The organism is Telluria sp. LT2P34, assembly GCF_059685915.1.
This window is the reverse complement of the sequence record NZ_JCASIN010000002.1, coordinates 686,071-742,424: the sequence shown is the minus strand read 5'-3', so window position 1 is coordinate 742,424 and position 56,354 is coordinate 686,071. Positions and strand designations below refer to the sequence as shown.

General features: G+C 64.6%; 53 protein-coding genes (1 of these 53 running past the window's edge). 30 read left to right on the top strand and 23 right to left on the bottom strand.

Annotated features, from left to right (window positions below; genetic code table 11):
- Window positions 1-5 precede the first annotated feature (5 nt).
- Together AC56KZ_RS09145 and AC56KZ_RS09140 are read right to left on the bottom strand one after the other, a co-directional pair.
- Window positions 6-560 carry a TlpA family protein disulfide reductase gene (locus AC56KZ_RS09145; protein WP_497161835.1) on the bottom strand — a complete coding sequence of 185 codons (555 nt, stop codon included), beginning with the start codon at window positions 558-560 and terminating at the stop codon, window positions 6-8.
- On the bottom strand, window positions 557-1,189 hold the full coding sequence (locus AC56KZ_RS09140; protein ID WP_497161834.1) for a hypothetical protein: 633 nt from the start codon (window positions 1,187-1,189) through the stop codon (window positions 557-559). Before AC56KZ_RS09140 ends, AC56KZ_RS09145 begins: the two co-directional genes overlap by 4 nt.
- A gap of 75 nt (window positions 1,190-1,264) precedes the next feature.
- Here AC56KZ_RS09140 and mpl point away from each other — a divergent pair, with 75 nt between their 5' ends.
- Genes mpl through AC56KZ_RS09120 form a run of 4 tightly spaced genes read left to right on the top strand, consistent with a single transcriptional unit; the run spans window position 1,265 to window position 5,877 of the window.
- The gene (mpl, locus tag AC56KZ_RS09135; protein WP_497161833.1) at window positions 1,265-2,635 is read left to right on the top strand and encodes a UDP-N-acetylmuramate:L-alanyl-gamma-D-glutamyl-meso-diaminopimelate ligase; all 1,371 of its coding nucleotides are present in this window, start codon (window positions 1,265-1,267) and stop codon (window positions 2,633-2,635) included.
- The gene (locus tag AC56KZ_RS09130) at window positions 2,632-3,240 is read left to right on the top strand and encodes a YqiA/YcfP family alpha/beta fold hydrolase (protein WP_497161832.1); all 609 of its coding nucleotides are present in this window, start codon (window positions 2,632-2,634) and stop codon (window positions 3,238-3,240) included. The genes mpl and AC56KZ_RS09130 overlap by 4 nt, the downstream gene beginning before the upstream one ends.
- On the top strand, window positions 3,237-3,830 hold the full coding sequence (locus AC56KZ_RS09125; protein ID WP_497161831.1) for a chorismate--pyruvate lyase family protein: 594 nt from the start codon (window positions 3,237-3,239) through the stop codon (window positions 3,828-3,830). The genes AC56KZ_RS09130 and AC56KZ_RS09125 overlap by 4 nt, the downstream gene beginning before the upstream one ends.
- Before the next feature lies 1 nt (window position 3,831).
- The gene (locus tag AC56KZ_RS09120) at window positions 3,832-5,877 is read left to right on the top strand and encodes a ribonuclease catalytic domain-containing protein (RefSeq protein ID WP_497161830.1); all 2,046 of its coding nucleotides are present in this window, start codon (window positions 3,832-3,834) and stop codon (window positions 5,875-5,877) included.
- 152 nt (window positions 5,878-6,029) lie between these two features.
- Here AC56KZ_RS09120 and AC56KZ_RS09115 read toward each other — a convergent pair whose 3' ends face one another.
- The 4 genes from AC56KZ_RS09115 to AC56KZ_RS09100 all read right to left on the bottom strand — a co-directional run bounded on the left by AC56KZ_RS09115 (window position 6,030) and on the right by AC56KZ_RS09100 (window position 10,643).
- Entirely contained in the window at window positions 6,030-8,141 is a 2,112-nt protein-coding gene (locus AC56KZ_RS09115) for a peptidase domain-containing ABC transporter (protein WP_497161829.1), read from the bottom strand.
- A gap of 269 nt (window positions 8,142-8,410) precedes the next feature.
- Complete coding sequence (locus AC56KZ_RS09110) at window positions 8,411-8,776, bottom strand: hypothetical protein (protein WP_497161828.1); 366 nt, start codon at window positions 8,774-8,776, stop codon at window positions 8,411-8,413.
- Between the two features lie 39 nt (window positions 8,777-8,815).
- Window positions 8,816-10,057 carry a beta-barrel domain-containing protein gene (locus AC56KZ_RS09105; RefSeq protein WP_497161827.1) on the bottom strand — a complete coding sequence of 414 codons (1,242 nt, stop codon included), beginning with the start codon at window positions 10,055-10,057 and terminating at the stop codon, window positions 8,816-8,818.
- 232 nt (window positions 10,058-10,289) lie between these two features.
- Entirely contained in the window at window positions 10,290-10,643 is a 354-nt protein-coding gene (locus AC56KZ_RS09100; protein ID WP_497161826.1) for a hypothetical protein, read from the bottom strand.
- A gap of 137 nt (window positions 10,644-10,780) precedes the next feature.
- On the opposite strand from AC56KZ_RS09100, the gene AC56KZ_RS09095 reads away from it, so the two are divergent.
- From AC56KZ_RS09095 to corA, 4 genes are all read left to right on the top strand, one after another.
- Window positions 10,781-11,632 carry an energy transducer TonB family protein gene (locus AC56KZ_RS09095; protein WP_497161825.1) on the top strand — a complete coding sequence of 284 codons (852 nt, stop codon included), beginning with the start codon at window positions 10,781-10,783 and terminating at the stop codon, window positions 11,630-11,632.
- Window positions 11,629-12,459, top strand: coding sequence for a shikimate dehydrogenase (gene aroE, locus AC56KZ_RS09090; protein WP_497161824.1), 831 nt, complete (start codon window positions 11,629-11,631; stop codon window positions 12,457-12,459). The genes AC56KZ_RS09095 and aroE overlap by 4 nt, the downstream gene beginning before the upstream one ends.
- 2 nt (window positions 12,460-12,461) lie before the next feature.
- Window positions 12,462-13,187 carry a monofunctional biosynthetic peptidoglycan transglycosylase gene (mtgA, locus tag AC56KZ_RS09085; RefSeq protein ID WP_497161823.1) on the top strand — a complete coding sequence of 242 codons (726 nt, stop codon included), beginning with the start codon at window positions 12,462-12,464 and terminating at the stop codon, window positions 13,185-13,187.
- Window positions 13,188-13,284: 97 nt separating this feature from the next.
- Window positions 13,285-14,259 carry a magnesium/cobalt transporter CorA gene (corA, locus tag AC56KZ_RS09080; RefSeq protein ID WP_497161822.1) on the top strand — a complete coding sequence of 325 codons (975 nt, stop codon included), beginning with the start codon at window positions 13,285-13,287 and terminating at the stop codon, window positions 14,257-14,259.
- A gap of 3 nt (window positions 14,260-14,262) precedes the next feature.
- Here corA and AC56KZ_RS09075 read toward each other — a convergent pair whose 3' ends face one another.
- The 4 genes from AC56KZ_RS09075 to thiD form a co-directional block, all read right to left on the bottom strand.
- Window positions 14,263-14,775, bottom strand: a complete 513-nt coding sequence (locus AC56KZ_RS09075) for a hypothetical protein (RefSeq protein ID WP_497161821.1) — start codon at window positions 14,773-14,775, stop codon at window positions 14,263-14,265.
- On the bottom strand, window positions 14,744-15,544 hold the full coding sequence (locus tag AC56KZ_RS09070) for a glycoside hydrolase family 19 protein (protein ID WP_497161820.1): 801 nt from the start codon (window positions 15,542-15,544) through the stop codon (window positions 14,744-14,746). Before AC56KZ_RS09070 ends, AC56KZ_RS09075 begins: the two co-directional genes overlap by 32 nt.
- A 93-nt stretch (window positions 15,545-15,637) precedes the next feature.
- On the bottom strand, window positions 15,638-16,933 hold the full coding sequence (gene hemL / locus AC56KZ_RS09065; RefSeq protein WP_497161819.1) for a glutamate-1-semialdehyde 2,1-aminomutase: 1,296 nt from the start codon (window positions 16,931-16,933) through the stop codon (window positions 15,638-15,640).
- A 16-nt stretch (window positions 16,934-16,949) separates the two neighbouring features.
- Window positions 16,950-17,756 (bottom strand): bifunctional hydroxymethylpyrimidine kinase/phosphomethylpyrimidine kinase, encoded by an 807-nt coding sequence (thiD, locus tag AC56KZ_RS09060; RefSeq protein WP_497161818.1) that lies wholly within the window; start codon window positions 17,754-17,756, stop codon window positions 16,950-16,952.
- Window positions 17,757-17,890: 134 nt separating this feature from the next.
- On the opposite strand from thiD, the gene AC56KZ_RS09055 reads away from it, so the two are divergent.
- The 6 genes from AC56KZ_RS09055 (at window position 17,891) to AC56KZ_RS09030 (ending at window position 27,451) form a co-directional block, all read left to right on the top strand.
- Window positions 17,891-18,043, top strand: a complete 153-nt coding sequence (locus tag AC56KZ_RS09055) for a rubredoxin (protein WP_497162131.1) — start codon at window positions 17,891-17,893, stop codon at window positions 18,041-18,043.
- A 353-nt stretch (window positions 18,044-18,396) separates the two neighbouring features.
- Complete coding sequence (locus tag AC56KZ_RS09050) at window positions 18,397-18,801, top strand: response regulator (protein WP_497161817.1); 405 nt, start codon at window positions 18,397-18,399, stop codon at window positions 18,799-18,801.
- A 58-nt stretch (window positions 18,802-18,859) separates the two neighbouring features.
- Window positions 18,860-19,231: a response regulator gene (locus AC56KZ_RS09045; protein ID WP_497161816.1), complete on the top strand. Its 372-nt coding sequence runs from the start codon at window positions 18,860-18,862 to the stop codon at window positions 19,229-19,231.
- Window positions 19,232-19,239: 8 nt separating this feature from the next.
- The gene (locus tag AC56KZ_RS09040) at window positions 19,240-19,788 is read left to right on the top strand and encodes a chemotaxis protein CheW (RefSeq protein ID WP_497161815.1); all 549 of its coding nucleotides are present in this window, start codon (window positions 19,240-19,242) and stop codon (window positions 19,786-19,788) included.
- Between the two features lie 54 nt (window positions 19,789-19,842).
- A complete protein-coding gene (locus AC56KZ_RS09035) occupies window positions 19,843-22,149 on the top strand; it encodes a methyl-accepting chemotaxis protein (RefSeq protein WP_497161814.1) in 2,307 nt (768 codons plus the stop codon).
- Between the two features lie 10 nt (window positions 22,150-22,159).
- The gene (locus tag AC56KZ_RS09030; protein WP_497161813.1) at window positions 22,160-27,451 is read left to right on the top strand and encodes a hybrid sensor histidine kinase/response regulator; all 5,292 of its coding nucleotides are present in this window, start codon (window positions 22,160-22,162) and stop codon (window positions 27,449-27,451) included.
- Window positions 27,452-27,510: 59 nt separating this feature from the next.
- On the opposite strand, the gene AC56KZ_RS09025 is transcribed toward AC56KZ_RS09030, so the two are convergent.
- Entirely contained in the window at window positions 27,511-28,980 is a 1,470-nt protein-coding gene (locus tag AC56KZ_RS09025) for a cryptochrome/photolyase family protein (RefSeq protein ID WP_497161812.1), read from the bottom strand.
- Between the two features lie 252 nt (window positions 28,981-29,232).
- On the opposite strand from AC56KZ_RS09025, the gene AC56KZ_RS09020 reads away from it, so the two are divergent.
- Genes AC56KZ_RS09020 through AC56KZ_RS08995 form a run of 6 tightly spaced genes read left to right on the top strand, consistent with a single transcriptional unit; the run spans window position 29,233 to window position 33,867 of the window.
- Window positions 29,233-29,853, top strand: coding sequence for a YqgE/AlgH family protein (locus AC56KZ_RS09020; RefSeq protein ID WP_497162130.1), 621 nt, complete (start codon window positions 29,233-29,235; stop codon window positions 29,851-29,853).
- Between the two features lie 15 nt (window positions 29,854-29,868).
- Window positions 29,869-30,261, top strand: coding sequence for a Holliday junction resolvase RuvX (gene ruvX, locus AC56KZ_RS09015; RefSeq protein WP_497161811.1), 393 nt, complete (start codon window positions 29,869-29,871; stop codon window positions 30,259-30,261).
- On the top strand, window positions 30,248-30,778 hold the full coding sequence (gene pyrR, locus AC56KZ_RS09010) for a bifunctional pyr operon transcriptional regulator/uracil phosphoribosyltransferase PyrR (protein ID WP_497161810.1): 531 nt from the start codon (window positions 30,248-30,250) through the stop codon (window positions 30,776-30,778). Before ruvX ends, pyrR begins: the two co-directional genes overlap by 14 nt.
- Window positions 30,759-31,736 carry an aspartate carbamoyltransferase catalytic subunit gene (locus AC56KZ_RS09005; protein WP_497161809.1) on the top strand — a complete coding sequence of 326 codons (978 nt, stop codon included), beginning with the start codon at window positions 30,759-30,761 and terminating at the stop codon, window positions 31,734-31,736. Before pyrR ends, AC56KZ_RS09005 begins: the two co-directional genes overlap by 20 nt.
- An 11-nt stretch (window positions 31,737-31,747) precedes the next feature.
- On the top strand, window positions 31,748-33,040 hold the full coding sequence (locus AC56KZ_RS09000; protein WP_497161808.1) for a dihydroorotase: 1,293 nt from the start codon (window positions 31,748-31,750) through the stop codon (window positions 33,038-33,040).
- Between the two features lie 41 nt (window positions 33,041-33,081).
- A complete protein-coding gene (locus tag AC56KZ_RS08995) occupies window positions 33,082-33,867 on the top strand; it encodes a lysophospholipid acyltransferase family protein (protein WP_497161807.1) in 786 nt (261 codons plus the stop codon).
- Window positions 33,868-33,875: 8 nt separating this feature from the next.
- On the opposite strand, the gene AC56KZ_RS08990 is transcribed toward AC56KZ_RS08995, so the two are convergent.
- Window positions 33,876-34,721 carry a symmetrical bis(5'-nucleosyl)-tetraphosphatase gene (locus AC56KZ_RS08990; RefSeq protein WP_497161806.1) on the bottom strand — a complete coding sequence of 282 codons (846 nt, stop codon included), beginning with the start codon at window positions 34,719-34,721 and terminating at the stop codon, window positions 33,876-33,878.
- Between the two features lie 529 nt (window positions 34,722-35,250).
- On the opposite strand from AC56KZ_RS08990, the gene AC56KZ_RS08985 reads away from it, so the two are divergent.
- The 6 genes from AC56KZ_RS08985 (at window position 35,251) to AC56KZ_RS08960 (ending at window position 41,330) form a co-directional block, all read left to right on the top strand.
- Window positions 35,251-36,363, top strand: coding sequence for a glycosyltransferase family 4 protein (locus AC56KZ_RS08985; RefSeq protein WP_497161805.1), 1,113 nt, complete (start codon window positions 35,251-35,253; stop codon window positions 36,361-36,363).
- A gap of 63 nt (window positions 36,364-36,426) precedes the next feature.
- Window positions 36,427-36,738 carry an H-NS histone family protein gene (locus tag AC56KZ_RS08980; RefSeq protein WP_379784690.1) on the top strand — a complete coding sequence of 104 codons (312 nt, stop codon included), beginning with the start codon at window positions 36,427-36,429 and terminating at the stop codon, window positions 36,736-36,738.
- A gap of 331 nt (window positions 36,739-37,069) precedes the next feature.
- Window positions 37,070-38,455 carry a phosphomannomutase/phosphoglucomutase gene (locus AC56KZ_RS08975; protein ID WP_497161804.1) on the top strand — a complete coding sequence of 462 codons (1,386 nt, stop codon included), beginning with the start codon at window positions 37,070-37,072 and terminating at the stop codon, window positions 38,453-38,455.
- 12 nt (window positions 38,456-38,467) lie between these two features.
- Window positions 38,468-39,457, top strand: coding sequence for a lipopolysaccharide heptosyltransferase I (waaC, locus tag AC56KZ_RS08970; protein ID WP_497161803.1), 990 nt, complete (start codon window positions 38,468-38,470; stop codon window positions 39,455-39,457).
- Entirely contained in the window at window positions 39,454-40,731 is a 1,278-nt protein-coding gene (gene waaA / locus AC56KZ_RS08965; protein WP_497161802.1) for a lipid IV(A) 3-deoxy-D-manno-octulosonic acid transferase, read from the top strand. Before waaC ends, waaA begins: the two co-directional genes overlap by 4 nt.
- 92 nt (window positions 40,732-40,823) lie before the next feature.
- A complete protein-coding gene (locus AC56KZ_RS08960) occupies window positions 40,824-41,330 on the top strand; it encodes a YcxB family protein (RefSeq protein WP_497161801.1) in 507 nt (168 codons plus the stop codon).
- Window positions 41,331-41,342: 12 nt separating this feature from the next.
- On the opposite strand, the gene AC56KZ_RS08955 is transcribed toward AC56KZ_RS08960, so the two are convergent.
- The 10 genes from AC56KZ_RS08955 to miaB form a co-directional block, all read right to left on the bottom strand.
- Window positions 41,343-42,257: a M48 family metallopeptidase gene (locus AC56KZ_RS08955; protein WP_497161800.1), complete on the bottom strand. Its 915-nt coding sequence runs from the start codon at window positions 42,255-42,257 to the stop codon at window positions 41,343-41,345.
- Between the two features lie 44 nt (window positions 42,258-42,301).
- Window positions 42,302-42,994: a lysophospholipid acyltransferase family protein gene (locus tag AC56KZ_RS08950; RefSeq protein WP_497162129.1), complete on the bottom strand. Its 693-nt coding sequence runs from the start codon at window positions 42,992-42,994 to the stop codon at window positions 42,302-42,304.
- Window positions 42,995-43,061: 67 nt separating this feature from the next.
- Complete coding sequence (gene gmhB, locus AC56KZ_RS08945; RefSeq protein WP_497161799.1) at window positions 43,062-43,628, bottom strand: D-glycero-beta-D-manno-heptose 1,7-bisphosphate 7-phosphatase; 567 nt, start codon at window positions 43,626-43,628, stop codon at window positions 43,062-43,064.
- Between the two features lie 6 nt (window positions 43,629-43,634).
- A complete protein-coding gene (gene glyS / locus AC56KZ_RS08940; RefSeq protein WP_497161798.1) occupies window positions 43,635-45,722 on the bottom strand; it encodes a glycine--tRNA ligase subunit beta in 2,088 nt (695 codons plus the stop codon).
- 25 nt (window positions 45,723-45,747) lie between these two features.
- On the bottom strand, window positions 45,748-46,674 hold the full coding sequence (gene glyQ / locus AC56KZ_RS08935; RefSeq protein WP_497161797.1) for a glycine--tRNA ligase subunit alpha: 927 nt from the start codon (window positions 46,672-46,674) through the stop codon (window positions 45,748-45,750).
- Window positions 46,675-46,784: 110 nt separating this feature from the next.
- On the bottom strand, window positions 46,785-48,389 hold the full coding sequence (gene lnt, locus AC56KZ_RS08930) for an apolipoprotein N-acyltransferase (RefSeq protein WP_497161796.1): 1,605 nt from the start codon (window positions 48,387-48,389) through the stop codon (window positions 46,785-46,787).
- A complete protein-coding gene (locus tag AC56KZ_RS08925) occupies window positions 48,389-49,276 on the bottom strand; it encodes a CorC family transporter (protein WP_497161795.1) in 888 nt (295 codons plus the stop codon). The genes lnt and AC56KZ_RS08925 overlap by 1 nt, the downstream gene beginning before the upstream one ends.
- Before the next feature lie 86 nt (window positions 49,277-49,362).
- A complete protein-coding gene (gene ybeY / locus AC56KZ_RS08920; RefSeq protein ID WP_497161794.1) occupies window positions 49,363-49,833 on the bottom strand; it encodes an rRNA maturation RNase YbeY in 471 nt (156 codons plus the stop codon).
- Complete coding sequence (locus AC56KZ_RS08915; protein WP_497161793.1) at window positions 49,814-50,899, bottom strand: PhoH family protein; 1,086 nt, start codon at window positions 50,897-50,899, stop codon at window positions 49,814-49,816. Before AC56KZ_RS08915 ends, ybeY begins: the two co-directional genes overlap by 20 nt.
- Entirely contained in the window at window positions 50,896-52,257 is a 1,362-nt protein-coding gene (gene miaB / locus AC56KZ_RS08910) for a tRNA (N6-isopentenyl adenosine(37)-C2)-methylthiotransferase MiaB (protein WP_497161792.1), read from the bottom strand. Before miaB ends, AC56KZ_RS08915 begins: the two co-directional genes overlap by 4 nt.
- Before the next feature lie 635 nt (window positions 52,258-52,892).
- Between miaB and AC56KZ_RS08905 the strand changes: the two genes are divergently transcribed.
- The 3 genes from AC56KZ_RS08905 (at window position 52,893) to AC56KZ_RS08895 (ending at window position 54,857) form a co-directional block, all read left to right on the top strand.
- Window positions 52,893-53,279 carry a hypothetical protein gene (locus tag AC56KZ_RS08905; protein WP_497161791.1) on the top strand — a complete coding sequence of 129 codons (387 nt, stop codon included), beginning with the start codon at window positions 52,893-52,895 and terminating at the stop codon, window positions 53,277-53,279.
- 369 nt (window positions 53,280-53,648) lie between these two features.
- The gene (gstA, locus tag AC56KZ_RS08900; protein ID WP_497161790.1) at window positions 53,649-54,254 is read left to right on the top strand and encodes a glutathione transferase GstA; all 606 of its coding nucleotides are present in this window, start codon (window positions 53,649-53,651) and stop codon (window positions 54,252-54,254) included.
- Window positions 54,255-54,290: 36 nt separating this feature from the next.
- Window positions 54,291-54,857, top strand: a complete 567-nt coding sequence (locus AC56KZ_RS08895; RefSeq protein WP_497161789.1) for a DUF1697 domain-containing protein — start codon at window positions 54,291-54,293, stop codon at window positions 54,855-54,857.
- Between the two features lie 5 nt (window positions 54,858-54,862).
- Here the strand turns inward: AC56KZ_RS08895 and AC56KZ_RS08890 are convergent, their stop codons facing one another.
- Window positions 54,863-55,120 (bottom strand): hypothetical protein, encoded by a 258-nt coding sequence (locus tag AC56KZ_RS08890; RefSeq protein WP_497161788.1) that lies wholly within the window; start codon window positions 55,118-55,120, stop codon window positions 54,863-54,865.
- Between the two features lie 512 nt (window positions 55,121-55,632).
- On the opposite strand from AC56KZ_RS08890, the gene AC56KZ_RS08885 reads away from it, so the two are divergent.
- Window positions 55,633-56,354, top strand: partial view of an AAA family ATPase gene (locus AC56KZ_RS08885; RefSeq protein WP_497161787.1) — the beginning only. Its footprint extends 1,237 nt past the window's final position; only the first 722 of its 1,959 coding nucleotides appear in the window; the start codon lies at window positions 55,633-55,635; the stop codon falls past the right edge of the window.

The window sequence follows — 56,354 nt, the reverse complement described above, 5'->3', positions numbered from 1 at the left end:
TCGCCTTACAGGCTTGCCAAATCGGCCTTCAGTTCGTCGAATTTCAGCTTGCCGAGGTAAGTCTTTTTGACTTGCCCGTTGGCATCGATCAGTACCGTGAAGGGCAGGCCGCCACTCGGGTTGCCGAACTCGCGCGACAGTTCGGTGCCGCCCATGCCGCCCACGTACAGCGGGTACTTGATGTTGTGCTTGGTGGCAAACTCGGCCATCGCAGTTGGCGAGTCGATGCCGACCCCGACCACGTTGAAGCGCTTGCCAGCCTCCTCATTCGCCAGCGCCGACAATTCCGGCATTTCCTGCACACAAGGGCCGCACCAGGTCGCCCAGAAATTTACCAGGAGCGCCTTGCCCTTCCACTGGGCCAGCGCCTGCGGCTTGCCGGACAGGTCGTTCAGGGTTTGCGCATATAGATTAGTGGAAGCGGTGTGGGCAGGCCCTCCGGTCGGCTTGATTTCGGTGGTCAGCGGCGCCGCCTCCCGTGTTTTGCTGCCGAATACGGCGCCAAGCGCGCCAAAAACTACAGCCACCATCGCGATGGCAATTACTCTTTTCTTGTTCATTCGTCTTGTTCCAGGGATTGATCGGTAGCCATCAGGGCGCGCAGGCCGGCAGCATCGACGCGCTGCAGGCGGCCGTCGCCCCGTGGTTTGAGTGCGCCGCGTAAATCATGAAACTCGTACAACTCGGCATGCACCGCTTCCTTATGCCACAGGAAGCTCACCGTTTCAACCGGCTCATGGCGTGCGCCCTTGAAATGCGGGGTTTCCGAAATATCGATGGTGACATTGCGGTTGAGGAGGAAGATCTCGACTTCCTTGGCGCTGTCGGCGAACAATTGCAGATGGATGTCGTCGTGCTCGCCGGCAGTGCCGTTGAGCACGGCGCCAGTGAGGTAGGGATTGAACTCGGCCAGCGCATCCATGACTTCCAGCGCCCTGGTGCGCAGCACCTGTACGCGCTCGACTTGCGCGGGGCCGCCGAACAAGGCCTGGTAGCGGCGCAGTTCGTCCTCGATCTCGCCGTTGTCGGGCATCAGGTTGGGCTGGGGCTGGTCCACGCCGAGCACCTGGCGCGCCGCTTTCCTGCGCGCCGTGGCGTAGTCGGCGCCGTCCTGCGCGATCATCCGCGCGGCAGTTGCGGCGATCTGGGCGCGCAACTGCTGAAGGTCAAGATTCTGTGTTGGCATCATGACCTCGATCATACTCTGAACTAAAAACGGCATGGCGTCGGGTAGAATCGCGTATTCGCAACCTTCTTCTCGATCATGCACATTCACATCCTCGGCATTTGCGGCACCTTCATGGGCGGCCTCGCGGTCCTGGCAAAAGAAGCCGGCCACCGGGTGACCGGTTGCGACGCCAACGTCTATCCCCCGATGAGCACCCAGCTCGAAGCCCAGGGCATCGAACTGATCCAGGGCTACGGGCCGGAACAGGTGTCGCTGGAGCCCGACCTGTACGTCGTCGGTAACGTCATGACCCGCGGCAATCCGCTGATCGAGGAAATCCTGAACCGCGGCTTGCCATATATGTCCGGCCCGCAGTGGATTGGCGAACATATTCTGCGCGAAAAATGGGTACTGGCCGTGGCCGGCACGCATGGCAAGACCACGACCTCGTCGATGCTGGCCTGGATCCTGGAAGACGCCGGCTATGCGCCCGGCTTCCTGATCGGCGGCGTACCGATGAACTTCGGTATTTCGGCGCGCCTGTCGGGCGCCACCGATTCCGACTTCTTCGTCATCGAAGCGGACGAATACGACACCGCCTTCTTCGACAAGCGTTCCAAGTTCGTGCACTACCACGCCAAGACGGCCGTGCTGAACAACCTGGAATTCGACCACGCCGACATCTTCCCGGACATCGGCGCCATCGAGACCCAGTTCCACCACCTGGTGCGCACCGTGCCGGGCGTGGGCCGGCTGATCGTCAACGGCGACGAAGCGTCCATCAGCCGCGTCCTCAAGCGCGGCTGCTGGAGCGAGAAGGAAAGCTTCGGCGTCTCCGACGGCGTCAACTGGGCCATGGTCGAGCATCCGGGCGGCGCCAGCTTCGACGTCATCTTCGACGGTGAACAGCAAGGCACCGTGCACTGGGAGCTGACCGGCAAGCACAACCGCACGAACGCGCTGGCCGCGATCGCCGCCGCGCGCCACGTCGGCGTGCCGGTGGCCCAGGCGATCGATTCGCTGGCGCGCTTCCAGAGCGTCAAGCGCCGCATGGAAGTGCGCGGCGTCGTCAACAACATCACCGTGTATGACGATTTCGCGCATCACCCGACCGCGATCTCCACCACCGTCGGCGGCCTGCGCCAGCGCATCGGCACCAATGGCCGCATCCTCGCCGTCCTCGAGCCGCGCTCGAACACGATGAAGCTGGGCGCCATGAAAGACGCGCTGCCGGGCAGCCTGAAGGATGCGGACCTGGTGTTCGGCTTCGGCAGCCAGCAGGCGCTGGGCTGGTCGCTGGCCGATGCCCTGAAACCGCTGGGCACGATCGCCCACAGCTTCGACCAGATCGACTACATGGTGCAGGCAATCATGCAAGCCGCCCAGCCGGGCGACCATATCCTCGTGATGAGCAATGGCGGCTTCGGCGGCGTGCACCAGAAGCTGCTCGAGGCGCTGGCGAAATGATTTTGTACTTGCACGGCTTCCGCTCGTCCCCGCGCTCGTTCAAGGCGCGCGTGGTGCACGAGCGGATGACGGCTGCCGGACGCGCCAACGACCTGATCTGCCCGCAGCTGCCAAGCTCGCCGAAAGCGGCGATGGAGCTGGCCCTGCTGCTGGCCGGGCGCCATGCGCCGGAAAACCTGGCGATCATCGGCTCCTCGCTGGGCGGCTTCTATGCGACCTGGCTGGCCGAGCGCCTGGGCGCGCGCGCCGTGCTGCTCAATCCGGCGGTCGACCCTTGCAGCAGCCTGGACAAGCACGTCGGCATCACCACCGGCTGGCACTCGGATGAACCCTTCGAATTCCGCCGCGACTACGTCGACGAGCTGGCCGCGCTGAAAGTGGCGCGCATTACGCGGCCCGAGCGTTATTTCCTGGTCGCCGCCACCGGCGACGAAGTCCTGGACTACCGCGACATGGTCGCCCACTACCCGGGCGCGCGCCAGCATGTGATCGACGGCAGCGACCACGCGATTTCCGAATTCCCGCAGTATGTGGACGAGGTACTGGCGTTTTGCCAGCCCCACGGCGAGTGGCTGAAAACGGCGCAGACAGGCATGGCAGGGTGAGGGGGCAGTCGCTGCGGCTGGCCAGATGGCACGGTCATGCCGACGCCGTCGGGGCCGATGCCTTGACGCGCGACTGGCTGGCGACGAAGGGATCGCTGACGGCGCGCCTGACCGGCAGCAGCGAGGTGTTTCGTGTAAAACGCCTGCACCAGAAGGTGGCGGTCTGTTCGCTCGAGGAAGCGGCCGCGATCGGCCTGCCGCGGCGCGAACATGTCTGGGAGCGCGAAGTATTGCTGTGTTGCGACGGCAGGCCGGTGGTCTTCGGCCACACCGTCGTGCCGATGTCGGCCACTGCCAGCGACTGGCCGCTGTTTTCCGCGCTGGGCGAACGTTCGCTCGGCACGACCCTGTTTTATGATCCGCTGGTCACGCGCGGAGCGCTGGAGTTTGCCCGGCTGCGTGCAGGCCACCCGCTGGTGGCGCGCCTGCGGGCCGCACTGGGCATTGGGTCGGGTGCCCGGCTGGACGGACAAATTTTCCATGCGCGGCGCTGTGTCTACCGCCGCCGACAAGGCCTGTTGATGGTCACCGAGGTATTCTTGCCGGCGGTGCTGGACCTTCCAGGCGCAACAATCAAGAACGCGAAATAAGATGAATCTATTTTTTGAAGAATCCGGCGACTTCAAGGTCGGCTCGATGATGTCCCAGGCTGGCGAGGCCTATCACGTTGAACTGTCGAGCGGCAAGCGCACCAAGGTCAAGACCAAGGACGTGCTCCTGCAGTTCGAAAAGCCTGCCCCGGACGTGCTGCTCGATGCCGCCAAATCCATCGCCGCCGAGGTCGACCTCGACTTCCTGTGGGAAGTGGCGGGCCAGGAGGAATTCGGCTTCGCCGAACTGGGCGCCGAATATTTTGGTCATGCACCGCTGCCGGCGGAAGCGGCGGGCCTGGTGCTGGCGCTGCACAATGCGCCGATCTATTTCTACAAGAAGGGTCGCGGACGCTACAAGGCCGCGCCCGAACAATCGCTGCGCGCCGCGCAAGCCGGCATCGAAAAGAAGAAGCAGCAGGCACTGGTGCAGGCCGCCTATGTCGAGCAACTCAAGGCCGGCACGCTGCCGGACACGATGCAGGCGATGGTCGCCCAGCTGCTGTTCAAGCCGGACAAGAACACCATTGAATACAAGGCCCTGGCCGCCGCCGCCGACGAACTCAAGACGACCGAGGCGCGCCTGATGCTGGCCGCCAAAGGCATCGCCTCGCCGCGCGACCTGCACATGGGGCGCTTCCTGTTCGAGCACTTCCCGCGCGGCGCCGGTTTCGGGCCGGTCGAGGTGCCGGCCGCGCCGACGGTGCTGCCGCTGGCGAACGTGGCCGCCTTCTCGATCGACGACGTGACCACCACCGAAATCGACGACGCCTTCTCGGTCGAGCAGCTGGAAGACGGCAAGGTGCGCGTCGGCATCCACATTGCCGCGCCGGGCCTGGCGATCAAGCCGGACGACGCCATCGACCGCATCGCGCGCAGCCGCATGTCGACCGTGTACATGCCCGGCGATAAAATCACGATGCTGCCGGACGCCGTGGTGAACGCCTTCACGCTGGCTGAGGGCACGACCTGCCCGGCGCTGTCGCTGTACGCGACGATCGACACGCGCGACTGGTCGACCATCTCGACCACCACCCGCGCCGAGCTGGTGCCGATCAAGAGCAACCTGCGTCACAACGACCTCGACGCGCTGGTGAACGAGGAAACCCTTGAAAGCGGCGAAGGCGAGTATCCGCACAAGGCGGAACTGGCGCTGCTGTGGAAGTGGGCCCTCACGCTCGAAGCGGGGCGCATGCAAAAGCGCGAAGCCTTTGGCCTGAAACCCGAGCAGGGCAACCGCGTCGACTTCAATTTCTATGTCGACGACGACGTGGTCTCGATCGTGCGCAGAAAACGCGGCGCGCCGCTCGACAAGATCGTCGCCGAGCTGATGATTTTTGCGAACAGCACCTGGGGCAAACTCCTGCACGACTCGGGCGTGCCCGGCATCTACCGCTCGCAAGGCGCCGGCAGCGGCGCCGGCTGGGCTGCCAAGATGCAGGTGCGGATGGTCACGCACGCCGCCCCGCACCAGGGCCTCGGTGTCGACCAGTACGCCTGGAGCACTTCGCCGCTGCGCCGCTATACGGACCTGGTCAACCAGTGGCAGATCATCGCCTGCGCCGAACATGGCGTGACCGCGCCCCTGGTGGCCCCGTTCAAGCCGCGCGACGCGACCCTGTTCTCGATCGTCTCGGCATTCGACGCCGCCTACGCGGCCTATAACGAACACCAGCAGACGATGGAACGCTACTGGTGCCTGCGCTGGCTGGGCCAGGAAGACGCCAGGCAGGTCGAGGCCGTGGTGCTGAAGGACGACGTGCTGCGCCTGAACGACGTGCCGCTGGTGATCCGCCTGTCCGGCATGCCGCCGGTGGCGCGCGGCGCGCAAGTCAAACTCGACATCGTGCGCTGGGACGAAGTCGACCTGTCGCTGGAAGCGCGTTTGCTGGAAGTGGCGGCGGCGCCGGGCGAGGAGCTGGGGTTCGAGGAAGAAGAAGAGGGTGCTGGGGGCGATGCTGGCGAAGCAGCGGTGGAAGAGGTCGTCGAAGCCGAAGGCGCCGTGGCGGCGGTGAGTACCGATGACCCGGCCCCGGCAAGTTCGTAGCTGTGCGTAGGTGGGCCGGGAGGCGAACCGCTCTTGAGCCCACGCAGTACGGCGGTTGCAACAATGTCACCCGGTTACATCTCGCAGCCAAAGAACGCGCCTGTACAGCGTGGTGACGAGTACCAACCTTACCGATCGCCAACTGCATCGCACTAGACCATGGCGGATGCCGGTACGATGGCGCCGTCGACCAGCGCTACGACACGGTGCGCGGAGCGAATTGTTTCAGGGCGGTGCGCTACGATGATCCTGGTAACCTTCATGCACGCTACCCCAGCGTTCACCTGGCGTTCAAGCGCGATATCAAGGCTACTCGTCGCCTCGTCGAGTATCAGCACTTTCGGGCGCTTGTACAACGCTCGTGCCAGTAAGAGGCGTTGTTTCTGGCCTCCAGACAGCGCCGTCCCCATGTCGCCAACCAGGGTGTTGTAGCACATTGGCATCGTCTCGATGTCAGCATGAATTGCGGCTAGCTTCGCGCATAGCTCGACATTCCGGATATTCGGTGCATTATCGAAAAAGCTGATGTTGTCTCGCAGTGAGCCGGCCAGCAACTGGTCGTCCTGCATCACCGTACCTAAGACCGAGCGGTAGGCGCGGGTCCCAAGCTGGCGTATGGGTACGCCGCCATAGCGCACCTCGCCTTCGCTCGGGGTCAATCCGCCGAGGATGATTTTGATTAGCGTGGTTTTGCCTCCGCCTGATCCTCCCACCAGGGCCAGCGACTCGCCAGGCTCAATCGTCAGATTCACTTGGCGAAGCACCCAGGGAGAGTTGTCGCTGTAGCGGAAGCTCACGTCGATTAGTTCGATACGCGGCGGCAGGTCGGCGATCCCAGCGTAGTCTGGCCCCTCTGGCTCAGGCGACTCAAGCACGATGTCGGCCAGCCGCTCGCAGTGCAGGGAAAGCATGCGGAACTCAATTAAGTTGTCGATCAAAGCACGCATTCGTGCCCCGAACTGCGCACTGTAGGACGCGAACGCCACCAGCATTCCGATCGTGAATGCCCCTTTGCCGTCCATGACCATTCCAGCGCCGATCCGGAACAGGACCACGCCGGCAATGCCACTCACAACTAAATTCATGTTGCCGAATATGAGGTTTAACTTTTGCGTACGAATCGCGCGGTTGACAGCTTCAACTGAAAGGTTCTGCCACCGCATGCGGCGGTCGAGCTCGCGCCCCGACAACTTAATTGCCTGTATCGCCCGCACGGACTCCATGAAGCAGCTCTGCTCCTTTGCAGCGAGCATCATTCCTTCCAGGCTCGCCACACGTAACATACTGTACGAACCGGCCCGCAGCGCCGCGTACGCGAGCACTGCCGTAACCACCACGGCCGTCATCGCCTTACTGTAGGTCAGCATCAGCATGAGAGTAGCCACCGCCATGATTCCGTCAAGAATGCCGGCGATAAAGCCGCTAGTGAGCTTTTGCTGAATGGCCCCGGCCGCACCAAAGCGCGACACGATGTCGCCCAAGTGCCGCGTCTCGAACCAAGGCATTGGTAGACGGAGCATGTGGGAAAATATGTTCGCATTCCACTGCAGCCCCATGTGCGTGGACAGGTACATTAACGACCATCCCCGCCCTTGTGACAGCGCTGCTTGCGTCACCATCAGAAGCAGTGAGGCGATTGCGAATACGTTGAGCATGTCGCGATCGCCGGACGTAAGTGCCTCATCAGTGATCCACTGGTTCAGCAGCGGCATCAGCACTCCGACAATTTCTAGTGCGAAGGCAAGCACGAATATCCTGGCCAACATCGGCCCGAGGCCACGAACGGTGCCGATCAGCGTGCCGAGCCGAATGCGCCGGCGTAGGTCTACCTCAGCGAAGTCCGGGCCCGGCACCAGCTCCAGTGCAATACCGGAAAATAGTGGGCCAACCCCAGAATACGGTAGCCTGCATACGCCGACAGCCGGGTCGTGAATCAAGATCCCTTTGGCGTCCGCTTTGACCAGGACGACGAAGTGGTCCATCTGCCAGTGCAAGATGCACGGCGTTTGCAGCTTCCGGAGTTCATCAACTTCAAGCTTGAACGGACGCGCGAGCAGCTGCAGTTGTTCTGCCGAACGAGCGATGTCGTGCATCGTCAGCCCCTTGAGCGAAAGAGTGAACCGCTGGCGTAGCGCTGTCAGGTCAGTCCGAAAGCCACGATACGATGCAACCATTGCGAGACAGGCAAGGCCGCATTCAGCTGCCTCGGACTGGAGAATAACCGGCACCTTACGCCGGCCGAATTCAAGTGGTAGGTCGAGCATTGGGCACCCGGCAGTAAAAAGAAGAAAGACCCGCCCATAGCGAGGGCGGGCGACACTCGGATTACTTGGGTATAAAGCGAGCGTTGTCGGGTGCACGGTGGGTCCACAGGTACCACAACGTGCCTGGCACGCCGACGAAAACAATCACGAGCAAGAATGGCAGGGGTAACTCGCCGGTGATTATCCAGACTGCGCCCAGGGAAAGAACCAAGCCAATCACGACACCGACCGCCCCCCAGAGCATTAGCAGCGAAGCCGCTTTCGGTGTCTTAGCCATTGTTGAACAGCTCATCGATGGCCTTTGCAATGTCCTTTATGCCCTCGATAGCGCCGTCGATTCCCTTGCCGATCGCCTTGCGCCACTCGTCTGGCATGTTGTTATTGATGGCCGTCCCTACCATATAGCCAGCATAGCCAGCGGCGACTATGCCGCCGACCGCTGCGCTGCCAACAGTTATCGCGACTGCAGGACCAGAAACCGCAGCGAGCCCCGCAAGGCTGCCGCCGCTAAGACCGAGCGCAGCATTTGCGCCGAGACCGGCGCCGACGCCAGCCCCGATTGTCATTGCTTCGGTCACGTTAGGCCCCCCGCCAGCTACAAGAACAAGTTGATTCATATCCAAGCTACGCATCATGCACTCCTTGGTTAGAACACCGAAAAAATGCCGCCGCAGTTACTGCGTGCGGCCCTTGACGGCGGCGATCAAGGGGTCAATCAACCACTCGATCAGGCGCCGGCGATCTTGTAGGATGTCTGCTTCTAACGGCATCCCATCCGTGAACGGCTTCTCTTTTCCATACAGGGTGGCGGACTGCCGGGACAGCCGTACAGTCACTCTATACTGCACGCCCGCATCGCTACTAGCGGTCGGGCTGCGATCAATGTGCTTGACTACCCCGAACACCGGGCCAAATTTTTGATAGGGCAGGCCTTCCAAACGCATGCGCACCTGCTGGCCCTGCTCGACAAACGCGATTGCGCGCGCAGGGATCATTAGACGTGCCTCCAATACGCTTCCAGTCGGAAGGATGGTCACCAACGCGCTTCCAGCGTTGACGGTCTGTCCAGTGTCGGGCGCGAGGGCGGTCACAGTGCCAGCGATCGGCGCCTTGACCCGAATGCGTGTGCGGCCGGCGTGTTCCGCCGCTTCCTGCCGCAGCCCTGCAACGTCCTGCCGGGCGAGGCTGGCGATCTGCTTGAGCTTCACCTTGATGCTACGTGACTCGTCTATGGCAGCGACCCACTGACGTTCGATCATTAGCAGGTTGCTCGCGAATTCTTCGCGCCTCGCCAACTGAGCGCTTAGCTCTGCCGAAACATCGCTCATGGACGCAGCTGACACGAAGCCTTGCTTGGCCAAACCGCGGTAGCGTCGTTCTTTATCCCGTGCATTCTGGACCAGTTGGCCCTGCTGAACGAGCGCGCGCCGCCTTGATGCCACCTCGGCTTCGAGGGAGCCATGCTGCTGCGCCAGCATAGCTTCGCGCTGCTGCAACTCGTCGACCTGCAATTGGCCTGTCTGCTCACGCTCGCGCAGCCGCGTTGCCAGAAGGCCCCCGATCTCGCCGTCCAGGGAACCAGCGCTGCCATCACGCTCCGCGCTAAGCTCTAGTAGAGGTTGGCCAGCGTCAACGCGTTGATCGTCCCTCACGAAGAGGCGAACCACACGTACAAACTGCGGCGCCACCACGCGAACGCTTCCGGCCGTAGGGGCGAGGGTTCCGGTTACGCGGACCTTGCGCGTGTACTCGGCGAAGGTCAGCAAAAGGGCGGTAGCAAGTGCGATTGCCGCCGCGATCCAGACAGCAACCCGTAGCGGCACGGGCTGAGCGAGAACAATCGCGCCGATTGAGTGCGTGCCATGCGCATCAAGTGCTTGCTGGCGGAACAGAGCGCTATCGGGTTGCGTAGTCATGGTTGGCTATCAGAGCATTGGACCGGCCCCACGCTTGTCGCGGCGGCACGAGTGGCCGATTAAGAGAACTTAGCCCACGCAGCAGGGCCGGACCGACTGATTCGATTCGCTGCCGGTCCGGTCGCCCACTAACAGGCCGGGAGCGACATGGCGATGCGGTAGGGCGAAGCCGCTAAGGACGCCGACCCGACGTCGCGTGGTCTGAGGCCAGCTAGCTTAGTTTGGTCGCACGTTACAGAGGTCGTTTGTGGATACTCAACCGTTCCACTGACGTAGCACTAAGGCGAAAAACATCGCATTTTTCGCGAGAAAATGAATTTAGGAGATCGAAGTGCTGATCTTTAACGACGCGAAGGAGTAGCTTACCGATATCGGAAGAGTACCGGGCGGCCTGCCATTCGCTGGTGGCGCCAGTCCGCAGCGCGGCGATGTGCCCCCGTGAGGCGTACCATCGACTGTGCGCCCGCGGCTTTGCAGCATCGATGCGCTTGAGTAGCTGCCCGATTTCCCCGTTCAGCCAATTTGCAAAAACATCGACGTTGTACAGCTTGATTGAAACGATCGTCAACACCAAGGTGTTCAACATTGAACACCGTTGCCGCAGCGCCACCACGCTTCCATTGACGGCCCGCTGGGCCATTTCGCACGGTAGAATGCTTGGATTCCCAGATTCAACTCTTCCAAGTCGCCCGCGTGAAGTATTCCCGACAAAACCGCCCCCTGATGATCGCTCTGGCCGCTTCGGTCGCGGCGCATGCGGTGCTGCTCGCCGTGCGCTTTGCCGCGCCCGACGCCTTCAAGCTCGAGCCGGCCGACCCCGGCCTGGAAGTCATCCTCGTCAACGCCCGCCACAGCAAGGCGCCGATCAAGGCGGACGCACTGGCCCAGGCCAACCTGGAAGGCGGCGGCACGCTCGATGCGGGCCGCTCGAAGTCACCCTTGCCCGACTTGCGCAAGATCGACAACGGCGACAGCATCAAGGCCCTGCAAAAGCGCATCGTCGAACTCGAGCAGCTGCAGCAGAACGTGCTGACCAAGGTGCAGAAGTCGAGCTTCAGCGCGGCCCCGGTTACCGACAAGGACAAGCCGGATCCGACCCGCACCGGCGAGGACGAAGTCGACACCACGCGCCAGATCGCGCGCATGACGGCAGAGATCACCCAGACCATCGAAGACCAGAACAAGCGCCCCAAGCGCACCCATATTTCGCCCAGCACGCGCCAGGTCGGCTACGCCCTGTATTACAAGGCCATGCAAAAGCAGGTGGAGGAAGTCGGTACGCTGAACTTCCCTCAGCAGAACGGTAAAAAACTCTACGGCGAACTGGTGGTGTCGATTCCGGTCTTCCAGGACGGCTCGCTGTACCAGAAAGAGGGCGGCCCGCGCATCGAGCGTTCGTCGGGCAACGCCGCGCTCGACAAGGCGGCGCTTGCCATCGTGCGCCGCGCCGCGCCCTTCGGCGCCTTCCCGCAAAACATGCGCAGCGTCGGCAAGGACGACCTCTGGATCGTGATCACCCGCTTCACGTTTACCCGCGAGGAAAAGCTCAAAGCGCAGTTGCAGGAGCAGTCATGAACGTAGATGGCGGTGTCGACCGGTATTGCGTGATCGGCAACCCGATCGCCCACAGCAAGTCGCCCGAGATCCACCCGGTGTTCGCGGCCCGGACCGGCCAGCGGATCAGCTATGTGCGCTGCCTGGCGCCCCTCGACGGCTTTGCCGCCACCGTGCATGAGCTGGTGGCCCAGGGGTACAAGGGCGCCAACGTCACGGTGCCCTTCAAGATCGAGGCTGCCAGGGTGGCCACCCGCCTGACCGAGCGCGCGCGGGCTGCGGGCGCCGTGAATACGCTCAGCTTCATCGATGGCGAGATCGTCGGCGACAATACGGACGGTCCCGGCCTGGTGGCCGATATCGTGCGCAATGCCGGCGTGGCGCTGGCCGGCAAACGCATCCTGCTGCTGGGGGCAGGAGGCGCCGCGCGCGGCATCATGCTGCCGTTTATCACGGAGCGTCCGGCATCGATCCTGGTGGCCAACCGCACCGTGGCCACGGCGGCGGCGCTGGTGGACAATTTCAGCGGTCAGGATGTCGAACTCGCGGCCTGCGGCTTCGGCGACATCGCCGGCCCCTACGACATCGTCGTCAACGCCACCTCGAGCAGCCTCGCGGCCGAGCTGCCGCCGGTGCCGGCAACCGCTTTCGCTGCGGGCACGCTGGCAGTGGATATCATGTACGGCGATGCCCCGTCTCCTTTCCTGCGCTTTGCCGCGGCCCACGGCGCCGTCACCCGCGACGGCCTCGGCATGCTGGTCGAACAGGCGGCCGAGGCCTTCGCCGTCTGGCGCGGCCTGCGGCCCGCCACCTCCGAAGTCTTCAACCTGATGCGGGTAAAAAAATAACAATGGCGAAAAAGAGCACTACAAAAGGCGGCAGCTCGGGCCGGCGCTGGATCAAGTGGATCTTCCTCGGGCCGATCCTCGCCTTCATCCTGATCCAGCTGTATTTCTTCATCCAGGTCTGCTGGTTCGTGTACTTCAACCCGAGTTCGACCAGTTTCATGCGCCAGCAGCTGTCGGAACTGCGCGACAAGAACCCGAAGGCCGAACTGAAGCACCAGTGGGTGCCCTACGACCGGATCTCCGCCAACCTGAAACGCGCCGTGGTCGCCTCCGAGGACGCCAACTTCGCCGATCACCCGGGGATCGACGTCGATGCGCTCGAACGCGCCTGGGAACGCAACAATCGCAGGGCCAAGGTCGTCGGCGGCGGCTCGACGATCACCCAGCAGCTGGCCAAGAACCTGTTCCTGTCCGGCTCGCGCAGCTATCTGCGCAAGGGGCAGGAGATGATCATCGCCTTCATGCTCGAGTCGGTGATGAGCAAGCGCCGCATCCTCGAGGTCTATCTCAACGTGGTCGAGTTCGGCCGCGGCGTGTTCGGCGCCGAAGCGGCGGCGCGCTATTATTTCCGTACCCCGGCGGCGACCCTGGCGCCCTCGCAGGCCGCGCGCCTGGCGGTGATGCTGCCCAATCCGCGCTATTACGACCGTAACCGCAGCACCCGCTACCTCGTCAAACGCACCGGCCTGATCCAGCGCCGCATGCGCGCCGTCGATTTGCCTGAATAATTAGCACGCTGCCCGGCAAAACCGTCTTGCGGGGGTGGCCGGGCAGGGGCCTAACGGGTACACTTGCGACAGTTTTGATTCCGGCCGAGAAAAGCGCATGATCAACGTATTTGTCCTACAAAATGGCCGACTGAACCAGGTGCCGATCACTTCGCGTGCGGATCTGGAGAACGCCACGCCTGTCTGGGTCGACCTGACCGACCCGGAGGAGGACGAGCGCGCGTGGGTCAAGGCGATTTATGGCGTCACCTTGCCGGGCGAAGACGAAGTGTCGGACATCGAAGCCTCGGCCCGTTACTACGAAGCCGAAAACGGCGACCTGCACCTGCGTACCGATTTCCTGCTCGAGGAAGAAGACGGTCCGTCGCGCGTGATCACGGTCGCTTTCATCCTGTCGGGCAAGCGCCTGTTCTCGGTGCACTCGGACGACCTGCCGGTGTTTCGCCTGGTGCGCATGCGCGCCCGCTCGCGGCCCGGGTCGATCGCCGACTACATGGACGTGCTGCTCGACCTGTACGCGACCGACGCCGAATATTCGGCCGACGCGCTCGAGGGCATCTACGAAAGCCTGGAAGAAGTCAGCACCCGCGTGCTGCAAAAGGAATTCACCGACCAGGATGCGGCCGACGCGCTGAATGCGATCGCGCACGAGGAAGACTTGAACGGGCGCATCCGCCGCAACATGATGGACACGCGGCGCGCGGTCAGCTTCCTGATGCGCGGGCGCTTGCTGAACTCGGAACAGTTCGAGGAAGCGCGCCAGATCCTGCGCGACATCGAATCGCTCGACGGCCACACCTCTTTCTTGTTCGACAAGGTGAACTTCCTGATGGACGCCACGGTCGGCTTCATCAACATCAACCAGAACAAGGTCATCAAGATCTTCTCGGTGGGCTCGATGGTGTTCCTGCCGCCGACCATGATCGCCAGTATCTATGGCATGAATTTCCAGAAGTGGTTCCCGGAGCTGAACTGGACTTACGGCTACCCGTTCGCGCTCGGGCTGATGGTGGCCAGCGCGATTGCGCCGCTGTGGTACTTCCGCAAACGCGGCTGGCTGAAACTGGCGTAAAACTCAATTCGCCGCAACGCCGTCGACCGGCTCGCGAAACCCTTCCCCGCCATCCTCGCAGCGCATGCGGCTGAGCACCTTGCCGCGGCGCGAGACGATGACCCCGTCCTCGAAGGCGGGCGTCGCCCCATCCTCGCCACGCCCGATCCTGCTGTAGACCGTATAGGTGTAATTCCCGCGCTGGAAGGCGACGGTTGTTTCGCCGCCGCCGATCAGCGGCATGGACTTCACGGTGAATGCGGCGCGTGCCTGGCGGCCCGGCTCGGGATAGCTCAGTTCGAGCGCGTCAGGCTTGCCGAAGCGATAGCTCAGCATGCCCCGGTCGCCGGGTGGGCGGCACAGCGACACCAGCTTGCTGCCGACATGGCAGGCGAACACGACCGGCTCGTTGGCCGCGCACAGCGACTGCGGCAGTGATGGCGCGGACACGGACGCGGCAAGCGCGCACGGCGCAGCCAGGCTGCACAGGACGGCGATGGCCACACTAGATACCCAGGGCTTTCTTGATGCGTGCAAGGCGCGCTCCACGGTCGTTCAGTCCGTTCAGGCCGCCGTTGACGGCACGGGTGACCCCTTCGAGGTCGTCGAGATCGGCAAGCGCATTGACTGTACGCGCATCCCAGTAATAAAAAGCCGATTCGATCGCATATTTGAGTTCGCTCAGGAGCAGGTCGGGTTGCGCGACAAAATCGCGCGGGTCGTTGCTGTTGCGGGCGTTATGCGCTTCGGTAAAGGCGGCGTAGTTGGCCTTGCCGGTGAGCTGCACCAGGCCGCGCCCGCGGTAGCGGTAGCCGTCGCCGGAGGCTTCGTCGCCATTGCCGAGCCGGTTGGCATAGACGTAGGCCAGCAGGCGCTGCGGGTTGCCGGCATAGGTGGCCGGCTCCAGCCAGAGCTTGGGGCGCAAGCGCGCCGGCTGCCCGTCCGGACCGAGCCGGCAATCATCGGCCGCGCGGTCGTAGGCGGCGGGGCCGCCGCGGCAGCCGAAGATTTCATGCATGCGCGGGACTGAATAACTGCCGTTTTCTTCGCTCGCGCGAAAGCTGCTTTCATGCCCGATCTGCGCCAGGAAATGCGCGAGGCGCAGGGGCGTGTCGACGTCGTAACGGCGCGCGTAGTCGTTCAGGGCCTCGACCATGGCGGCGTAATGGCTGTCGGGATTGGCGCTGTCGGCCGCCTGCAGCAGCGCCACCGTGATGGTGACGCCACCGGCCTGGGGCAGTGGCTGTTGCGAGCGCGGCACCCGCGAACGGGGCGCGCCGGGAGGGGATCGTCGTAGTCGTGCCATGGTCGAGTCCAACCGGAGTTGTACCATCATGGCATAAATCGGCCTGCGCTCGACGCCGCTGCCGCGCTCGGCATGCGGCAGTTTTGTGCTGGCTTAAGCGATGCGGGCGAAGACTTTCCTGGCCGCTTCAATCGTCGCGTCGATGATCGCATCATCGTGCGCTGCGGATACGAAACCTGCCTCGAACATGGCCGGAGCGAAATACACGCCCTCGTCCAGCATGCCGTGGAAGAAGGCGTTGAAGCGTGTCTTGTCGCCTGCCATCATCTGGCCGTAGGTCGCCGGGGCCTGCTCGCTGAAATAAAAGCCGAACATGCCGCCGACCGCATCGCCGCTGAAGGCAATGCCCGCTTCTTTTGCCGCCGCGACCAGGCCCGCGACCAGTTTTTCGCCCTGGGCGCCGAGATGCTCGTAGAAGCCCGGCTCCTGCACCAGTTTCAGGGTGGTCATGCCGGCCGCGACCGCGACCGGGTTGCCCGACAGGGTACCGGCCTGGTAGACCGGGCCGATCGGCGCCATTTTCTGCATCAGTTCGGCTTTGCCGCCAAAGGCTGCCACCGGCAGGCCGCCGCCGATGACCTTGCCCAGTGCGGTCAGGTCCGGGACGATGCCGTAGAGCTCCTGGGCGCCGCCGAGGGCAACGCGAAAGCCCGACATCACCTCGTCGAAAATCAGGACAGCGCCATGCTGCGTGCATAACTCGCGCATGCGGGTCAGGAATTCGGGCGTGGCGCGAATCAGGTTCATGTTGCCGGCGACCGGCTCGACGATGACGCAGGCGATGGTGTCGCCCATCGAAGCGAAGGCGTCTTCCAGCTGGGGCACGTTGTTGTAGTCGAGGACCAGGGTGTGCTTGACGAAGTCTTCGGGCACGCCGGCCGAGGTCGGATTGCCGAAGGTGAGCAGGCCGGAGCCGGCTTTCACCAGCAGCGAATCGGCGTGGCCGTGGTAGCAGCCTTCGAACTTGACGATCTTGTCGCGACCGGTCGCGCCGCGTGCCAGGCGCAGCGCGCTCATGGTCGCTTCGGTGCCGGACGAGACCAGGCGCACCTGCTCGATCGAGGGCACCAGCTTGCACAACGCTTCGGCCATCTCGATTTCGCCTTCGGTCGGCGCGCCGAAGGAAAGGCCGTTGGCGGCCGCGTCCTGCACCGCCTTGATCACCTTCGGATGGGCGTGGCCGACGATGGCCGGGCCCCAGGAACCGATGTAGTCGATGTAGCGCTTGCCGTCGGCGTCCCAGAAATACGGTCCCTCGGCGCGGGTGATGAAGCGCGGCGTGCCGCCGACCGAGCGGAAGGCGCGCACCGGCGAATTGACGCCGCCGGGCGTGGTCAACTGGGCGCGGGCGAAGAGGGTGTCGTTACGGGAGCTGTTTTCGGTGGTCATCGGGATTGCTTTCTTGTTACCGGCTCGATGGAGGCAGGTATTTGTAAAAACGGTTGGGCACGAGTTTGCCCATGCCAAAGCGCTGGGCATGGAGCAGGGCGCCGTAAGTAAATTCCTGGGCCGCGCGCAGGGCTTCGGCCGCATCCATGCCGCGCGCCATGCAGGCGGCAATCGCCCCCGACAGCGTGCAGCCGGCGCCGACGAAGTGACCGGGCAGGTGCTGCCAATCGATCGTGGTCATGCCGCCGTCGCGGTCGAACAGGGTATTGGCGCGCTTGTGGCCGCTGCCGGCGCTGCCGGTAATAAGTACGTATTGGCAGCCGCGCGCGGTCAGTTCGGCGACGTCGCTTGCCAGGCTCGCCTGGCTGCCGGATTCGCTGCCGGCTTCAATGCCGACTTCGCGCCAGAGTTCGGCCATGCGGCCCAGTTCCGATTGCGACAGCTGCAGTATCGTGGCCTGGGGCGCGAGGATCTGGCGGATCGAGGCGACGATGTCTTCGTCGGACATGCCGGAGTCGGGCAGGGCGGACAGGAAAGGGTCGACGATCAGCGGCACGTCGGCATAGTCGGAGACGATTTCGGCGATCGCCGCGGCCTGCTCGATGCTGGCGATCGCGCCGATCTTGACGGCGGCGATCGGCATGTCCTCCAGCACCAGCCTGGCCTGTTCGGCCATGACGCCGGTATCGACTTCCTGCCATTCCTCGACGCGCGTGCTGTCCGCCACCAGCAAGGCCGTCGTGACCGACAGCGCATGGCAGCCATGCACGGCAAAGGTGGCGATATCGGCCTGGATGCCGAGTGCACCGACCGGGTCGGACACACCAAATGTGAGAATGAGTGGAGACGGTTGGTTTTGCACGGCGGGTAGATTAAGATGCCTGATTTCCCCATTTTACTAGATCGAAGGAACCAAACGTGAGTAATGAAACGACCGCAACCGCCTACCAGACCTGGATGTGCCTGATCTGCGGATGGGTCTACGACGAAGAAGCGGGTGCGCCGGAGGACGGCATCGCCCCGGGGACGCGCTGGGCCGACGTGCCGATGAACTGGACTTGCCCGGAATGCGGCGCGAGAAAAGACGACTTCGAGATGACGACGATCTGAGGGAACCTCGATAAACCTACTGCGCGTCGAATTGTGGCGGGGGCGCCTAGCCCTGCGTCGCCAAGGCGATAGCTCACTGTACTGTCGTACAGCTCCGCGCCTCGGCCAGCACTTCTTCCGCTCGCTACGGTTTCTCGAGGTCCCGTTGAGTACCTAGTAAGCAAAACAACATCGAGTTCGTTGCTGATCACGCAATTCCGTTATCAGAATCACCCTCGCTCTTGCCCTAATTTCTACCCCTTCCGACAAGCTTTCCTCCCGCTCGTTTGCGCCTAGTTGATACTAAGCAACACTTCCCGCACAAGCCGATCTCGCTATGCTATCTTGGAGGTTCATGCCGAAGTGAAACTAAAATGACGACATCGCAGCAAGCAAGCGACCCGAGCGGCCTGACCGTCATGGTGGTCGACGACAGCAACACGATCCGCCGCTCCGCCGAAATCTTCCTGAGCGCGGCAGGCTACCGCGTGGTGCTGGCCGAAGATGGCTTCGACGCCCTGGCCAAGATCAACGACCACCATCCCGCACTGGTGTTCTGCGACATCCTGATGCCGCGCCTGGACGGTTACCAGACCTGCGCCCTGATCAAGAAGAGCGCGCGCTTCCATGCGACGCCGGTGGTCATGCTGTCCTCGAAGGATGGCCTGTTCGACCGCGCGCGCGGCGCGATGGTCGGCTCCAGCGCCTATCTCACCAAGCCGTTTTCAAAAGACACCCTGCTGGCGGCCGTCCGCGAGCACACGGGCGTCCAGGCCTGACCCGACTCTGTCGCCATTACTGCATTCACCGCTGCATCCACCGAATTACGGAGCCCCCGTGGCCATACACAAGATCCTGATCGTCGACGATTCGCCGACCGAACGCTACTACCTGACCGACATCCTGGTGAAGAACGGCTTTTCCGTCTCCACCGCCGAGAATGGCGAAGACGCGCTCGTAAAGATGCGCGCCGAACGTCCGGAACTGATCCTGATGGACGTCGTCATGCCGGGTGCGAATGGCTTCCAGGTGACCCGTTCGATCGCGCGCGACCCCGAACTGGCGGCGGTCCCGGTCATCATCTGCAGCAGCAAGAACCAGGAAACCGACCGTATCTGGGGCATGCGCCAGGGCGCCAAGGATTATTTCGTCAAGCCGGTCGACCCGGCGCTGCTGCTGGCGCGCATTGCCGCGCTCGACGCCGCATGAATGCCCCCATGACCGCCCCCGTTATCGAGTCGGACCTGGCGCCCGGCGGCGCCTCCCAGGCGGCGCGCCGCACCCGCCTGCGCGACTACCAGGCCCAGCTCCTGGAGCGCATGCAGGCCGCGCAGAACGGCGCTCCCGAGGCCGGCCACCAGCTCGGCGTCATGATCGGCGGGGAGCGCTACCTGCTGGAACTGACCGAAGCCGGCGAGATCGTTCCGCTGGCGGGCCTGGCCGGCGTGCCGCTGACCCAGCCCTGGTACCTGGGCCTGGCCAACGTGCGCGGCAGCCTGCTCGGCGTGATCGACCTGGCGCGCTATTTCGACGGCGACGCCAGCGCGGCCGGACCCGAAGCGCGGCTGGTGTCGCTGGCGCCGCGCCTCGGTTTCAACTGCGCGCTGCTCGTGACCCGCGTCTACGGCCTGCGCCGCGCCGGCGCCATGGCGCACGAGGGCGAGCGCATGCGCGACCTCGATGGCAACGCCTGGACGCCGCTGTCGCTGGCGGCGCTGGTGCGGGAAGAACGCTTCCTGCATGTCGCACTCGATCCAAACAACTAAAAAAACTGCAGTACCAGACCAGGACCAGGAGCCGTAATGGGAATCGCCTCGAAAATGAGCTTGAATTTTTTCCCGAAAGGGAAGATGGAAGAGGACACCGTACTGTCGTCGCCGGACACCCGCTTCGGGCCGGGCCTGCTCGCGCTGCCGCTTGACGCCGCCGGCCCGGCCGCGGGCTCCGCAGCCGGCGCTGGCACAGGTTCGGCCGAAGAGGCGATGCTGCGTCTCGGGAACGTGATGCGGCGGCGCTCCCCGGCCACGGTCGAGGAGCTCGACGAAGACAACCTCAGCCTCCCCCTGATCGGCCACCTGTCGCTGCCGCGCCAGCTGCGCCTGCTGCTGATGGCCTTCACCGCCGGCATCCTGCTGACCATCCTCGGCATGTGGCAGAACGCCGCCGGTAATGCCAAGGTCGCGGCCCAGGTGCAGGTCGCGGCCGACATCCTGATGCATTCGCAGCGGGTCGGCAAGGCCGCCCCGAACGCGCTGGCCGGCAGCGCCGATTCCTTTACCCAGCTGGCCGAAAGCCGCGTCGAAGTCAGCCGCGACCTGCAGCTGCTGGCCAGGGGCGGCGAGATCGGCGGCGTCGCCGTGCCCGCCGCCAGCGGGCGCCAGAACGCGCTGCTGGCGCGGGTACGCGTTACCTGGAACGCATCCGACCAGGGCGCGACGAACATCCTGAAAATGCAGCCGGCGCTGACCGCGTTCGACAAGAGCGTGCGCCAGCTCGATTCGCTGGCCTCCGAGATGCTGGTGCTGACCGAAGACCTGATGGCGCAGAACGTGGAACGCGGCGCCAGCGCACGCGAACTGGCAGCGATCGGCCGCATGATGATGCTGACCCAGCGCCTCGCGCGCGGCGCCAACAGCTTCTTTGCCATCGGCGTGCCGCGCGACGACGCCGCGGTGCGCATCGGCGCCGACAGCGCCGCCTTCCAGCATGCGCTCGAGGCGCTGCTGGTCGGGAACGTCGCCCTGCGCAATGACGACCTGCGCGCCAAACTCGGCCAGGTGCAGCTGCGCTTCGAGGCCTTCCGCAAGGATTTCGCACCCTTCCTCGACAACCCGGCCGCGTATTCGACGGCGCGCGCCGCCGCCCGCACGATCCACCGCGACAACGAGGTGATGAAGAAGGAAGTGGCCGCGCTGCAGGGCAGTTACCGCGAACAGCAGGACGCGCAGAGCGCCTGGTTCTGGCTGCTGGTGGTGGCCTCGATCTTCACGCTGGCCACGGCCGGCTCGATCAGCCGCGTCATGCTGCAGGACTCGCACAACCGCACCCGCGGCGCCGAAAACCGCCGCCGCGAAGCCGAGACGCTGCGCCAGCTGGCCCAGGCCAAGGAAGAAGAAGCCAAGGCCACCAACGACCAGAACCAGGCCGCGATCCTGCGCCTGATGAACGAGCTGCAGGAAGTGGCCGACGGCGACCTGACCGTGCACGCCACCGTGTCCGAAGACATCACCGGCGCGATCGCCGACTCGGTCAACTACACGGTCGAGGAATTGCGCGGCCTGGTACTGCGCGTGACCAACACCGCCGAACAGGTGACGCTGGCCTCGAACGAAGCCCAGCTGACCTCGACCAGCCTGCTCGGCGCGACCGAGCAGCAGTCGCGCGAGATCGAGGAAGCCTCGTCCACCGTGCTGCGCATGGCCGGCGACATTACCGACGTCTCGAAGTCGGCCAACGAATCGGCCGACGTGGCGCGCCAGTCCGTCGCCGCGGCCGAGCAGGGCTCGGCGGCGGTGCAGAATGCGATCCTCGGCATGCACGAGATCCGCGAGCAGATCCAGGAAACCTCGAAGCGCATCAAGCGCCTCGGCGAATCCTCGCAGGAGATCGGCGAGATCACCGAACTCATTTCCGACATCACCGAGCAGACCAACGTGCTGGCGCTGAATGCGGCGATCCAGGCAGCGTCGGCCGGCGAAGCGGGACGCGGCTTCTCGGTTGTGGCCGAGGAGGTGCAGCGCCTGGCCGAACGCTCGGGCGAAGCGGCCAAGCAGATCGGCGCGCTGGTGCGCACCATCCAGACCGATACCCATGACGCCGCCGCCGCGATGGAAAAATCGACCCAGGGCGTGGTCGAGGGCGCCCGCCTGTCGGACGCCGCCGGTACCGCGCTGGCCGACATTTCGCGCGTGTCGAACCGCCTGGCCGAGCTGATCCAGGGTATTTCGTTTGCCACCGGCCAGCAGGCGACGTCGGCCAACGGCGTGGCGCACAACATGCAGCACATCCTGTCGGTCACCGAACATACCCAGGCCGGCACGCGCCAGACCGCGCACTCGATCCAGCAGCTGGCCGAGCTGGCGCAGGAACTGAAAAACTCCGTGTCGCGCTTCCGCGTCGCTCCTTGACCCAGACACCATGACCCACTCCACGCACGCACGCGCTCCCGGCAGCGGCCCTTTTGATTCCGGTCCCCTGTCGTGGGTGATCGGCGAAATCCGCGGCGCGCTCGAGCGTTCCGGCAGCGCCCTGAACGACGCCGCCACCCGTTCGAGCGAAGCGCAGCCGACCCTGCTGCTGCACGCGAAAACCCACCTGCACCAGGCGCACGGCGCGCTGCAGATGGTCGACGTGGACGGCGTGGGCCTGCTCACCGCCAGCGCCGAGCGCGCGCTCGACGGCTTCAAGGAACGCACGATCGACTGCACTCTTGAAAACGCCAGGGCCGTGCGCGAGGCCTACGGGGCGATCGCCGAATACCTCGACGAGCTGGTGGCCGGTGTGCAACCGCAGCCGCTGCGCCTGTTTCCCTATTACCGCGCGCTGCAGGAACTCGTCGGCGCCGAGCGCATCCACCCTTCGGACCTGTTGAGCGTCGACGCGGACCTTGCGCTGGATCTGCCGCAGGCGGCCGATGCCTCCGCACCCGACTACGCGGTCTGCCGCGCGCGCTTCGAAAAAGCGCTGCTGCCTTACCTGAAAAGCCTGGATGCCGCCGCCCAGCGCAGCAACGCCGGTGCGCTGTTCGAGGCGATCGCGCCGCTGGCCGATGCCCTGATCGATGCGCACGCCCGCACCGCCTGGACCGCGCTGCGCAGCGTCGCGCGGCTGGTGGCCGACGGCGCGCTGGCGGGCGACCTGTATGTGAAACAGCTGTTCGGCCAGGTGAATATGCAGCTGCGCCGGCTGTCCCAGGGGCCTGTCGACCTGCCCGAGGCCATGCTGCGCGATGCGCTGTTCTTCATTGCGGCGGCAAGCACGGTGGACAGCGAGGCGGCTTCGCTGAAGCAGGCCTTCCGCCTGGACGGCGCCGTACCGGCCGATTATGCGCAGCGCCGCTATGGCAAGGTCGAGCCAGGCGCATTGAAGGCGGCCAAGGAAGCGCTGGCGCGCGCGAAATCGCTGTGGGATGGGCTGGCGCTGCAACCGGACGCCGCGCGCGAAGCCGATTTCCGCCAGGCGCTGGCGCTGCTTGCCGCAAGCGGCGAACAACTTGGTACGCCCGCGCTGGCACGCCTGCTGGGCGAGCTTGCGCAGGCGGGCGCGTCGGCACCCTCCAGCCGCGGCGACGATTTCGGAATCGACATGGCCGGCGCCTTGCTGTTCGCCGAGCAGGGGCTGGACCATGTACGCCATCTACCGGCCGACTTCGAAGCGCACGCCGAGGCCGTGGGCGCACGCCTGCTGGCGCTGGCCGCCGGCGACACGCCGCCGGAGGCACCGCACTGGCAAACCGAACTGGCGCGCCAGGTCCAGCAGGGCCAGACCGTGGCCGTGCTGGCGGCCGAAATCAAGTCGGGACTGCGCCAGGTCGAAAAGCTGCTCGACGAATACTACGATGCGCCGCAGGCCAAGCGCGGCGCCCTCGAGCGCGCGGCGCCGCTGCTGCACCAGGTGCAGGGCGCCCTCAGCATCCTCGACCAGGATGAAGCGGCGCGCGCCGCGCAGCACGTGCGCGCGGCGGTGGCCTCCCTGGCCGAAGGCGACGGCGACCTGGAGGCGCAGGCGGCGACGCTGCACAAGCTTGCCCGCAACATCGGCGCGCTCGGCTTCTTTACCGACATGCTGGCGCAAAACAGCGACAACGCGAAGGGCCGCTTCGCCTTCGACGCCACGACCGGGCTGCTGCAGGAGCTGAGCTACGGGCAGGCGCCGCAGCAGAACCAGGCGCAGGAGCAGGGCGCCGCGCCGGTTCCCGAGCCGCAAGCGCCGCCTGACGCGCCCGACGCCGATGCCGAGCTGCTGGAGATTTTCGTTTTCGAGGCCGAGGAAGTGCTCGGCACGGTGGCCGCGGCGCTGCCTGGCCTGCGCCTCGACCCGGCCGCGCAAGACGTGCTGACGGTGGTGCGGCGCGCCTTCCACACGCTCAAGGGCAGCGCGAGGATGGTCGAGCTCGAGGCCTTCGCGGCCGCCAGCGCGGCGATCGAGCGTACCCTGAACGTGTGGTTGGCCGACAGCCGCGCAGCGACCGACGACCTGCTGGCCCTGGTCGAACACGCCCATGCGCAACTGGCGCCCTGGGTAGCCGAGCTGGCGCAGGCCGGTGTCTCGCAGCGCGAGGGCGCCGATCTGATCGCGGCGGCGCAGCGGGTGGAGGCGGGCGGCGGTTTCGCCGATGCACCCGACGCACCCGATGCACCTGACGCACCTGACGCACTCGACGCACCCGACGCACCTGAGCCATCCGCCAGCAATGTATTTACCCTGCCGGCCGCCACGCTCCCGGCGCCACCAGGCGAGGACAGCGTGCGCCGGGTCGGCACGCTCGACATCCCGCTGGCCCTGTACAACATCTATATCGCCGAGACCGACGAGCTGCTGCGCCTGCTCGAGCGCGATCTCGGCGAGTGGCGCCATGAAGCGGGGCGCCCGGCCAGCATCGAGGCCCTGACGGCGGTTCATACCCTGGCCGGCACCTCGGCCACGGTCGGTTTCACGGCCCTGCGCGACCTCGCCTACAGCTTCGAGGCCACGCTCGGGATGCTGGCCGCGTCGGCGCCCGTGTTGACCCCGGACCAGCACGACCTGTTCGATGCCGTGCTGGCGCGCGTGCGCGAGATGCTGGCCGCGTTTGCGCGCGGCGAACTGGCGCCGGCCCAGCCGGACATCGCCGGCCAGCTCGAGGCGCTGCAGGCGGCATTCACGGCGCAACAGGCCGTTGCGGCCTACGGCGACGCCGCACCCGCGCTGGCGCAGGAACTCGACAGCCTGTTCGAACAGGCCTACGACAGCCTGGTCGCCGAGCCGCCTCTTGCCTCGACCGTGCCGGCCGCGGCCGAACCGGTCGACGAGCCCGTCGGCATGGATTTCGACGACCTGTTCGACGCCCCGGCGCTGGCGCCTGCCGCGCCGGTCGACGAGCCCGAACCGCAGCCCGAACCGCAGCCAGAAGCGCAACTGGACCCGCAGCCAGAAGCGCAACTGGAACCACAGGCAATCGAACGCCCGGTCGCGCTGCCTGCCGCCCCGATGCTGGCGCCGGCGCTGTCCACCGAGGCGGTGCCGCACGACGAGCTCGATTCCGACCTGCTGCCGGTGTTCCTGGAAGAAGCTGCGGACCTGCTGCCGCAAATCGGCAACGGCCTGCGCCAGTGGCAGCAGAATCCGGGCGATACCGCGCCGGCGCAAGGCCTGCTGCGTACCCTCCACACCGTCAAGGGCAGCGCGCGCATGGCCGGCGCGATGCGCATCGGCCAGCACACGCACGAACTGGAAACCCAGGTCGAAAACATGGTGCATGCCGGGACCACGGCGCCGGCCGCTTTCGATGAACTGATGGCCAGCTACGACCAGGCGCTGGCGCTGTTCGAGCAGCTGGTGCAGCCCGCGCAGGCGACCGACGAGGCGCCGGAAAGCGCCACGTCGACGGCCCCCGCCGATGGGGTGGCGCCGCCGGAAGCGCGCACGCCGCTGGTGCGCGTACGCGCCGACATCCTCGACCGCCTGGTGACCCAGGCCGGCGAAGTGTCGATCACGCGCTCGCGGCTGGAAAACCAGATGGGCGTGCTCAAGGGCTCGCTGTCGGACTTCTCGGACCACCTGAACCAGTTGCGGCGCCAGCTGCGCGAAGTGGAAATGCAGGCGGAGTCGCAGATCGCTTCACGCATGTCGATCGCCGGCGAGCGCGAATTCGATCCGCTCGAATTCGACCGCTTCACGCGCCTGCAGGAACTCACGCGCATGATGGCCGAGAGCGTCAATGACGTCGCCTCCTTCCACGAGTCGCTGTCGCGCACGGTCGATGGGGCCGGCGAAGAGCTGGCGGCGCAGTCGCGCATGACGCGCGATTTGCAGCGCGACCTGATGCGGGTGCGCATGGTGCCGTTCGCAAGCCTGTCCGAGCGCCTGTTCCGCGTAGCGCGCCAGACCGCCAAGGAAACCGATAAACGCGTCAACCTCGATATTCGCGGCGGCGCGACCGAGATCGACCGCAGCGTCCTGGAACAGATGGCCGCGCCTTTCGAACACCTGCTGCGCAACGCCATCGTGCACGGCATCGAGCCGCGCGCAGCGCGCGTGGCGGGCGGCAAGCCGGAGACGGGCGAATTGCTGGTGCAGGTCAGCCAGCAGGGCAATGAAGTCGTGCTGCAGTTCAGCGACGACGGCGCCGGCCTGGATCTCGAACGCATCCGCGCCAAGGCGCGCGCGCTCGGCATGGCCGCCATCGACGCCGACGTCAGCGATGGCGACGCCGCCGAACTGATTTTCGCGCCCGGTTTCTCGACCGCCGACACCCTGACCGAACTGGCCGGGCGCGGCGTCGGCATGGACGTGGTGCGCTCCGAAGCGCAATCGCTGGGCGGGCGCGTCGCGATCGCCACCGAGGCGGGCAAGGGCGTGCGTTTCACGATCCGCCTGCCGCTGACGCTGGCCGTCGCCCAAGTGGTGCTCGTCGCCAGCGCCGGCAAGACCTATGCGCTGCCTTCGAACCTGGTCGAGCAGGTGGTGCAGGTGCGCGAGGCGGAGCTGGCCGCCGCCTCCGATGCCGGCGTGATCGAAGCGGCCGGGCAGGTGCTGCCCTTCCACTACCTGCCGGCCCTGCTGGGCGAGGGCGGCACCGTGGTGGAGGCCGCGCATGCACCGCGTTCGCGCCCGGTGATGCTGCTGCACAGCGCCGGCGAGCGCATCGCCCTGCAGGTCGACGACGTGCTGGGCAACCGGGAGGTCGTGATCAAGAACCTCGGCCCGCAACTGGCGCGCGTGCCGGGTATCGCCGGCGCGACCGTGCTGGGAACAGGCGACATCGTATTGATCCTCAATCCCCTGGCGCTGGGCCGGCACGCCGGCACCGTGACGCCGGTGCCGCTCGCCGGCGAGGCGCCGCTCCATCGCCCGATGGTGATGGTGGTCGACGATTCGCTGACGGTGCGCCGCGTAACGCAACGCCTGCTCGAGCGCGAAGGCTATCGGGTGGCGCTGGCAAAGGACGGCGTGGACGCGCTGGCGCAAATGCCGGCGGTGCGCCCGGAGCTGATGCTGGTCGATATCGAAATGCCGCGCATGGACGGTTTCGACCTGGTGCGGCATGTGCGCGGCGATGCGGCGACGAGCGCGATACCGATCATCATGATCACCTCGCGTACGGCCGACAAGCACCGCAACGTCGCCCTCGGCCTGGGCGTGAATGCGTATTTCGGCAAGCCGTATCAGGAGCCGGTGCTGCTGGGAGCGATTGCGGGCTTGTTGAACCGGGAAATGCCGGACGGGTGAATCTTCGAAACGGTTGATTCAAACGTGATTTGAACGCGTGAGCGGCAAAGCCGCCCACCCTACGGTTCGGTTTGCGCCGCCTTCACCACCGCAAAGCGCGCCAGCGTTTTCTGGCGCGCCTGTTCGTGGTTCACGATCGGCTGCGGATAATCCCGGCCGAGCACGATTCCGACCTCGGCCAGTTCCTCCGCCGGCACCAGCCAGGGCGCGTGGATGTCGCGCGCAGCGAGCCGCGCCAGTTGCGGCAGGTACTGCCGGATGAACTCCCCGCGCGCATCGAATTTTTGCGACTGCGTCACCGGATTGAAAATCCTGAACCAGGGCTGGGCGTCGCAGCCGGTGGACGCCGCCCACTGCCAGCCGCCCACGTTCGAGGCCATGTCGTAGTCGTTGAGCTGGCGCGCAAAATACCGTTCGCCCCAGCGCCAGTCGATGCCGAGATCCTTGACCAGGAAACTGGCGGTGACCATGCGCAGCCGATTGTGCATGAAGCCCGTCGTGTTCAGCTGCGCCATCGCCGCGTCCACCAGCGGGTACCCGGTGCGGCCCTCGCACCATGCCGCGAACAAGTCCTGCGCCGTTTTGCCTTCTTCCCATTGCACCGCATCGAAGGCCGGCTTGAAGGCGCGCGTGGCGGTGTGCGGATGCTGGAACAGGATCATCGCGTAGAAATCGCGCCAGACCAGTTCCGACAGCCAGACCGGCGCCCCCACGCCGCCGGCGCCGAGCGCCATCATCTGCTGCAGCGTGCGCACCAGGTGGCGCACCGAGGTGGTGCCGAAACGCAGGTGGATCGACAGCTGCGAGGTGGCGGCCAGGACCGGAAAGTCGCGCGCCGTGCCGTAGTCCGCCAGGCGCGGCAGGAAGGCTTCGAACAACTGGGTTGCACCGGGCATGCCGGGCGGAGCGGGCAGGGGGCCGTCGTCGAAGCCGAGTTCGGCGAGCGCGGGCAGGGCCGCTTCCGGCAGCGGCGCCAGCGCGGCCGCATACGGCTCGATCATCCAGGGCGCGACTGCCTCGGGCTGGCTTGCCAGGCGCTTGAGCCAGGCATTCTTGTAGGGCGTGAAGACGCTGTACAGGCCGCCGGCAAGGGTCAGCACTTCATTTTTTTCAAAAACAACGCCGTCCTTGAACCCGAGCAGCCGGCGTCCGTCCGCGGCCAGGGCGGATTCGACCAGCGCGTCGCGCTCGAGCGCGCCCGGTTCGTAGTCGTTGTTGATGCAGACCGTCGCGGCGCCGAGTTCGGCCGCAAGCAGCGCAATGACCTCGCGCGCGGCGCCATGGCGCACGATCAGGCCGCCGCCTAGCCGGCGCAACTCCGCATCGAGCTCGGCCAGGCAGGCGTGGATGAAGCGCACCCGGCGGTCGTCGCGCGGCAGGCCGGCCAGGATGTCAGTATCGAAAACGAAGGCGCAGTAAACGCGGCCGCCGTTTTGCGCGGCATCGCGCAGCGCATGGTGCAGGGCGGCATGGTCGAACGCGCGCAAGTCGCGCCGGAACCAAACGATGGAATTGCTTGTTGGAATCATTGTGTGTCCGGTCAACATGGCGGGTTATTTTACTGGCTACGATCCGAGGGTGGTCGCATTGCATCGCGCGCGCAACCGCACTGCCGGTGGTGCCAGCGCGTTTCAGTGTAAACTAACGAAAAGCCTAATGTTGTAGTCTGGATACTAGTGGTTAAACAGCGGGCCCCGAGAGACACGGTTTCGAGGTTCCCGGAGAGCGAGCCAACTGAGAGTCAGCGTATGAAGAAGAGCAAAATCGACAAAACTCTGCCCATGGCCGGCCTGCCGCAGCAATCTGACATGCTCGGCAATATCGGTCCGGCACCATCAGGGTTGAATTTAGCTAATCATTTCCTCATCGCCATGCCTTCCATGGAAGATCCGATTTTCGGCGGGGCGGTGGTCTACGTCTGTGAGCACAACGAAAAAGGCGTGCTCGGCGTCGTCATCAACAAGCCTACCGACATGACGATGGAGGTGCTGTTCGACCGCATCGACCTGAAGGTGGCCGACAGCCTGCGCCCGGCCGTCGTCGACGAGCCGATCATGTTCGGCGGCCCGGTGCAGGACGACCGCGGCTTCGTGCTGCACAGCCCCGGCGGGCGCTACTCGTCCTCGCTCAATGTCACCGAGGAAGTGGCCTTCACCACCTCGATCGACGTGCTCGAAGCGGTTGCCAGCGGCGCCGGCCCGGCGCGCATGCTGGTGTCGATCGGCTATGCCGGCTGGAGCCCGGGCCAGCTCGAAGAAGAACTCTCGCGCAACGGCTGGCTCACCGTCGGCGCCGACGCCCATGTGCTGTTCGACCTGCCGATCGAGGAACGCTACACGGCCGCCATCAAACTGCTGGGCATCGACCCGATGATGCTCGCCTCCGAGGCCGGCCATGCGTAGCAATGGTTGACATCGATGGTTGATATCGTTCTGGGCTTCGACTTCGGCATCAAGCGTATCGGCATCGCGATGGGCAACACGCTCACCGCCCAGGCGCAACCGCTCACGGTGGTGAGCGCCATCGACAACGGCACCCGCTTCAAGATCATCGGCGAGCTGATCGAACAATGGCGCCCCGCGCGCCTGGTTGTCGGCGAGCCGCTCCACCCCGACGGCGCCGAGCACGACATGACCTTGCGTGCACGCCGTTTCGCCAATCAGCTGCACGGCCGTTTCAATCTGCCCGTCGCGCTGGTCGACGAGCGTTACTCGTCGGCCGTCATCACGTCCAAACGCGGCGATCTCATCGATGCCAAGGCCGCCGCCATCATTTTGCAACAGTACTTTGACGACCATGCCAACAACTAATCACGACTTCGATGCCGAGGCGCTGTATCGCACCCTGCTCGAGCAGGTGCGCCCGGCCCTCATCGGCGTACCGAACGCCGCCATCGTCGGCATCCACTCGGGCGGCGCCTGGCTGGCCGAACGCCTGGCCGCCGACCTCGACCTGAAAGGGCGGCTCGGCTTCATCGACGTCTCCTTCTACCGCGACGATTACGCCAAGAAGGGCCTGCATCCGGACGTCAAGCCGACCCACATCGGCTTCAACGTCGATGGCGCCACCATCCTGCTGGTCGACGACGTGCTCTATACGGGCCGCACCACGCGCGCGGCCATCAACGTGCTGTTCGACTATGGCCGTCCGGCCTGCATCAAGCTGGCGGCGCTGGCCGACCGCGGCGGGCGCGAACTGCCGGTGGCGCCGGATTTCGTTGGCGTACGCACGGCGCTGGAGCCGCGGCAGCTGCTGTCGCTGACACGCGGCGATGCCGGCCAACTCACGCTCACGATCGAAGAAGACAATGCCGATTCTGAAAAATAACCCGCAACTGAATAAAAACGGCGAGCTGCAGCACCTGCTCACCATCGAAGGCCTGCCGAAGTCGATCATCAACCACATCCTTGATACGGCGTCGAGCTTCGCGGGCATCTCCGACCGCGAAGTCAAAAAGGTGCCGCTGATGCGCGGCAAAAGCGTGTTCAACCTGTTTTTCGAAAACAGCACCCGTACCCGCACCACCTTCGAGATCGCCGCCAAGCGCCTCTCGGCCGACGTCATCAACCTGAACATCCAGGCTTCGTCGACGACCAAGGGCGAGTCGCTGCTCGACACCATCGACAACCTGGCGGCCATGCACGCCGACATGTTCGTGGTGCGCCACGCGCAGTCCGGCGCGCCCTACCTGATCGCCAAGCACCTGATCGATACCGGCCAGAAGGACATCCACGTCGTCAACGCCGGCGACGGGCGCCATGCGCACCCGACTCAGGGCCTGCTCGACATGTACACGATCCGGCACTACAAGAAGGATTTCACGAACCTGCGCGTGGCGATTGTCGGCGACATCCTGCACAGCCGCGTGGCGCGTTCGGACATCCACGCGCTGACCACCCTCGGGGTGCCGGAAGTGCGCGCGATCGGCCCGCAGACGCTGCTCCCGAGCGGTATCGAACACATGGGCGTGCGCGTGTTCAACAACATGGACGAGGGCCTGAAGGACGTCGACGTCATCATCATGCTGCGCCTGCAGAACGAACGCATGTCGGGCGCGCTGCTGCCGTCGGCCCAGGAGTATTTCAAGAGCTATGGCCTGACGCCCGAGCGCCTGGCGCTGGCGGCGCCCGACGCGATCGTGATGCATCCGGGGCCGATGAACCGCGGCGTCGAGATCGACTCGGCGGTGGCCGACGGCAGGCAGGCCGTGATCCTGCCGCAGGTAACCTTCGGCATTGCGGTGCGCATGGCGGTAATGAGTATTTTGGCGGGAGGCAGGGTTTGAACTTCGAACGAATGAAACTACATATCAGGAACGGGCGCCTGATCGACCCGGCCAACGGCGTCGACGCGGTCACCGACCTGTTCATCGAGGATGGCAAGGTGCTGGCCACCGGCGCCGCCCCGGCCGGCTTCACGGCCGACCAGACCATCGATGCCAGCGGCCTGGTCGTCGCGCCGGGCCTGGTCGATCTGTCGGCGCGCCTGCGCGAGCCGGGCTACGAATTCAAGGCGACGCTGGAGTCGGAAATGCAGGCGGCGGTGCAGGGCGGCGTCACCACCCTGGTCTGCCCGCCCGATACCGATCCGGTGCTCGACGAGCCGGGCCTGGTCGAAATGCTCAAGCACCGCGCGCGCAGCCTGAACCTGGCCAACGTGCACCCGCTGGGCGCGCTGACCATGGGCCTGAAGGGCCAGGCGCTGACCGAGATGGCCGAGCTCACCGAGGCCGGCTGCATCGGCTTCGCCCAGGCCGAGGTGCCGATCCTCGACACCAACGTCCTGCTGCGCGCGCTGCAGTACGCGAAAACCTTCGGTTATACGGTATGGCTGCGTCCCCAGGACCCGCACATCGGCCATGGCGGCGTGGCCCATGGCGGCCCGCTGGCCTCGCGCCTCGGCTTGTCCGCGGTGCCGGTGATCGCCGAGACGATCGCCCTGCACACGATCTTCGAGCTGGTGCGATCGACCGGGGCCCGCGTGCACCTGTGCCGCATCTCGTCCGCCGCCGGCGTCAACCTGGTGCGCGCGGCGAAAAAGGAAGGCTTGCCGGTTACCTGCGACGTCGGCGTGCACCACCTGCACATGACCGATGCCGACATCGGCTTTTTCGACTCGAACGCGCGCCTGACGCCGCCGCTGAGGAGCGGCCGCGATCGCGATGCACTCAGTGCGGGTCTCCTCGATGGCACGGTCGACGCGGTCTGCTCGGACCACACGCCGGTCGATGACGATGAAAAGCTGCTGCCCTTCGCCGAAGCCTCGCCCGGCGCCACCGGCCTGGAACTGCTGCTGTCGCTGATGCTGAAATGGGTCGAGGGGCAGCATGCGCTGGATGCCTTGCCGCTCGCGCTCGCAAAAATCACGCACGACGCGGCGCGTACCGCGGGCCTGCCCGTGGGCCAGCTGGCGCCGGGCGCGGCCGCCGACCTGGTGCTGTTCGACCCGAACGTACGCTGGCTCGTCAACGGCGCGGCGCTGGCCAGCCAGGGCAAGCACTCGCCTTTCCTGGGCTACGAGCTGCCCGGGCAGGTGATGGCCACGATCGTCGGCGGGCGCATCGCCTGGCAGCGTCCGCAGCAGCAGTAATATCGACAAGGACCGGCCGCATACACGGCCGGTACCCATTCATGACCCGTCTTCGCCTCGCCTTGCGCCTGCTGCGCGTGATCGTCCACCTGCTTGCCGGGCTGGCGACCTGCGCGCTCGTGTTCCCGTGGGCGCGCCGTCCGCTGCGCGATGCGGCCACGCGGCGCTGGTCGCGCCGGCTGCTCGCCATTTGCAATGTGCGGGTCGAAAGCGCGCCCGGCGCGGCGCCGCTCGAGCACGCCGTTTTCGTCTCGAACCACATCTCCTGGCTCGACATTTTCGTCATCGATTCGCTGTATCCCTGCCGCTTCGTCGCCAAGGCCGAAATCCGGTCCTGGCCGGTGCTCGGCTGGCTGGCGGGGGCGGCCGGCACCGTGTTCATCGCGCGCGGCAACCGGCGCGAGCTGCGCCACATCTTCAAGGGACTGGTAACGGTACTGCAGGAGGGCGAGCGCATTGCCTTCTTCCCCGAAGGGACGGTCGCGCGCCAGGGCCAGGTGCTGCCGTTTCACGCCAACCTGTTCGAAGCGGCGATCGACGCAAGGGTCGAGGTGCAACCCTGCGCGCTGGCCTATCTCGACGCCGAAGGAGCCTGGCATGCGGGCGTGGACTATGTCGGCGACATCAGCTTCGCGCAAAGCATCGTCAAGATCCTGACGGGGCCGCCGGTGGTGGCGCGCCTGGCTTGCCTGGCGCCGATCGCGGGCAGCGGCGCGCACCGGCGCGAGCTGGCGCAGGCGGCGCATGACGCCATCCAGGACGCGCTGGCGCCCGCCATGACCGGAAGCGGGAGCGCGCCAGTCACAGCGCCCGTGGCCGCGCCCTAGCGGCCCTGCTACTGCTTGCCGGCGTGCGGCCGGTACTCCGGGCAGTCGACTTGCAATAGCTTGCGGTCGTCCAGGCAGACGGCGGTGAGTTTGCCGCCCCAGACGCAGCCGCTATCGAGGCCGATCAGGTTCGGGCGCAGGATGAAGCCCAGCGCCGACCAGTGGCCGAACACCACCGTGACGTCGAGCGTGCGCCGCCCGGGCAAATCGAACCAGGGCAAGAGGCCTGATCCGATCGGGCCGCTTTCGCTTTCCTTGTGCGCGAAGTCCATCGTGCCGTCGGGCAGGCACAGACGCATGCGCGTGAGCGCATTGACGATGCAGCGCAGGCGCGCGATGCCGCTCAGGGAGTCATCCCAGCGGTCCGGTGCGTTGCCATACATCTGGGCCAGGAAATCGATCCAGCCGTCGCCGCGCAACACGTCCTCGACTTCGCCGGCCAGCGCCATCGTCTGCGCCGCATCCCACTGGGGCGGCACGCCGGCGTGCACGCACAGGTGGGCGTCGACGAACAGGGCGAGCGGGCGCTGGCGCAGCCAGCCGATCAACGCGTCGCAATCCGGGGCGGCCAGGATCTCGTCGAGGGTATCGGATTTGCTCGCGCGCTGGGCGCCCACGGCAACGGCCAGCAGATGCAGGTCGTGGTTGCCGAGCAGGGCTTCGACCCGCCCGCCGCTCGTTTCCGATAGCGCCTTCATGCGCCGCAGCGCCATCAGCGATTCCGGGCCGCGATTAATCAAGTCGCCGACAAACAGGATACGCGCATCACTCCGGGCATCGTCGGCGATTTTCTGGAGCAGGGCCTCGGCCTCGTGAGCGCAACCCTGCAGGTCGCCTATGACATAAGTTTTCATTGTTTCTTTTTCAGGACCGCGGCGCCGATTTGCCACGGTAATTGAGCTTTCTCCGATGCTGCCGCAAACGCGCCTTGGGCTGCGCTTTGCCGTGGGGGCATACTAAATGATTTTGACGGCGACGGTATGGCCGGCGCGGAATCGGGCGCCGCCGGCGAATGCCTGCGCTGGAAATCGATGCCGCTTGCACAGGCTGCTTTCGTTATCGCTTATATATGGCGCATGCGCTGCGTCCACGGCGGCCTTGCAACCGTTTCCAGGTACCGGAGCGTCTGCTTTGGAGGGATTTTCTTTTAAGCACGCCAATGATCGCGGATTTTGAGCAATCGCATGGACGCGGCGCACGATAAACGCTCGCCTTCGGGATGAGAACGCTTATCCGGTTAGAATGGAATCGACTTGTTGCAGGCGATCGATTTGGCATGCCGATTGCTGGTGCAATGCATTGCGGACCAGACCCTTGCGCCGTGATTTTTTGCTGTAACGTGCGCTGTCATTGGAGATGTAAAACCGTCGCCGCGGGATACGCATGTTTTCCTTTCTCGTCAGCTTTGCCTGTTCCGCTTTGCTGACCCTGCTTGTCATCAAGCACGCGAAATTGCACGGGCCTGCGCTCGACAGCGATTTTCACGGCGTGCAGCGCGCCCATATGCATCTGGTGGCACGCATTGGCGGCCTGCCGATTTATCTGGCGGTGGTGCTGACGGCCGCGGTCTCGATCTGGCGCGAGCCGGTGCTGATGCAGTCGCTGGCCCAGCTCCTGGCCTGCGCCCTGGTGGCCTGCATCGGCGGCCTGCTGGAGGACTATACCGGCGCTGTGCGGCCTTCGCGCCGCTTTCTGCTGACGCTGGCCGGCGCCACGCTTGCCTGGCTGCTGCTCGATGCACGAATCGGCCGTATCGACCTGCCTTTCGGTTTTGAATTGCGGGTGCCGTACTGGGTGGCGATGCCGCTGACGGTATTGGCGGTCGCGGGCATTGCAAATGCGGTCAATATTATCGACGGCTTCAATGGATTGGCGAGCATGGTGACGATTTGCATGCTGCTCTCGCTCGCTTATGTCGCCTTGCAGGTGGACGACATGTTCGTCCTCATCGCGGCCCTGATGGTGGCCGGCGCCACCGCAGGCTTCCTGGTCTGGAATTATCCGGTCGGCCTGATTTTCCTCGGCGATGGCGGTGCCTACTTTATCGGATTCATGCTTGGCGAGTTGGCTTTGCTGTTGGTAATGCGTAATCCCGAGGTATCGACCTGGTATGCGGCCTTGCTGCTGATTTATCCCGCCTTCGAAACAATCTTCTCGGTTTACCGTCGTATGTTTGTACGCGGAAAATCTCCCGCGGTTCCCGACGGTATTCACTTGCACAGCCTTATTTTCAGGCGTATCGTGAAGTGGACTGTTGGTACAAAAGAGGCCCGCGCACTGCTCAAGCGAAATGCACGGACCTCGCCTTATTTGTGGTTATTTTCACTCATGGCAGTCATTCCTGCGACATTGTTCTGGCAAAATACAATTGTCTTGATAGTAGTCTGTTTGTTGTTTGTAATCAGTTACATCTGGCTGTATGCACGTATCGTTCGATTCAAGTCGCCACGCTGGCTTATTTTACGCAAGAAGGGTGGCAATAAGTTGCCAATGTAGTATATTGCGACATTTGGTGAGTATTCACCTGAATTGGATTAACCCAACACTCGAGGAACGATGATGGATCTGTCAAATATGTCGGTTGGTGATTTGCGCAATCTGCAGGAGCAAATCAAGCAGGAAATGAAACAGCGCGAACATCAGGAAGTTCAACAGGCGCGGGAGCAGATCCTGGCCATCGCGCAAAAAGTGGGCGTTCCGCTGAAAGACCTGATCAATACCCCGGCACGTGGCACGAAAACCGGCACCGTCGCCGTGCGTTATCGCCACCCGGACAATTCGTCGCAGCAGTGGACTGGCCGTGGGCGCCAGCCGAAGTGGGTCAAGGAATGGGTCGAGGGCGGCAAGTCCCTAGACAAGCTCCGCGTCTAATGATGGGACCTCGATAAACCTACTGCGCGTCGGATTGCCGGCCTGTGGTGCTCGCTGTACGTTCGTACAGCTCCGCGCCTCGGCCAGCACTCCTTCCGCTCGCTACGGTTTCTCGAGGTCCCGTTGAGCTAACTGGTATCCGCTATAAACCGCATGACCTCGTATTTACTTATCAGCGTTCGCTGGTAAGCACACGCCGGCCTTGGGAGTTACCCCTTGGCCGCGCTAGCCGCTACAATACCCCTGTTTTGTTATTCCACTTATATGGTGCCATTGCTATCCTGGTTGATCAGGCTGGCTGTTTTGCGCGCCTAACTCTTCAAGGTAGAACATGGTTGCTCTTTCAAAAACGATCTTCAAGGCTTATGACATTCGCGGCGTGATCGACAGTACGCTCGATGCGGGTGTGGCGCGCAGTATCGGGCAGGCGTTTGGGCGGGCGGCGCTGGCCAAGGGAGAGCGGGCGGTCGTGATCGGGCGCGATGGGCGGCTGTCGGGTCCGGAACTCACCAGCGCCCTGGCTGAAGGACTGCAATCGTCGGGCGTCGACGTCATCGACCTCGGCATGGTCGCCACGCCGATGGTGTATTTCGCCACCAATGTGCTGGACGGTACGCGCTCGGGCATCATGGTCACCGGCAGCCATAATCCTCCGGACTACAACGGTTTTAAAATGGTGCTCGCCGGTGAAGCGATTTATGGCGACGCCATTACCGGCCTGTACGACGACATCCAGGCGAACAACCGGGTCGATGCGGCCGCGACCGGCGCCTATTCGACGCATGACATCCGCGCCGCTTATCTGGAACGCATCATCGGCGACGTCAAGGTGGCGCGCCCGATCAAGATCGCCGTCGACTGCGGCAACGGCGTGGCCGGCGCCTTCGCCGGCGACCTGTACCGCGGCATGGGCTGCGAAGTCGTCGAGCTGTTCTGCGAAGTGGACGGCCATTTCCCGAACCACCACCCGGACCCGGCGCACCCGGAAAACCTGCAGGACCTGATCCGCGCGCTGCAAAGCACCGACGCCGAACTCGGCCTGGCCTTCGACGGCGACGGCGACCGCCTCGGCATCGTCACCAAGGATGGCCACATCATCTATCCGGACCGCCAGATGATGCTGTTCGCGGCCGACGTCTTGTCGCGTAATCCCGGCGCCGAGATCCTGTACGACGTCAAATGCACGCGCCACCTGGCGCCCTACATCGAACAGCACGGCGGCCGTCCGCTGATGTACAAGACCGGCCACTCGCTGGTCAAAGCCAAGCTGCGCGAGACCGGCGCTCCGCTGGGCGGCGAAATGAGCGGCCACATCTTCTTCAAGGACCGCTGGTACGGTTTCGACGACGGCCTGTATTCGGGCGCGCGCATGCTCGAGCTGATGACCCGTTTCGACGATCCGTCCGCCGTCCTGAACGCGCTGCCGATGGCGATCAGCACCCCGGAACTGCACCTGCACCTGCAGGAAGGCGAGAACGTGGCCCTGATCGACAAGCTGCGTACCGACGCCACCTTCCCGACCTCGGAAAAAATCAACGACATCGACGGCCTGCGCGTCGAGTACCCGGACGGCTTCGGCCTGGCGCGCTCGTCGAACACGACGCCGGTGGTGGTGCTGCGCTTCGAAGGCGAGACCCCGGAAGCCCTGGCGCGTATCCAGGACGAATTCCGCAGCGTGATCCTGGCCGCCAGGGCCGACGCAAAACTGCCGTTCTGACGCGGGATTGAAGTGAAGATCCTGCTGGTGCGGGTGTCGTCTATGGGCGACGTGCTGCATAACCTGCCGATGGTGGCCGACCTCTTGCGCCACCATCCGGGCGCCACCATCGACTGGGTGGTGGAAGAGGGCTATGTCAGCCTGGTGCGCCTGAACCCGCATGTGCGCAAGATTATCCCCTTCGCTTTGCGGCGCTGGCGCAAGGGCCTGGGCAAGCCTGAGACCCGGGCCGAGATCAAGGCCTTCTGGCGCAGCCTGCGCGAGGAAGAATACGATCTCGTCTTCGACACCCAGGGCCTGCTGAAAACAGGGATCATCTTGGGCGCCGCCCGCGTACGCCGCGGCGGGCGCAAGGTGGGACTGGCCAACGGCAGCGAAGGCTCGGGCTACGAGGGCGCCTCGCGCTTCTTCCATACCGAGAGCATCCCGCTCGACCCGCGTACCCACGCGGTGGCGCGCGGGCGCATGGTCGCGGGCGCCGCGCTCGGCTATGCGGTCGATACGCCGCCAGACTTCGGCCTGCCGGCGCCAGCAGCCTCGAGCCGGCCCGACTGGCTGCCGCGCGAGGACTACGCGGTTTTCTTCCATGGCACCGCGCGCGACGCCAAGAAGTGGTCGGCAGCCAACTGGATCGCCACCGCCGAGGCACTGGCGCCGATGCCGGTGCTGCTGCCCTGGGGTTCCCCGGGCGAGCGCATCGAGGCCGAGCTGCTGGCCGGCGCGATGCCGAATGCGCGCGTCCTGCCGAAGCTGTCGATGATGGATGCGGTGACGCTGGCGCAGCACGCCGCGCTGGCGGTCGGCGTCGACACCGGCCTGACCCACATCGCCGCCGCCTTCTACCGTCCGACCGTGGAGATTTATGCGGACTCGCCCAAGTGGAAGACCGAGGGCAACTGGTCGCCGCGCATCGTCAACCTGGGCGACCAGGGCGCGCCGCCGGCGGCGGATGCGGTGATTGCCGCTGCGCGCCGCCTGCTGGCCGAGTCGGACCCCCGATGAACCGCCGGCTGTATTCGCTCCTGTGGTGGCCGGCGCTGCCGCTGGTGCTGCTGCGCCTGTGGTGGCGCGGCCGCAAGGAGCCGGGCTACCGGATCGGCATCGGCGAGCGCCTGGGTTTCTATGGCGCGCCCCTGGCGCCGCGCCGGACCTTCATGGTGCATGCCGTCTCGGTCGGCGAAACGCGCGCGGCCGAACCCCTGGTCGAAGCGCTGCTGGCCGCCTGGCCCGACTGCCGCATCCTGCTCACCCACATGACGCCGACCGGCCGCGCCACCGGGCGCGCCCTGTTCGCCCGCCACGGCGAACGCGTGCTGCAGTCCTACCTGCCTTACGACACCGGCTTCATGGTGCGGCGCTTCCTGCGCCATTTTGCGCCGCGCATCTGCATCCTGATGGAGACCGAAGTCTGGCCGAACCTGATTGCCGGCTGCGCAGAATTCGGCGTGCCGGTCGCCCTGGTCAACGCCAGGTTGTCCGAGCGCTCGCTGCGCCGCGGCCAGCGCTTCGATGCCCTGATGGGGGAGGCGGCGCGCGCCATTACCGTGGCCGGCGCCCAGACCGAGGCGGACGCCGCGCGTATCCGTTCGCTGGGCGCGCCGAAAGTGATCGTCACGGGCAGCATCAAGTTCGATGTCGTGCCGCCGCCGGCAGCGCTCGAGCTGGGGGCCTGGCTGCGGGCAGGGTTCGGGCCGCGCCCGGTGCTGCTGTGCGCCAGCACGCGCGAGGGCGAGGAGGCGCTGATCCTCGACGCTTTCAAGCGCCTGGACCCGGCACGGCGGCCGCGCGGCATGCTGCTGGTGCTGGTGCCGCGCCACCCGCAGCGTTTCGATGAAGTCGAGCAGATGGTGCGTGCGCGCGGCCTGTCGCTGGCACGCCGTTCGGGCATGCAGGAGGCGCTGGATGCCGAAGCGCAGGTGCTCCTGGGCGACTCGATGGGCGAGATGTTCGCCTATTACGCCGCCTGCGACTGCGCCTTCATCGGCGGCAGCCTGCTGCCTCTGGGCGGGCAGAACCTGATCGAAGCCTGCGCCCTCGGCAAGCCGGTGGTGGTCGGCCCCCACACCTTCAATTTCCTCGATGCGACAGAGGAGGCTGTGGCCGCCGGCGGCGCCCTGCGCGTGCCGGATGCCGACGCATTGATGGCGCAGGCGGCGGCATTGCTGGACGACGCCGCAGGACGGGCGGCGATGGGAGCGCGGGCGGCGGCATTCGCGCAGCGTCATCGCGGCGCGACCCTGCGCACTGTTGAACTCCTGCAACAAGAAATGGTCTAGGTTTTGATACCATTGCTTTTTGAGCACGGTAGAAGAAGGGGGCGCGTATGTCGTCGTTAAACAACCCAGGACCGGCCAGCAGCGGACAACCCATGGCCAAGCTGGCACACCAGGGGACCGATGGGGCAGTCGAGGTTTTCTACGGCGCCGCCGAGTCCAGTCCGGCGCCGCTGACGGCCGGCCAGGCCAGGCCTCCTGTATGCGACCTGCATTTCTTCGTGCGCTATACCCTGCCCGAGTACATCGGCTTCATGTGGCAGCACGGCGGCTACCTGATCCGGCGCCGCCATATCCGCCAGCCGGCCAGCCTGTACCTGCGCCTGAAAAGCACCCTCGGCGCGGCATTTCATTTCGTGATGCTCGGACGTGGCCGCCGCACCTACGAATTCACCATCGACCAGCATGGCATCGTGCGCACCAGCGGCGGCGTCACCCTGATCGGCTGGGCCGACGTTACCGCCGTGCGCACCTACTCGCGCGGCTTCATGATGGTGCTGAAACGCGGCACGCTGCCGATTCCCTTCCGCTGCCTGAACGACACGCAGCAGGGCGCGATGCGCATGCTGGCGCAGGCGCGGCGCGATAACGTATTGCGCTGATCGATCCGGTAATCAGTCCGTAAACAACACCGGCATCTCGTGCGAGCGCCGCCGTAATTCCAGGCGCGCACCGTCGTAATCCGCAAACACCGATCCGACCACCGCCCAGAAGCGCGGGCTGTGGTTCATCTCGCGCAGGTGCGCCAGTTCGTGCACCACAACATAGTCGACCAGCGCCGGCGCATAGTGGATCAGGCGCCAGTTCAGGCGGATGTTCCCGGCGATGGTGCACGAGCCCCAGCGCGTACCGGCCGACGATAGCGTCAGCGAACGGTAATGCACGCCCAGCTGCGGTGCGAACAGGTCGAGCCGCTCGACGAACAGGCGCTTCGCTTCGGCCTGGAACCAGAGCTTGACGCGCTCCTTGAGCTGCCACTCCGACAGCCCCGGCGTCACCCCCACCTGCAGTTCGCGCGCCTCCGGATCGAACACGCAGTGGCTGCGCGCCGCCGGCTGCAGGCGCAGGGTGATTTCCCCGCCCAGGTAGGGCAGGCGCGCGCCGTCGTCCCAGCATACCGGCGCGCGTTCGGCGCGCGTGGCGCGGCGCTCGCCGCGTTCCTGCAGCTTGGTCAGGATCCAGCGCTGCTTGGCGCGGATCGCGTTGTCGATGTCGGGGAAGGTCGCGCGCCGCGGCGCCGTCACGTGCAGGCCGTTATCGTCGATCATGAAGCCGATCGAGCGGCGCGACGAGCGTTTCAGTTCATAGTCGACCGCGTACTGGCTCAGCACGATGCGCCGCAGCGGCGGGTCCATGGGAGTGCGCGGCGGGGCGGGCAGATTGATGCGCGGCGCGCTTGGCGGCGCCTTGAACAGCGGCTGCGGCGGTGGCGGCAGCAGTGGCGCCAGTCGTGGCGGATGAGCGCTGTCCTGCTGGAACAGGTCGAGCTGGGAGTCAGGCGCCTGGCCGTTGGTCCGGGGAGCATTCATGGCGGGCTGAGGCAAAGGTGCTTTGATCAGCGCGCCGACTTCGTTCAGCCACCGGTGTAGACGTGGGGCGAAATGACGCGCATTTCTGATTCTATCCAATTTTCGACCTCTTGCATCAGACTCTCGGGAGTGTGGTCTTGCGGCGATATCGGTTGTCCAATCGAGACGGTCACGAGGCCGGGACGCTTGATGAACGAATTCTTGGGCCAGCATTCGCCTGAATTATGCGCGATCGGCACGACGACGGCTTGGGTTTCGACAGCGAGGCGCGCGCCGCCGCTTTTGTATTTGCCTTTTTGTCCCACCGGGATGCGCGTCCCCTCCGGGAACATGATGATCCACTGGCCGTCGGCCAGGCGCCGCTTGCCGTGCCTGACCACGTGCGCGAACGCATTCTTGCCTTCCTTGCGGTCGATCGGGATCATGCGCAGCAGCGCCATCGCCCAGCCGAAGAAAGGGATGTAGAGGATCTCTTTCTTGAAGACGAAGACCAGCGGCCGGATCAGGTTCGGCAGCAGGAAGATCGTCTCCCAGGCCGACTGGTGCTTCGACAGCACGATTGCCGGCGCGTCGGGCAAGTTCTCGTAGCCCTTGAACTGGTAGCGGATGCCGCAAATGACTTTGGCGCACCAGATGATGAAGACATTCCAGCGCGAGGTCACCCAGAAGCGCTTGTTGTACGGCAGCGGCGCGGCCAGGAAGCAGACCAGGGCCCAGACCACGGTGGCGACCACCATCACGATTGCAAACAGGAGGGAACGCAGGAACGGGACGACGTTACGCAAAAAAGGCTCTCTTTCGGATTCAGTTGGGCTGGTGCTGCGACTGCGGCTTGGGCGCGTTCAGCAGGGAGGTGACCATCGCCGCCAGGTCAGGGAAGACCTGGGTGCCGGGCGGCAGGCCCCCGGTCTGGTGGGTCTTGTCGCCCTTGCCGGTCAGGACCAGGTAGGGCAGGCAGCCCTTGACGAAGCCTGCCTGCAGGTCGCGCAGCGAGTCGCCGACCGTCGGCACGCCCTTCAGACTGACCTTGAAGCGCTTGCTGATCTCGTCGAACATGCCGGCTTTCGGCTTCCTGCAGTCGCAGTTGTCGATCGCCGCGTGCGGGCAGAAGAAGACGGCGTCGATATCGGCGCCGGCCTGCTGCGCCAGCGCGTGCATCTTCTGGTGGATCGCGTTCAGGGTCGGCATGTCGAACAGCTCGCGCGCGATGCCCGACTGGTTCGAGGCGATGATGACGCGGTAGCCGGCCTGGTTCAGGCGCGCAATCGCCTCGAGCGAACCCGGAATCGGAATCCACTCCGCCGGACTCTTGATGAAGTCCGGCGAGTCATGGTTGATGACCCCGTCGCGGTCGAGGATGATCAGCTTCATGGTGATTTACGCCGCCAGTTTCGAGATGTCGGCGACGCGGTTCATCATGCCGTGCAGGCTTGCGAGCAGGGCCAGGCGGTTGTTGCGCAGCGCTTCGTCCTCGGCCATCACCATCACGTCGTTGAAGAAGGCGTCGACGGCGTCGCGCAGGCGCGCCAGCATCTTCAGGGTGCCGGCATAGTCGCCGGCGGCAAAGGCGGCGTCCACTTCCGGACGCACCTGCGAGATCGCGCCGTGCAGCTTGCGTTCGGCCTCTTCCTGCAGCAGCGATTCGGAGACCGCGCCGATGGCGGCATCGGTCTTTTTCAGGATGTTCGTGATGCGCTTGTTGGCGGCGGCCAGCGAGCTCGATTCCGGCAGGGCGGCAAAGGCCTGCACCGCTTCCAGGCGCTGCACGACGTCGTCGACACGGTCCGGGTTCTGGGCCAGCACCGCTTCCACCTCGTTCGGCGTGAAGCCGCGCTCGCGCAGCATGCCGCGCAGGCGGTCGAGCATGAAGGCGATGACGTCCTGGCTCGGATCCTTGAATGCGGCCTGGCCGGCGAACACGCCGGCAGCATCGGCCAGCAGCGCGGACAGGCCAAGCGGCAGCCGCTTCTCGACCAGCATGCGCATCACGCCCAGGGCGTGGCGGCGCAGCGCGAACGGATCCTTTTCGCCGGTCGGCTGCAGGCCGATCGACCAGATGCCGACCAGGGTTTCGAGCTTGTCGGCCAGGGCGACTGCGAGACCGGTATTCGTCGACGGCAGCTTGTCGCCGGCAAAGCGCGGCTGGTAGTGCTCGGAGGCGGCCAGGGCCACTTCATCGTGCTCGCCATCGTGGCGCGCGTAATACGTGCCCATGATGCCTTGCAGCTCGGGGAACTCGCCGACCATGTCGGTCAGCAGGTCGGCTTTCGCCAGGCGCGCGCCGCGTTCGGCCAGCGCCACGTCGTAACCGAGGCGGCTGGCGATGGCGCCGGCGAGGCGCGCGACGCGTTCCGTGCGCTCGAGCTGGGTGCCTAGCTTGTTGTGATACACCACGCTGGCCAGCTGCGGGATCCGCGATTCGAGCGTCTTCTTCTTATCCTGCTCGAAGAAGAACTTGGCGTCCGACAGGCGCGGGCGCACCACGCGCTCGTTGCCGCCGACGATGTGCTGAGGATCGCTGGTGGCGATGTTCGAGACGATCAGGAAGCGCGAACGCAGCTTGCCTTCAGCATCGGTCAGCGCGAAGTATTTCTGGTTGGTCTGCATGGTGAGGATCAGGCATTCCTGCGGCACCGCCAGGAATTCTTCCTCGAAGCGGCATTCATACACCACCGGCCACTCGACCAGGGCCGCCACTTCGTCGAGCAGCGCTTCCGGCATCAGGACCTGGTCGGCGCCTGCCTTGTCCAGCAGCTGGGTGCGGATGCTGTCCTTGCGCGCGGACGCCGACGCAATCACCTTGCCCTCGTCCTCGAGGATCGCCGCGTAGTGGTCGGCGTGGGTGATCGCAATGCTGCCGCCATGCGACAGGAAACGGTGGCCCATGGTCTGGCGGCCGGCGTCCAGTCCCAGCAGGGTGAGCGGCAGTACCTGTTCGCCGAACAGGGCCAGCAGCAGGTGCACCGGGCGTACGAAGCCGACGGTGGCGCCGTCCGGGCGCTGGTAGCTCATGACTTTCGGGATCGGCAGCTTGGCCACCGTGTCGGTCAGCACGTCCTGCAGGGCGCCGGAGAGCGCGCTGCCGGCCGCGGTATAGGTGTAGAAGAAGCTTTCGGTCTTGCCATCCGGCGCGCGTTCGAGGTCGGCGATGGCCAGGCCGGGAAAGCCCAGCGCGGCCAGCTTCTTGGCCAGCGGCGCGCTCGGATTGCCTTCCTTGTCGAGGGCCACCGTCACCGGCAGCACCTTTTCGCGGATGCTCTTGTCGGGCGAGGTCGCACGCACGTTCGTGATCGAGACGGCCAGGCGGCGCGGCGTGGCATAAGGCGTGACGACGCTGTCGGCTTCCAGGAAGTCGCGCCCCTTCAGGCCGTTGGCGATGCCGGCGGCAAAGGCGGCGCCCAGCTTGACGAGGGCTTTCGGAGGCAGTTCTTCGGTCTGCAGTTCGACGAGTAATGTCTGATTCATGGTCTTGTTCTTGTCCGTACGGGGCTCAGGCAGCGGTTTTAACCGGCGCATTGTCGCTCGTTGCGAGCATCGGGAAACCGAGCTTCTCGCGCGAGTCGTAATAGGCCTGGGCCACCAGGCGCGACAGCGTGCGCACGCGGCCGATGTAGGCGGCGCGCTCGGTCACCGAAATGGCGCCACGGGCGTCGAGCATGTTGAAGCTGTGCGAGGCCTTCATGATCTGCTCGTAGGCCGGCAGGGTCAGTTCCAGCTCGACCAGGCGCTTGGCCTCCGCTTCGTGGTTGGCAAAGGCGGCGAACAGCAAATCCGTATTGGCGTGCTCGAAGTTATAGGTCGACTGCTCGACTTCGTTCTGGTGGAAGACGTCGCCGTAAGACAGCTTCTTGGTGATGCCGTTTTCTTCCCACTCGGTCCAGACCAGGTCGTAGACGTTTTCCACGCCCTGCAGGTACATCGCCAGGCGCTCGATGCCGTAGGTGATTTCGCCCAGCACCGGCTTGCAGTCGAGACCGCCAACCTGCTGAAAATAGGTGAACTGCGTCACTTCCATGCCGTTCAGCCAGACTTCCCAGCCTAGGCCCCAGGCGCCCAGGGTCGGGCTTTCCCAGTCGTCCTCGACGAAACGCACGTCGTTCTGCTTCAGGTCGAGGCCCAGCGCCTCGAGCGAACCGAGGTAGAGATCGAGGATGTTTTCCGGGGCCGGCTTCAGGACCACCTGGTACTGGTAATAGTGCTGCAGGCGGTTCGGGTTCTCGCCGTAGCGGCCATCCTTCGGGCGGCGCGAAGGCTGCACATAGGCCGCGCGCCATGGCTCCGGTCCGATCGCACGCAGGAAGGTGCCGGTGTGGAAGGTGCCGGCGCCGACTTCCATGTCATAGGGCTGGAGCAGGGCGCAGCCTTGCTTGTCCCAGTAGGACTGCAAGGTCAGGATGATTTGTTGGAATGTGAGCATCGGCTATCAGGCGCGCGCAGGGGAGCGCGCACAGTATGGGTTTGCAGGTTTGCTAATAAGGGACAATTCTAGCGGGTTTTATCCGGCCTCTGGGGCCGGAATCGGCCCATCTATACGGGATTGCTCTTTTTCTTCCGGTAATTGCGGCCGAAGAACCACGCTGCCGCCAGCGCCACGGCGCCCAGCGCCAGGAAAGCCAGGTTGCCGAAGCGGATATACGGCGTCATGCCGGCGGTGCCGCGCACGGTGGCCGTCAGCACGCCTTGCGTATAGAAGGGCAGCACCTGCACGATGCGGCCGCGATGGTCGATGATGGCGGTGGCGCCGTCGTTGGTCGAGCGCAGCATCGGGCGGCCGGTTTCCAGGGTGCGCATGCGCGAAATCTGCAGGTGCTGCGGAATCGCGGTCGACTGGCCATACCAGGACAGGTTCGACATGTTCAGCAGCATGGTCGCGGGACGCGGCGCATTGCGCAGTTGCCAGGCGATCTCTTCGCCGAACACGTCTTCATAGCAAATGTTCGGCAGCACCAGCTGGTCCTTGACCGCGATCGGCGCCTGCAGGCCCGTGCCGCGGGTGGCGTCGTTCAGCGGGATGTTCATCATGTCGGTGACCCAGCGGAAACCGGGCGGGATGAATTCGCCGAAGGGCACCAGGTGCGCCTTGTCGTAGCGATACGGCTGCTGGTTTGGCTGTGGCTGCGGCGTGATGGCGATCACGCTGTTGGCGTACTGGGTGGGACTGTCGAGCAACGGCATGCCGACCGCGAGGGTGCTGCCGCTTTTGGTCGCGAACGCCTGCAGGCCGGCCAGGTAGCCCGGAGGCAGATTGTGCGGGAAAGAGGGAATTGCCGTTTCCGGGGTGGCGACCAGGTCGGCCGGCGCGGTCGTGATCATGCCCTGGTAACGCTCGAGGATGCTCGAGAGGAAGGCGTAATCGAACTTGCGGTCTTGCGGGATATTTCCTTGCAACAGGCGCACTGTGATCGGCGACCCTGTTTCCTGGGTCCACTCGATATGGCCCAGCGTATAACCGCCGGCCAGCACGGCGCCGAGCAGGCCGATGGCCCACGGCCGCGCACGCTGGGTCAGCAGCACGAGGCAGCCGCCGCAGAGGGCGACGAGCACGCCGATGCCATACACGCCGACCAGCGGTGCGAAGCCGGACAGCGGCGCCGTGTCGTGCGCGTAACCCGAGACCGACCAGGGGAAACCCGTAAACACCCAGCCGCGCATCCATTCGGACACGCCCCAGGTGGTCGGCAGGACCAGCAGCACGAAGGCGGCGAGCGGCAGCGACCAGCGCTGGCGCAGCCAGGCGGCGACGCCGGTCGCAAACGCCCCGAACAGGCCCATGTACAGCCCGAGCAGCACGATGCCGATCGCCCCGAGGATGGCCGGCAGGTGGGCGAAGCGGGTCAGCATGATGTACAGCCAGAACATGGCGCCGACCGACCAGCCGAAGCCGAACGCCCAGCCGATCAGGGTCGCGCGCTTGACCGAACTGCCCAGGCCCACCTGGTAGAACAGCCAGGCCAGCAGCGGGAACTGCAGCGGCCACCAGCCGTAGGGCTCGAACGAGAACAGGGAAGCGCCGCCGGCCAGCGCGGCGCTGACCAGCAGCGCTGCCGAGGGCCGCGTACCGCGCGCGGCGGCAGCGACCGTCGGATCGACCGGGGTGGAAGCAGTACCAGAAGAAATACGACGACGCAGCATCAGTCGTCGTCGTCGCGTGCGTTCGGTGAGGGCGGCAGCTTTTCAACCAGCAAGACGTGGATCTGGCGGGCGTCGGCGCGCAGCACTTCGAAGCGCAGGTTACGCAAGGTAAATTCCTCGCCCTTGTGCGGCATGCGGCCGAGGTGGCCGGCGACGAAACCGCCGATGGTATCGGCTTCGTCTTCGGGCAGGTCGACGCCGATTTCTTCGTTGAACTGATCGATCTCGGTCAGCGCCTTGACGCGCCAGCGCGGGCCGCGCTGGCCTTCCTTGACCGACAGGACATTGTCTTCTTCCTCATCGAAATCGTATTCGTCTTCGATGTCGCCGACGATCTGCTCGAGCACGTCTTCGATGGTGATCAGGCCCGCCACGCCGCTGTACTCGTCGACGACGATGGCCATGTGGTTGTGGTTGGCGCGAAAATCGCGCAGCAGCACGTTCAGGCGTTTCGATTCGGGAATGAAGATCGCCGGACGCAGCATGGCGCGCACGTCAAAGGAGTCCTCCGCGTAATACCGCAGCAGATCCTTGGCCAGCAGGATACCGACCACCTTGTCGCGCTCGCCCTCGATGGCGGGGAAGCGCGAGTGGGCCGTCTGCAGCACGATCGGCAGCCAGGTCTCGATCGGATCGGTGATGTCGACCACGTCCATTTGCGAGCGCGGCACCATGATGTCGCGGGCGGACAGGTCGGATACCTGGAATACACCCTCGATCATCGACAAGGCGTCGGCGTCGATGAGGTTGCGCTCGTGTGCTTCGTGCAGCACTTCAAGCAGCTCGGTGCGGTTTTCTGGCTCAGGGGAGATGAGTGCGGTCAACCTTTCGAAGAGGGACCGGTGAGGCTTGGCGTCCTGGCGGACGTCACTGGGATACTCGGGCATAGTTGGCGTGAAGCCGTTGTTACGATAGGCATAGGATACACGAAAAGCCCGGGGCGATGCCCTCCGGGGCGTGCGCAGGGGAGGGCTTACTCGTCCGCGTAGGGATCCGGATAGCCGAGCACTTCCATGATGTCGCGCTCGAACTGTTCCATTTCCTCGGCTTCCTCGTCGTGCTCGTGGTCGTAGCCCTGGGCGTGCAGCACGCCATGCACGATCAGGTGCGCCGCGTGTTCCTCGACCGTCTTCTTCTGTTCATCGGCTTCGCGCTGCAGCACGTCGGTGCACAGGATGATGTCGGCCTGGGTCGGTTCGTCCTCGCCCAGTTCCTCGCCTTCGTTATAGGCAAAGGTCAGCACGTTGGTCGCGTAATCTTTGCCGCGGTAGTCGCGGTTGAGCGTCTGCCCCTCCGCGCTGTCGACAAAGCGGACCGTCAGCTCGGCCGGTCCGAGCAGGGTGGCGCGCACCCAGCGCTCCACCAGCTCGGGGGGCAGCATGGATTCAAGGCGGGCGTCCGGGTACTGGACGTCCAGGTCAAGCTCATGGTTTTTTACGGACATTTCGGGTCGTCGCAGGTTTCGTCAATGCGCCCATTTCCTGGACCGCGTTGGCTGTCTCATAGGCATCGACGATGCGGCCCACCAGCGGGTGGCGCACCACGTCGGCGCTCGAGAATTGCGTGAAGGCGATGCCGCGCACGTCTTTCAGCACGTGCATGGCGTCGACCAGGCCCGAGCGCTGGGTCTTGTGCAGGTCGACCTGGGTAACGTCGCCGGTGACCACGGCCTTGCTGCCGAAGCCGATCCGCGTCAGGAACATCTTCATCTGTTCGACCGTCGTGTTCTGCGCCTCGTCGAGGATGACGAAAGCGTGGTTCAGCGTGCGGCCGCGCATGTAGGCCAGCGGGGCGATCTCGATGACCTGCTTCTCGAACAGCTTTTGCGTGCGGTCAAAGCCGAGCAGGTCGTAGAGCGCGTCGTATAAAGGGCGCAGGTAGGGATCGACCTTCTGGCTCATGTCGCCCGGCAAGAAGCCGAGGCGCTCGCCGGCTTCCACCGCCGGGCGCGTCAGGATAATGCGCTTGACGGCATCGCGTTCGAGCGCGTCGACGGCGCAGGCCACGGCGAGATAGGTCTTGCCGGTACCGGCCGGGCCGATGCCGAAGCTGATGTCGTGCTCGAGGACGGCGCGCAGGTACTGGATCTGGTGCGGCGTACGGCCGCGCAGGTCGCTGCGGCGCGTTTTCAGCATCGGGCTGGTCAGTTCGGAGTCCTCGCCCGCCTCGGCGTCCACGGCAGCCGGCGCTTTTACATCTGCGCCGGCGACGGGCACGCCGTCGATGGTCGGCTTCAGGCCGGCGCGCTGCTCCACCAGCGCCAGTTGCACTTCCTCGATCGGAACGATCTTGTTGGCAACGGCGTAAAAGCGTTCGAGCAGCTCGACCGCGCGGTCGGCATTCACGCCGCTGACGATGAATTTTTCGCCACGGCGGAACACGGTCACGTCGAGCGCCGCGGAAATCTGGCGCAGGTTTTCGTCGAGCGGACCGCACAGGTGGGCGAGCCGGGTGTTATCCATCGGCTCGGGAATGAAATAGGACGGCTGGGAGGGGTTCTGTGTTTTCAACTGGCTAAGGCAATCGTATCGAGATTGGCGACGAGTTCGCCGCGCAGTGAATAATCCAGGCTCTCGACGACGCGTACATCGACCAGTTGGCCGATCAGCGCGTTGCAGGAAGCGCCCGGTGCGAAAATGACCACCCGGTTGTTCTCGGTGCGGCCTTGCAGTTCGGATGGATCTTTCTTGGACGGCCCCTCGACCAGGAGGCGCTGCACCGTGCCGACCATGGCGGCGCTGTACTTGCGCGTATTCAGGTCGATCAGCGCTTGCAGGCGCTGCAGGCGCGCCAGCTTGACCTCGTGCGGGGTGTCGTCGTCCAGGTTGGCAGCCGGAGTGCCGGGGCGCTTGCTGAAGATGAAGCTGAAACTGTTGTCGAAACCGACATCCTGTACCAGCTTCATCATGGCCTCGAAATCGGCATCGGTCTCGCCGGGGAAGCCGACGATGAAGTCGGACGAAATCGCGATATCCGGGCGCACGGCGCGGATGCGGCGGATGATCGACTTGTATTCGATACCGGTATAGCCGCGCTTCATGGCGCCCAGGATGCGGTCCGAGCCATGCTGCACAGGCAAATACAAGTGATTCACCAGTTGCGGGATCTTCGCGTAGGCGTCGATCAGGCGCTGGGTGAATTCCTTCGGATGGCTGGTGACGAAGCGCAGGCGTTCGATGCCGGGAATCTCGGCGATGTATTCGAGCAGCAGGGCGAAGTCGGCTATTTCGCCGCTTTCCATGGTGCCGCGGAAGGCATTCACGTTCTGGCCGAGCAGCATGATTTCCTTGACGCCCTGGGCGGCCAGCCCGGCTACTTCGGTCAGCACATCCTCGAAGCGGCGCGACACTTCCTCGCCACGGGTATACGGCACCACGCAGTAACTGCAATATTTACTGCAGCCTTCCATGATCGAGACGTAAGCGACCGGGCCCTCGACCTTGGCCGGGGGAAGGTGGTCGAACTTTTCGATTTCCGGGAAGCTGATATCGACTTGCGCCGTGCCGCTGCTGCGGCGCGCGCGGATCATCTGCGGCAGGCGATGCAGGGTCTGCGGACCGAACACCATGTCGACGTGCGGCGCACGCTTGACGATTGCCGCGCCTTCCTGGGAAGCCACGCAGCCGCCCACGCCAATGATGAGATCAGGGCGCTGGCGCTTCAGTTCGCGCAGTCGGCCCAAGTCCGAAAACACTTTTTCCTGGGCTTTTTCGCGCACGGAGCAGGTATTGAGCAGGATAACGTCCGCGTCTTCAGGCTTGTCGGTGCGAACCAGTCCATCGGACGCACCCAGCACGTCCGCCATCTTGTCCGAGTCGTACTCGTTCATTTGGCAGCCGAAGGTTTTAATAAATACTTTTTTCTGCATGGAATGCTTTGTTGAAATGTGTGCTGATGCTTTGACAAGACGCCAAGGCAGTTTAACGTAAATCCCCATTCGCAGCCAAAACCACGTGCGGACCAGTATGAGGAGCGCGTGCGGAGGGCATAAGTTAATGCCCGCTGGAATTAATCGTTGCCCTTGCCGAAACGGTTATCAAGATAATCAGATTGTTAAATTGCCAGAAAGAAGCAAATCGCTGAAGACAAGGCAGAGTCAGCGTTTGCACAATATATTTCCTGTTGTAAATCAATGCCTTCGGACGAAATTCTTTTACATAAATTAACGAAAGAAATCTCTTGCGTGCGCCACAAATAATCCCCATGTGTTGAAATGACGATGTGACAAGCTTTCCACGCGATAGCTTGATTTCCAACAATGAGTCATGTGTTCAAGACGGATGTGCAGCTTCCGTATGGGTCTGATAATTTGTTTGAAAGACAAGTGCGTTCGAGGGAGTGTTAAGCAGGACGCATGCGCTCCGGCATGTTCTTAAGCGAAACTTCAGACTTGTTCTGTTTAATCGTCCAGGAGCGTTGTCCGGGAACTTAGTTTGACGGAAGGTAGTCATTAACAAAGTTCGTAACGGAACTATTTTAACCACACTCACGAGGTAAAAAATCATGGCACATCATGCTTTGTCTTCACAGGAAAGCTACAACCCGAACCACCTGCTCGACATTCTGCTTGGCAAAATGCAGCTGAAAAACGATGCTGCGCTCTCGCGCATGCTCGAGGTGGCCCCACCCGTCATCAGCAAAATCCGTCACCACCGTCTGCCGGTTGGCGCTTCGCTGTTGATCCGCATGCACGAAGTCACCGGCATGAGCATCCGCGACCTGCGCGACCTCATGGGCGATCGCCGCACCAAGTATCGCCTGTCCGATGCCCAGGGCCGTCCAAAGCCAGAGGAAAAGGCAGCAGCCGCGGCAGCCGCCCAGCAACAGCAGCAGCAACAAACGCAAACGACTGACGCCTCGCCTTCGACGTCCGGTAACTATGCGCACTAATACCGATGGCGTGGCAGCCTTCACTGCCATGCCTTCGGTCAAGCCTGGCAGCGGCCCGGCGTCCTAGGACGTCGCGCACGCTGCCTTTTTTCGCGTCCCGTCGGCCTGAATGCCCGCAGGACGTCATCGTTTTTCCTTCTTTTACTTCGTTCTCCCGCCTCCCGGCCGGCCATGCGCTGTGCGCGTCCGCTGCCATCGTGTTCCCATCCGCAGTCCTCGCAGTTTTCGCAGTCCTTTAAAGGCGCCCCGAGCACACCTGCGCCGAGTATTGTATTCTCGCCGTGCCCCGCCGTCATGACAATCATACGTGTTGCGTGCCAAACGCCTGCCTGCGGCCGGGCTTGCTAATTCAAAGACAAAAGGACTCCCATGAAACTCTATTTCAGCCCCGGCGCCTGCTCGCTGTCCCCCCATATCGTCCTGCTCGAGGCGGGCCTGGCTTTCACGAGCGAGCGCGTCGACCTGCGCGAGAAGCGCACCGCCAGTGGCGCCGACTTCCGTGCGATCAACCCGAAGGGCTATGTGCCGGCACTGCAGCTCGACGATGCCACCGTGCTCACTGAAGGCCCGGCCATCGTCCAGTACCTGGCCGACCTGGCGCCGGCAGCCGGGCTGCTGCCGGCCGTGGGCAATATCGAACGGTATGAGGCGATCGGCTGGCTGAACTATATTGCGACCGAGCTGCACAAGAACTTCAGCCCGCTCTTCAATCCGGCGGCCAGCGAAGACATGACCGCGCATGCGCGCAAGATGCTGACGCTGCGCCTGGCGCATGTTGCCGCGCATCTGGATGGACGCGAATTTCTCGGCAGCGGTTTCGGCGTGGCCGATGCCTATCTGTTCACCGTGCTTGGGTGGGCCGGTTTCGTCAAGCTCAGCCTGGATGCCTGGCCAGGGCTGCAGGCTTACCACGGCCGCATCGCCGCCCGCCCGGCAGTCCAGCAGGCAATGCGGGAAGAAGGCCTGCTCAAATAAGCGCACGCGCCTCCCGAGGGGCGCTACCATGGCCAGATGACCAGCCACTGCTACATTGCCCTCTTGCGAGGTATTAATGTTGGCCGCGCCAAGCGCGTTGCCATGGCCGATTTGCGCAAGCTGATCGGCGAGATGGGCTATCGCGAGGTGCGAAGCGTTCTCAATAGCGGCAATCTCGTGTTCAGCGCCGCCGGCATCACACCCCAGCTGGCGGCCAGGGCGATCGAGGAGCAACTCGTCCTCAAGCTTGGCGTGGTGGCGCGTGTCATGGTGCTCAGCCGCGACGAACTCGCCACCGTGCTCGCCGAAAACACCTTGCTGCCGCTTGCCGCCGACCATTCCCGCCTGCTGGTGTTCCTGCTGTGCGACGCTGCGGCGCGCGCGGCGGTCGCCCCGCTGTGCGAACGCGATTGGGGACAGGAAGCGCTGGCTGTGGGCCAGCGCGCAGCCTATGTGTGGTGTCCGGAAGGGGTGCTCGACAGCGCAGCTGCAAGCGCGCTCGGAAAACAGTTGGGCGACAACACTACCTCGCGCAACTGGAACACACTGTGCAAGCTGTATGCCCAGTGCAGCACGGCTGCTGCGGCGCCGCCGGGCGCCTAGCCCGGCTATTCAAACTTCTCGCTACTATCCCGGCGCACCTTGTAGCCAACCAGGACCAGGCCCACCAGCATCATTGCAAACACCTCCGGCTCCGGCAATTCGGACATGCTGGCCGGCGGCAGCGTCGTCGGGCCTGGGGCGACGACGCGCGCCTGCGCCGGTGGCGCGGCGCCAGCCGTTTCCGGAAGCAGTTCGATCAGCTTGGCCTGGGCGGCACTGCCGATGGTGAGGGCAAGCGCGACGGCGAGTGCGAGTTTGTTCACGATGGTTCCTTTCTTGCAGCAGGATCAGCATGACGGAACGATGGCGTCGGCGCAGCGCGACACCTGGCCAAGCATAGCAAAACGGTGCCGGGGAAGGGTGTTCGATTCGTGACGAAAACGCGTGTGAAAGAAATGCGACAGCTTGGTGAAATCGATAATATCAATTCGGCACGTTTTCCAGGGCTTTTCTTTGCTGTTTTACTAATCAGTTGCCATAACGCCCAGAATCTTGTCAGCATTCTTGCCAGCCCTACAACGGATACTGTTGACACCTTTTCTACCTATGACAGGGATCAAGAAAATTTAAGCGTCCCGTATACATCTGCGTTTTTTTTCCGGGTATAGTCTGCCTATCCCTGTTGCTTTAGGGCATCAAAACGATGCCGAACACATATGTTCGGCCAGCCGCGGCCTGTAGGAGCCGCCGCCATTTCGGCAAGCAGTTCAAGGAAATGGCAAACGCAGTTTGCACTGTCGCAAATGCGTATTCATCACTTCTAGCGTACCGAACTATGCCCAACTTTGCCCGACTTCAGATCGCCTTCAAGAACGTCTATGTACGCATCGCCGCAGCCGTGCTGCTGGGCGCCGCGACGGGCGTGGCGATCTACACGGCCGACGCGCCGCAGGACCCGAGCCCGGTCGTCCATTCGCAGGACATTTCCGCGATCACGCGCCTGGCCACCCAGAAAGACAAGCTCGACTACCTGATGGTGGCCCTGCCGCTGTCCGAGTCGCCGCGCTATGTCTTCAAGTTCAAGAACGCTCCCGAGCTGCACGTGGTCAAGGTGCCGAGCACCTCGCATCTGTCCCTCGAGCGCGAAGTGCTGCTGAAGAACGCCATTCCGTATTCGATCGCAAAAGACGAGTACCTGGCCTCGCACAAGGCCGTTCTCGACGAAGGCGGCACGGTCGGTTCGGCCACCATCGGCTTCCTGAAGCGCCATGCCTTCGAGATCCTGCTGATCGGCCTGGTCATCTACTGCCTGAAGTTCGGCATTCCCGGCATGGGCGCGGGCGCCAGTATCATCACGCCGGACAAGCTCAAGGGCAGCATGGACGACCTGATCGGCATGGAAGACATCAAGCAGGAAGTGCTGCACCTCGAAGACATGATCCGCAACCGCGAGGAATACCACTCGCACAACATCGACAAGCCATTCAATGTCATGCTGACCGGTCCTGCCGGCACCGGCAAGACCAAGCTGGTCGGCTACCTGGCCAAGCGCCTCGA

Coding starts and splice junctions, on each gene's coding strand:
- AC56KZ_RS09145 (WP_497161835.1), bottom strand. CDS start 560: ATGAACAAGAAAAGAGTAATTGCCATCGCGATGGTGGCTGTAGTTTTT.
- AC56KZ_RS09140 (WP_497161834.1), bottom strand. CDS start 1,189: ATGATGCCAACACAGAATCTTGACCTTCAGCAGTTGCGCGCCCAGATC.
- mpl (WP_497161833.1), top strand. CDS start 1,265: ATGCACATTCACATCCTCGGCATTTGCGGCACCTTCATGGGCGGCCTC.
- AC56KZ_RS09130 (WP_497161832.1), top strand. CDS start 2,632: ATGATTTTGTACTTGCACGGCTTCCGCTCGTCCCCGCGCTCGTTCAAG.
- AC56KZ_RS09120 (WP_497161830.1), top strand. CDS start 3,832: ATGAATCTATTTTTTGAAGAATCCGGCGACTTCAAGGTCGGCTCGATG.
- AC56KZ_RS09115 (WP_497161829.1), bottom strand. CDS start 8,141: ATGCTCGACCTACCACTTGAATTCGGCCGGCGTAAGGTGCCGGTTATT.
- AC56KZ_RS09110 (WP_497161828.1), bottom strand. CDS start 8,776: ATGATGCGTAGCTTGGATATGAATCAACTTGTTCTTGTAGCTGGCGGG.
- AC56KZ_RS09105 (WP_497161827.1), bottom strand. CDS start 10,057: ATGACTACGCAACCCGATAGCGCTCTGTTCCGCCAGCAAGCACTTGAT.
- AC56KZ_RS09100 (WP_497161826.1), bottom strand. CDS start 10,643: ATGTTGAACACCTTGGTGTTGACGATCGTTTCAATCAAGCTGTACAAC.
- AC56KZ_RS09095 (WP_497161825.1), top strand. CDS start 10,781: ATGATCGCTCTGGCCGCTTCGGTCGCGGCGCATGCGGTGCTGCTCGCC.
- aroE (WP_497161824.1), top strand. CDS start 11,629: ATGAACGTAGATGGCGGTGTCGACCGGTATTGCGTGATCGGCAACCCG.
- mtgA (WP_497161823.1), top strand. CDS start 12,462: ATGGCGAAAAAGAGCACTACAAAAGGCGGCAGCTCGGGCCGGCGCTGG.
- corA (WP_497161822.1), top strand. CDS start 13,285: ATGATCAACGTATTTGTCCTACAAAATGGCCGACTGAACCAGGTGCCG.
- AC56KZ_RS09070 (WP_497161820.1), bottom strand. CDS start 15,544: ATGGCACGACTACGACGATCCCCTCCCGGCGCGCCCCGTTCGCGGGTG.
- hemL (WP_497161819.1), bottom strand. CDS start 16,933: ATGACCACCGAAAACAGCTCCCGTAACGACACCCTCTTCGCCCGCGCC.
- AC56KZ_RS09055 (WP_497162131.1), top strand. CDS start 17,891: ATGTGCCTGATCTGCGGATGGGTCTACGACGAAGAAGCGGGTGCGCCG.
- AC56KZ_RS09050 (WP_497161817.1), top strand. CDS start 18,397: ATGACGACATCGCAGCAAGCAAGCGACCCGAGCGGCCTGACCGTCATG.
- AC56KZ_RS09040 (WP_497161815.1), top strand. CDS start 19,240: ATGACCGCCCCCGTTATCGAGTCGGACCTGGCGCCCGGCGGCGCCTCC.
- AC56KZ_RS09035 (WP_497161814.1), top strand. CDS start 19,843: ATGAGCTTGAATTTTTTCCCGAAAGGGAAGATGGAAGAGGACACCGTA.
- AC56KZ_RS09030 (WP_497161813.1), top strand. CDS start 22,160: ATGACCCACTCCACGCACGCACGCGCTCCCGGCAGCGGCCCTTTTGAT.
- AC56KZ_RS09025 (WP_497161812.1), bottom strand. CDS start 28,980: ATGATTCCAACAAGCAATTCCATCGTTTGGTTCCGGCGCGACTTGCGC.
- AC56KZ_RS09020 (WP_497162130.1), top strand. CDS start 29,233: ATGGCCGGCCTGCCGCAGCAATCTGACATGCTCGGCAATATCGGTCCG.
- ruvX (WP_497161811.1), top strand. CDS start 29,869: ATGGTTGATATCGTTCTGGGCTTCGACTTCGGCATCAAGCGTATCGGC.
- pyrR (WP_497161810.1), top strand. CDS start 30,248: ATGCCAACAACTAATCACGACTTCGATGCCGAGGCGCTGTATCGCACC.
- AC56KZ_RS09005 (WP_497161809.1), top strand. CDS start 30,759: ATGCCGATTCTGAAAAATAACCCGCAACTGAATAAAAACGGCGAGCTG.
- AC56KZ_RS09000 (WP_497161808.1), top strand. CDS start 31,748: ATGAAACTACATATCAGGAACGGGCGCCTGATCGACCCGGCCAACGGC.
- AC56KZ_RS08995 (WP_497161807.1), top strand. CDS start 33,082: ATGACCCGTCTTCGCCTCGCCTTGCGCCTGCTGCGCGTGATCGTCCAC.
- AC56KZ_RS08990 (WP_497161806.1), bottom strand. CDS start 34,721: ATGAAAACTTATGTCATAGGCGACCTGCAGGGTTGCGCTCACGAGGCC.
- AC56KZ_RS08985 (WP_497161805.1), top strand. CDS start 35,251: ATGTTTTCCTTTCTCGTCAGCTTTGCCTGTTCCGCTTTGCTGACCCTG.
- AC56KZ_RS08980 (WP_379784690.1), top strand. CDS start 36,427: ATGGATCTGTCAAATATGTCGGTTGGTGATTTGCGCAATCTGCAGGAG.
- AC56KZ_RS08975 (WP_497161804.1), top strand. CDS start 37,070: ATGGTTGCTCTTTCAAAAACGATCTTCAAGGCTTATGACATTCGCGGC.
- waaA (WP_497161802.1), top strand. CDS start 39,454: ATGAACCGCCGGCTGTATTCGCTCCTGTGGTGGCCGGCGCTGCCGCTG.
- AC56KZ_RS08960 (WP_497161801.1), top strand. CDS start 40,824: ATGGCCAAGCTGGCACACCAGGGGACCGATGGGGCAGTCGAGGTTTTC.
- AC56KZ_RS08955 (WP_497161800.1), bottom strand. CDS start 42,257: ATGAATGCTCCCCGGACCAACGGCCAGGCGCCTGACTCCCAGCTCGAC.
- AC56KZ_RS08950 (WP_497162129.1), bottom strand. CDS start 42,994: ATGGTGGTCGCCACCGTGGTCTGGGCCCTGGTCTGCTTCCTGGCCGCG.
- gmhB (WP_497161799.1), bottom strand. CDS start 43,628: ATGAAGCTGATCATCCTCGACCGCGACGGGGTCATCAACCATGACTCG.
- glyS (WP_497161798.1), bottom strand. CDS start 45,722: ATGAATCAGACATTACTCGTCGAACTGCAGACCGAAGAACTGCCTCCG.
- glyQ (WP_497161797.1), bottom strand. CDS start 46,674: ATGCTCACATTCCAACAAATCATCCTGACCTTGCAGTCCTACTGGGAC.
- lnt (WP_497161796.1), bottom strand. CDS start 48,389: ATGCTGCGTCGTCGTATTTCTTCTGGTACTGCTTCCACCCCGGTCGAT.
- AC56KZ_RS08925 (WP_497161795.1), bottom strand. CDS start 49,276: ATGCCCGAGTATCCCAGTGACGTCCGCCAGGACGCCAAGCCTCACCGG.
- ybeY (WP_497161794.1), bottom strand. CDS start 49,833: ATGTCCGTAAAAAACCATGAGCTTGACCTGGACGTCCAGTACCCGGAC.
- miaB (WP_497161792.1), bottom strand. CDS start 52,257: ATGCAGAAAAAAGTATTTATTAAAACCTTCGGCTGCCAAATGAACGAG.
- AC56KZ_RS08905 (WP_497161791.1), top strand. CDS start 52,893: ATGGCACATCATGCTTTGTCTTCACAGGAAAGCTACAACCCGAACCAC.
- gstA (WP_497161790.1), top strand. CDS start 53,649: ATGAAACTCTATTTCAGCCCCGGCGCCTGCTCGCTGTCCCCCCATATC.
- AC56KZ_RS08895 (WP_497161789.1), top strand. CDS start 54,291: ATGACCAGCCACTGCTACATTGCCCTCTTGCGAGGTATTAATGTTGGC.